This is a genomic window from Comamonas terrigena NBRC 13299, from assembly GCF_006740045.1.
Classification (GTDB): domain Bacteria; phylum Pseudomonadota; class Gammaproteobacteria; order Burkholderiales; family Burkholderiaceae_C; genus Comamonas; species Comamonas terrigena.
In genome coordinates, this window is sequence record NZ_AP019749.1 from 2,330,340 (window position 1) to 2,387,824 (window position 57,485).

Sequence of the window (57,485 nt, forward strand, 5' to 3'; positions counted from 1 at the left end):
GAACAAGCTGAAGATGGCCGAGACCATTGCCGGCAAAGCCTATGTGAACACCAGCGTGGACGCCATCAACCAGCGCATCCTGGGCCGTTACCAGAACGGTCTGGGCAAGACCTGGGACGACCCGAACCACATGAAGTTCTTTGCCGATGGCGCGGTGAACTACCCCTACCTGAGCGACGGCATGTGGTTCCTGACCCAGCACAAGCGCTGGGGCCTGCTCAAGAGCCACCCCGACTACCTGGCAGTGGCCAAGCAGATCAACCGCACCGACCTGTACAGCCAGGCCGCGGCACAGCTGAAGGTGAACGTGCCCAAGGACACCATGCGCAGTAGCAAGCTGATCGACGGCGTGGTGTGGGACGGCAAGGACCCCACCAAGTACGCCGACAGCTTCAAGGTCAAGGCCTGAGCCACTACCGCCCTTCATTGATTTTTCAGGAGAAGCACCATGGTCAGTGCCATCTTTCATTCCCCGCGCGGTGATGCAGCCCCGCCCCAGGGCGCCATCGCCGCCGCGGCCGCCAACGACGCCACCCACAGCGCCCCTGCCACGGCACACAGCAGCACCGCTGCCAGCGCCCATGCACCCACCACTGGCCCCATGCCGACGGCCCCTTCACGCCTGCGCCAGCTGCTGGCGGCACTGGCACAGACCGTGCTGCCCCCCATCATGGGACTGGCACTGCTGGTGGGCCTGTGGTCGCTGGTGTCAGGCAGCACCGGTCAGGCCATTCCAGGGCCGCTGGACACCTGGCAGCAGGCCGTCGAGGTGTTCAGTGACCCGTTCTACCGCAACGGCCCCAACGACCAGGGAGTGGGCTGGAACGTGCTGGCCTCGCTGCAGCGCGTGGGCCTGGGCTTCGGGCTGGCCGCGCTGGTGGGAATTCCGCTGGGATTTGTGATCGGTCGCTTCCGCTTTCTGTCCCGCATGTGCAACCCGCTGATCAGCCTGCTGCGCCCGGTCTCGCCGCTGGCCTGGCTGCCGATTGGCCTGCTGGTGTTCAAGGGCGCCAACCCCGCCGCCATCTGGACCATCTTCATCTGCTCCATCTGGCCCATGGTCATCAACACCGCGGTGGGCGTGCAGCGCGTGCCCCAGGACTATATGAACGTGGCCCGCGTGCTGAACCTGAGCGAATGGAAAATCGCCACCACCATCCTCTTCCCCTCGGTGCTCCCCTATCTGCTGACCGGTGTGCGCCTGGCCGTGGGCACGGCCTGGCTGGTCATCGTGGCCGCCGAGATGCTGACCGGCGGCGTGGGCATCGGCTTCTGGGTCTGGGACGAGTGGAACAACCTGAACGTCAAGAACATCATCATCGCCATCTTTGTGATCGGCATCGTGGGCCTGCTGCTGGAATGGGCACTGGTGAAACTGGCTTCGGCCTTTACGTTTGAAGAGGTGAAAGCATGAACCATCCGACCTTGCACAACCCGTCGCTCTCCACCAAGTTCATCCAGATCCAGGGTGTGGAGCAGACCTTCACCACGACCAAAGGGCTATTCCCTGCACTGCGCGACATCAACCTGAACATTGCCAGGGGCGAGTTCGTGAGCCTGATCGGCCACTCGGGCTGCGGCAAATCCACCCTGCTGAACCTGATTGCCGGGCTGACCACCCCCACCGCCGGCAATCTGCTATGCGCCAACAAGGAAATCAAAGGCCCGGGCCCCGAGCGCGCCGTGGTGTTCCAAAACCATTCCCTGCTGCCCTGGCTGACCTGCCATGCCAACGTCCATCTGGCCGTCGAGCGCGTGTTCGGCAAAAAGGAAACCAAGGCCCAGCTCCAGGCCCGCACTGCGGCTGCCCTGGAACTGGTGGGGCTGAGCCATGCAGCGCACAAGCGGCCGGGCGAAATCTCCGGCGGCATGAAGCAGCGCGTGGGCATTGCCCGGGCACTGTCCATGGAGCCCCAGGTGCTGCTGATGGACGAGCCTTTTGGTGCACTGGACGCCCTCACCCGTGCCAAGCTGCAGGACGAGTTGCTGGAGATCGTGGCACGCACCCGGAGCACCGTGGTCATGGTTACCCATGATGTGGACGAAGCCGTGCTGCTCTCCGACCAGATCGTGATGCTCACCAACGGTCCCGCCGCCACCATTGGCGAGGTGCTGCAGGTGCCGCTGGCGCGCCCGCGCAACCGCGTGGCACTGGCCGAAGACCGGGACTACCAGCGCTGCCGCAAGGCGGTGATCGATTTTCTCTACACCCGCCAGGGCCATGTAGAAAAAGCGGCTTGACCCCGTCCACAGACGCCGGGCACCGCAGGCGTGCACTGCGGTGGGCCACGGCACGCGCTGAACACACCACGAACGCACCACCACGGTGCGTTGCAATACCGGGTGAAGCACCCGCTCCCGGGCAAGTTCCTGGAGCCAACTGGCACAGAAACTGCTTGAAATGAACGAGGCCACCGCTGGCCCGCAGACCTGCTATGCAATGGCGCAAAGCAGGTCGCACAAGACAAAGGCGTCTTTTCCCCGCAGCACACCGCTGCCCGGAAAGGACGCCTTTTTTGTTTTCGAACCTGGAATGAAGCAACCACCCACGGGGGCACGATGAAAAAATCCCAACTGGTTCTGGTAGGCAACGGCATGGCCGGTGTGCGCGCCCTGGAAGAGCTGCTGAAGATTGCACCCGATCTGTACCAGATCACGGTCTTCGGCGCAGAGCCCCACCCCAACTACAACCGCATACTGCTCTCGCCCGTGCTGGCCGGCGAGCAGACGCTCGATGAAATCGTGCTCAACGACTGGTCCTGGTACCAGGACCATGACATCCACCTGCACACCGGCTGCACGGTGACCGAGGTGGACCGGGTGCGCCGCGTGGTGCATGGCGTGGATGCGGCGGGCAACACCATCAGCGCCCCTTATGACCGCCTGGTGCTGGCCACCGGCTCCAACCCCTTCATCCTGCCGCTGCCCGGCCACGATCTGCAGGGCGTACTGGCCTACCGCGACATTGCCGACACCCAGGCCATGATCGACGCGGCCACCCGCTACCGCCATGCCGTGGTCATCGGTGGCGGCCTGCTGGGGCTGGAAGCGGCCAACGGACTGATGAAGCGCGGCATGCAGGTGACGGTGGTGCATGCCAGCGAATGGCTGATGGAGCGCCAGCTCGACGATGTGGCCGGCCGGATGCTGCAGCAGTCGCTGGCCGAGCGCGGCATGCAGTTCCTGATGCAGGCCCAGACCCAGGAGCTGCTGGCCGGCGACACCGGCCGCGTGCGTGCCGTGCGCTTCAAGGACGGCAGCGAAGTCCCGGCCGATCTGGTGGTCATGGCCGTGGGCATCCGCCCCAACACCGCCCTGGCCCAGCGCATGCACCTGCATGTGGACCGTGGCATTGTGGTCAGTGACACGCTGCAGACCGTGACCGATCCGCGTATCTACGCGGTGGGCGAATGCGCCGCCCACCGCGGCGTGGCCTACGGCCTGGTGGCCCCGCTGTTCGAGCAGGGCAAGGTGCTGGCCAACCACCTGGCCGAATGGGGCATCGGGCGTTACCAGGGCTCGCTGACCTCCACCAAGCTCAAGGTCACCGGCATCGACCTGTTTTCGGCCGGCAACTTCCAGGGTGGTGCGGACACGGAAGAAATCGTGCTGCGCGACCCCTATGCCCCCGGCGGCGGCGTCTACAAGAAGCTGGTGATCCAGGGGGACAAGCTGGTGGGCGCCTGCCTGTATGGAGACACCGTGGACGGCAGCTGGTACTTCAAGCTGCTGCGCGAAGGCCGCTCGGTCGCCGACATCCGCGACCGGCTGATGTTTGGCGAGTCGAACATCGGTGACACCGGCCACGAAGGCCACAGCAAGGCCTCGGCCATGGCCGACAGCGACGAGGTCTGCGGCTGCAACGGCGTGACCAAGGGTGCCATCTGCAAGGCAATCAAGGACAAAGGCTTGTTCACGCTGGACGAGGTGCGCAAGCACACCAAGGCCAGTGCCAGCTGCGGCTCCTGCACCGGGCTGGTGGAGCAGATCATCATGTTCACCGCCGGTGGCGACTATTCCAGCACGCCCAAGACCAAGGCGGTGTGCGGCTGTACCGACCATGGCCACCAGGCCGTGCGCGAGGCCATCACCCAGCACCACCTGCTGACCACGGATGCGGTCTTCCGCTTCATGGAATGGCGCACGCCCAATGGCTGCGCCACCTGCCGCCCGGCCGTGAACTACTACCTGATCAGCACCTGGCCCAAGGAGGCGCAGGATGACCCGCAGAGCCGCGCCATCAACGAGCGCAGTCACGCCAACATCCAGAAAGACGGCACCTACAGCGTGATTCCGCGCATGTGGGGTGGCGAGACCACGGCAGACGAGCTCCGCCGCATTGCCGATGCGGTGGACAAATACCAGATCCCCACGGTCAAGGTCACCGGCGGCCAGCGCATCGACCTGCTGGGGGTGAAGAAAGAAGATCTGCAGGCGGTGTGGAACGACATCGGCATGCCCAGCGGGCACGCCTACGCCAAGGCACTGCGCACCGTCAAGACCTGCGTGGGCAGCGAATGGTGCCGCATGGGCACGCAGGACAGCACCCAGCTGGGCAAGGATCTGGAACGGGCCATGTGGCGCATGTATGCGCCGCACAAGGTGAAGTTCGCCGTCAGCGGCTGCCCGCGCAACTGTGCGGAATCGGGCATCAAGGATGTGGGCATCATCGGCGTGGACAGCGGCTGGGAGATGCACATCGCGGGCAACGGCGGCATCAAGACCGAGGTGGCGCATTTCTTCACCAAGCTCAGGACTGCCGAAGAAGTTCTGGAGTACACGGGCGCCTTCATGCAGCTTTACCGCCTGGAAGGCTGGTACCTGGAGCGCACGGTGCACTACGTGAATCGCGTGGGCCTGGACTACGTGAAGCGGCGCATTCTGGAAGACGCCACCGGCCGTAAGGCCCTGTGGGAACAGCTGCAGTTTGCCCTGGATGGCGAACCCGACCCCTGGTTCGAGCTTGACAAGGCCCATGTGGATGCCCGCCAGTTCCAGCGCGTCATCCCCATTCTCCCGGCCATGACACCGCTGGCGGCTCCCACCCAGACCGCCAGCGTGTGATGCACCGCCCCGGCAGGCCTCCATGAATCCCCCATCGATACCAGCAGATCCGAAAGGAATAGCAATGACCACCTGGCAAGCCATCTGCGCCGTCCACGACATCCCCGTGCTGGGCGCCCGCCGCGTCGCCCGCCCCCAGGGGCTGGACGTGGCCTTGTTCCGCAATGCCGAGGACGAAATCTTCGCCCTGCTCGACCGCTGCCCGCACAAAGGGGGGCCGCTGTCGCAGGGCATGGTGTTCGGCCGCAGCGTGGCCTGCCCGCTGCACAACTGGACCCTGGACCTGTGCGACGGCCAGGCCGCTGAGCCCGACGAGGGCTGTACCCCCGCCTTTGCCGTCCAGGTGCGCGACGGCCAGGTGTTCATGGATGCGGCCGAGCTGGCCACCAAGGCCACCGACCTGACCCGCCCCATCGCCGGGCCGGCCCGCCGCTGCGGCCAGGCCGCCAGCAACGCGGCCTGAACGCAGCACCACTCTCAAGCTCAAGCATGGTGGCATGCACAGACCCGTCTGCACACGCCGCTCCCCACCTCGGAAAGCCCACGCCATGGCCGAAACCCCTTCCACCTGCCCGTACTGCGGCGTCGGCTGCGGTGTGATCATCCAGTCCGAAGGGTCGCAGATCACCGGCGTGCGCGGCGACCCCCTGCACCCGGCCAACCACGGCCGCCTGTGCACCAAGGGCAGCACGCTGCACTTGACCGCCGCCCCCGCACTGGCCCAGCAAACCCGGCTGCTGCAACCACTGCTGCGCGCTGGGCGCGGGCAGGCGCCCCAACCCACAGACTGGGACACCGCACTGGACCTGGCCGCCACCCGCATGGCCAATACCGTGCAGCAGCACGGGCCGGATGCCGTGGCCATCTACGCCAGCGGCCAGTTGCTAACGGAAGACTATTACGTCTTCAACAAGCTGGCCAAGGGCCTGCTGGGCACCAACAACCTGGACACCAATTCCCGCCTGTGCATGAGCAGCGCCGTTGCCGGCTACAAAGCCACCCTGGGCGCCGATGCCCCGCCTGCCTGCTATGACGATCTGCAGCATGCCCGTTGTCTGTTCATCGTGGGCAGCAATGCGGCCTGGGCCCACCCCATCCTGTTCCGGCGCATCGAAGACGCCAAGGCCGCCAACCCGCAGCTCAGGATCATCGTGGCCGACCCGCGCCGCACCGAAACGGCCGAGATCGCCGACCTCTTCCTGCCGCTGCAACCCGGCACCGATGTGCAGCTGTTCCACGGCATGCTGCACGCCATGCTGTGGGAAGGCTGGCTGGACACGGACTATATCGCCCGCCACACCAGCGGTTTCGATTCCCTCAAGGCCCTGGTGCGCGAAGCCACCCCCGAGCGCGTGGCACGCGACTGCGGCCTGGACATGCAGGATGTGCTGCAGGCCGCGCGCTGGTTTGCACTGGGTGGCGAAGACGGCAGCACCGCCCAGCGCGCCCCCACGCTCAGCCTGTACTGCCAGGGCCTGAACCAGAGCAGCAGCGGAACGGCCAAGAACGCCGCGCTGATCAATCTGCACCTGGCCACCGGCCAGATCGGCAAGCCGGGTGCCGGCCCGCTGTCGCTGACCGGCCAGCCCAACGCCATGGGCGGCCGCGAAGTGGGAGGCATGGCCAATCTGCTCAGCGGCCACCGCGATCTGGCCAATGCGCAGCACCGTGCCGAAGTGGCTGCCTTCTGGGGCGTGCCCAGCGTGCCGGCCAGTCCCGGCAAGACCGCCATCGAACTGTTTGAAGCTGCCGCCGACGGCCAGATCAAAGCCCTGTGGATCGCCTGCACCAACCCGGCCCACAGCCTGCCGGACCAGGCCACCGTGCGCCGCGCACTGGAGCGTGCAGACTGGGTCGTGCTGCAGGATGCATTCGCCACCACGGCCACCGCCGCCTACGCCGACCTGCTGCTGCCCGCCACCACCTGGGGGGAAAAGCTGGGTACCGTCACCAACAGCGAACGCCGTATCTCCCGCGTGCGCGCCGCCGTGCCGGCGCCAGGCCAGGCCCGGCACGACTGGCAGATTGCCACGCAGATCGCGCAGCGCATCGAGGCCCGCCTGCGCCCCGGCCAGCCCAGCCTGTTCACCTATGACACCGGCAACGCCGCAGCAGGCGCCGAGCGGATCTGGAACGAACACCGCGACAGCACGCGCGGACGGGATCTGGACATCACCGGCCTGTCCTGGCCACTACTGGAATCCGCAGGCCCGCAGCAATGGCCGCTGCCCGCCGGTGCGCAGGCAGGGACGGCACGCCTGTATGCCGACGGCATCTTTCCCACCGCCGACGGCCGCGCCCGCTTTGCCGCCCAGCCCTACCGTCCAGTTGCCGAGCCGCGCAACGCGGGCTTTCCCCTTAGCCTGAACACCGGCCGCCTGCGCGACCAGTGGCATGGCATGAGCCGCACCGGCCAACTGGGCCGCCTGTTCGCCCACCAGAGCGAACCCGTGCTGAACATGCACCCGCAGGACATGGAGCGCAGCCGTCTGCAGCCCGGCCAGCTGGTGGCGGTGCGCAGCCGCCACGGCCAGATCGTGCTGCCGGTGCAGGCCGATGCCGGCCTGGGTCTGTCCCAGGTCTACCTGCCCATGCACTGGGGCAGCGAGTACCTGAGCGGACGCAATGCCCAGGGCCAGGCCGTGGGGGGCGTGAACGCACTGACCACCCCGGCGTTCTGCCCCCAGTCCAAGCAGCCGGAGCTCAAGCATGCCGCCGTCAGCGTGCAGGCCGTGGACCTGCCCTGGAGCTTGCTGGCGCGCGTCTGGCTGCCCCCGGAACGCGTCCTCGCTGCACGCCAGCAACTGGCGGTCTTGCTCCCTGCGTTCGACTTTGCCAGCTGCGTGCCTTTTGGGGAAAACGGTGCCCTGGAGCAAGCCGCCGGCGCCCGCCAGGGCCTGCTGCTGCGCGCAGCATGCGCCACGGCGCCCGATGCGGCCCTGTTGCAGCACGTCCGCCAGTTGCTGCAGCTGGAGGGGCCGGACCTGCTGCATTACGCCGATGCACAGCGCGGCCACAGCCGCACGCTGCGCCTGCGCGCCGGCAGCGCTGACACGGCGGGCCAGACCTGGCTGGACGGCCTGCTGCTGTGCGGCGACACCCGTGCCGGCGGCTGGCTGTCGGCTTTGCTGGAAAGCGATGCCCCGCTGCAACTGAGCAGCCGGACCTTGCTCAGCCCCGGTGCCGAGCCGCCGAGCGGCCTAGCCAGTGCCCGCAGCGCGACCGTGTGCAGCTGCTGGGGCGTGGACGAGCAGGCCATCACCCAGACCCTGCACGACTGCCGCGGCAGCGACGCCCAGCGTCTGGAACAGCTGCAAAGCCAGCTGAAATGCGGCACCCAGTGCGGCTCCTGCCTGCCGCGGCTGCGCCAGCTGGTGCGCGACAGCGCTGCGCACGCCCTGCCCGCCTGACCACGCCTCCCCGATATCCCCTATCCGCCCAGGAGACCCACAATGAACCGCTCCCGCACCACCACCATCGCACCCCGCCCCGCCCTGACTGGCTGCTGCACCCTGGTGGGCGCCGGCCCGGGCGATCCGGAGCTGCTGACCATCAAGGCGCTCAAAGCCATCCAGGCGGCCACCTTGCTGCTGGTGGACGATCTGGTCTCCCCCGCCATCGTGGCCCATGCTGCGCCCTCGGCCCGCGTGGTGCATGTGGGCAAACGCGGCGGCTGCCAGAGCACGCCCCAGGCCTTCATCGAAAAACTGATGCTGATGGCGGTGCAGGAAGGAGAGAACGTGGTGCGGCTCAAAGGCGGCGACCCCTTCATCTTCGGCCGGGGCGGTGAGGAAGTGGAGCATCTGCGCGCCGCAGGCGTGGAGGTGCAGGTCATCAATGGCATCACGGCGGGGCTGGCCGGTCTGACCAGCCTGGGCGCACCGCTGACCCACCGCGACCGGGCCCATGGCGTGGTGTTCATCACCGGCCACGCCAAGCCGGGGGACGCCGGCACCGACTGGCGCCAGCTGGCCGCGACCGTCCAGGCTGCCAAGCTGACCCTGGTGGTCTACATGGGGGTCGCGGCGGCCGGGCAGATTGCGGCCGACCTGTGCGCCGGCGGTCTTGCAGCCGATACCCTGGTGGCGGCCATCCAGCACGCCAGTCTGCCCCAGCAGCGCCACGCCCTGACCTGCCTGGCCGACCTCCCCGCCGCCCTGGCGCGCGAACAGCTGGGCAGCCCCTGTGTGCTGGTGATTGGCGACGTGGTGCGCGGCGTGCAGGAGCTGGCGTTGAACTCGGCCTCGGCCTTGCCGCTGCAGGCCCTGGGCTGACGGAAAGGCAGGGGTATCCCCCTGTTTCGTGGCGGCCCGTGCACACCCCAGCGGCCAGCGCGCCCAGTTCCGCTAATATGGCGTGCTGGCCCGGCCGGTTCCCCTCGTCCACACCGGCATCGGCTGCCTTCGCAGCCCCAGGGCTCTCATTTCATCGACCACCCACTCCCCCCGCAGAATGCCAAGCTACCAAGAGCTGCTCGACCAAAAAGAAGAACTGGACCGCCTGATTGCCCAGGCACAGAAGAAAGAATCCGCCGAAGCCCTGTCCACCGTGCGCCAGCTGATCAAGGAATTCGGCTTTACCGCACAGCAGGTCTTCCCCTGGGCCGAAGAGAAGAAGGCCAAGGTCGCCGTCAAATACTACGATCCCAACACCGGCTCCAAATGGACGGGCCGCGGCAAGCCCCCCAGCTGGATTGCCGGCAAGGATTACAGCCAGTTCCTGCTGCCCACCCAGCAGCCGGCAGAAACCAAGCCGGAAATCCTGCTCTGGTAATCCAGCCCTGCGCCCGATCAAACGGCTGCCTTCCCAGGCAGCCGTTTTTCATGGTGCGGGCCCAGCCTCCAGAGCCTGGGTCGCTTTTAGCCTTACTGCTTTTGCAGCATGTAGTCCACGGTCAGGCTAGCCAGTGCGCGCACGCCGTAGATCAGGCCGGACTCGTCCACATAGAAATGCGGTGAATGGTTGGGGGCCGCCTTGGCCGGCTCGGTCCCCTTCGGGGTCACGCCCAGGTTGAAGAACAGACCCGGTGCCTCCTGCTGGTAGAACGAGAAGTCTTCCGATGCCGACGCCTTGGGCATCACCCCGTAGTTGCCGCTGCCGGCCACACGTTGCAGGGTGGGCGCCATCTGCGCCGTCAGATCGGGTGGATTCACCACGGCGTTGTACAACTCCACCACCTTCACCTTGGCCGTGGTGCCGGCACTTTCGGCAATGTTGGTGGCCGTGGTGCTGATGCGCTGGTGGATGTCTTTCTTCATGCCTTCGTCGTAGGTGCGCACGGTACCGGTCATCGACACCGCATCCGGCACGATGTTCATGCGGTTGCCGCCGTGGAATGTGCCCACGGTGATCACCGCCGGCTCCAGCGCGATATTGGACTGGCGGCTGATGATGGTCTGCAGCCCCATCACGATCTGCGAACCGGTGACGATGGGATCGATCCCCTGCCAGGGGCGGGCACCATGGGTCTGCTTACCCTGCACATCGATCCAGAACTGGTCGGCTGCGGCCATGGCCGGGCCCGGGCGCCAGGCGATCCAGCCGGCCGGGTAGCTGCTCGAGACATGCAGACCGAAGACGGCATCCACCTTGGGGTTCTGCATCACCCCTTCCTTGATCATCTGCTTGGCGCCCCAGATCTTCTGCCCGTCGGGCTCGAAGGTGGCGGGCGTTTCTTCGGCTGGCTGGAAGATGAACTTCACGCTGCCGGGCAACTGCTCCTTCATGCCCGCCAGCACTTCGGCCGTGGCCATCAGGATCGCCACATGCGCGTCATGCCCGCAGGCGTGCATCACGTCCACGTCCTTTCCCAGGAACACGCCCTTGGCCTTGGAGGCGAACGGCACATCCACCTGTTCCTTCACCGGCAGGGCATCCATGTCGGCACGCAGCGCCACCACCGGGCCGGGCTTGCCGCCCTTGAGCAGCCCCACCACACCGGTCACGGCCACGCCGGTCTTCACCTCCATGCCCAGTTTGCGCAGGTGCGCGGCCACCAGCGCAGCGGTGCGGGTTTCCAGGTTGCCCATCTCGGGATGCTGGTGGATGTCGCGGCGCCAGGCGATCAGCTGTTGCTCGATGGTTTTGGCACGGGTGTCGATCTGGGCCTGCAGGGCCTGTGCCGCGGGATGGGAGGTAGCGGGCGCAATAGCCGTGGGGGCCACAGCGGCCGCGTTCTGGGCCTGGGCCAGCGGTGCGGCCGTCCACAGGCAGGCCGCCAGCAGGACGGATGTGGCCGAAGCCACAGCGGTGCGAGGCCATGCCGTAGAGAGGGAAGCAGTCATTGGTGTCTCCTGTTGTTATGCGGTATGTCTGCGTTGACTCGCCGGGCCACAGCAGGCTGCGGCGGCGCAACCACCTCACCATAGCGCGGGACCAGACGCTCCCGCAGCATGCGCTGTCCAACGCGCGACTGCACCGTGCGCTGCGGCCCCCTGGACAACGCAAACCGCCCACCTCCCTCGCGGGCTGACACGCAGACTGGAAAGACGGCAGGGCATGCAAGCTCTCCCGGGCCCGGTGCCTGCGCAAGCTGATGGGCGCCCTCTCCTTGCGCCCACAAAAAAAGGAACGCCGCAGCGTTCCTTTGGGGGTGTGGATGGTCCGGAGGGATTACACGTTCACCATCTGCTCGATGATCTCGTCGCCAAAGCGCGAGCAGCTGACCTGCTGAGCGCCGGCCATCAGGCGGGCAAAGTCATAGGTCACCTTCTTGCTCAGGATGGTGCGTTCCATGCCTTCGACAATCAGGTCGGCTGCCTCGGTCCAGCCCATGTGGCGCAGCATCATTTCGGCGCACAGGATCATGGAGCCGGGGTTCACATAGTCCTTGCCGGCGTAGCGCGGTGCCGTGCCGTGGGTGGCTTCGAACATGGCAATGGTGCCGGACATGTTGGCACCGGGGGCAATGCCGATACCGCCCACCTGCGCTGCCAGCGCGTCGGAGATGTAGTCCCCGTTGAGGTTCATGGTGGCGATCACCGAGTATTCCACCGGCCGCAGCAGCACCTGCTGCAGGAAGGCGTCGGTGATGGAATCCTTGATGACGATGTCGGCGCCGGTGTTCGGGTTCTTCACACGCATCCAGGGGCCGCCATCGATCGGCTCTGCACCGAATTCCTTTTGCGCCACGGCGTAGCCCCAGTCGCGGAAAGCGCCTTCGGTGAACTTCATGATGTTGCCCTTGTGCACCAGGGTCACCGAAGGCTTGTCGTGGTCGATGGCGTACTGGATGGCCTTGCGCACCAGGCGCTCCGTGCCTTCACGCGAAATGGGCTTGATGCCGATGCCCGATGTCTCGGGGAAACGGATCTTCTGCACGCCCAGTTCCTTGCTCAGGAAATCGATCAGGCGCTGTGCGCGGTCGGAACAGGCTTCAAATTCGATCCCGGCATAAATGTCTTCCGAGTTCTCGCGGAAGATGACCATATTGGTTTTCTCGGGCTCGCGCACCGGCGAAGGCACGCCACGGAAATGGCGCACCGGGCGCAGGCAGACATACAGGTCCAGTTCCTGGCGCAGCGTGACGTTCAGCGAACGGATACCGCCACCCACCGGCGTGGTCAGCGGCCCCTTGATGGACACCGGATGGGTGCGCACCGCGTCCATGGTCTCGGCCGGCAGCCACATATCGGGGCCGTACAGGCCCACGGCTTTCTCGCCCGCATAGATTTCCATCCAGTGGATCTGGCGCTTGCCGCCATAGATCTGGGCCACGGCAGCATCCACTACTTTGCGCATCACCGGGCTCACGTCCACCCCCACGCCGTCACCCTGGATGAAGGGGATGATGGGCTGGTCGGGCACATTCAGCGTCTGGTCGGCGTTGACGGTGATGTTCTGGCCAGCGGGTGGCACCTGGATGTGCTGGTAAGCGGTCATGTCGTGAAGGTCTCCGGATAATGTGATGCAGCGATTGCAAACGATTCTATCGACTGCACCCGCGCTTTCGCGCGAACTGCCGACTTTGGCGTGGCACGGGGATGACAGTACGCAAACTGCGCCGGCCGCACACTTGCCGCGCATCCCCTGCACCATGGCGCACAATGTGGCGCATGTTGGCCGCCGCCAGGCGGAGTCCAGACTGTTTTTGACGAGACCCTTGATGCGCCACGCTCCCGTTCCCCTGTTGATGTCCACACTGCGCCGCCTGGGCGCGCTGTGCCTGCTGGTCAACGCCCTGGCCGGCCCGGCCCAGGCCCGCACCGAAGCGCCTACTGCGCCCCAGGGCCAGCCCCAGATGAACTTGCCACGCACGGAAATGCACATTGGCATGTACCGCATCGATGCCCAGGTGGCCCATACCTACGACACGCGCCAGACCGGGCTGATGTTCCGCCAGAGCATGCCTTCCCAGGAAGGCATGCTGTTTGTCTTTTCCCAGCCCGGCGTGCAGTGCTTCTGGATGCGCAACACCGTGCTACCGCTGACGGCAGCCTTCGTGGCCGACGACGGCACCATTGTGAATCTGGAAGACATGAAACCCATGACCGAGACCTCGCACTGCTCGGCCCGGCCAGTGCGCTTTGTGCTGGAGATGAACCAGGGCTGGTTTGCCCAGCGCGGCATCAAGGCAGGCACCAAGATTCTGGGCGAGGCCTTCCGCCCCTGACGTTCCGGGGGATGCCCTCTATCCCCTGCCCCTACCTACGCCAGCCAACTTCCGACAACGGCCTGCGCCGACGACGCAGCGCAAACCCAGGCGGACAGGGGCTGCTCCGTGCAGCACGGCGCAAACAGCTGAACAGCCGAACAACCAAACGGTCACCAGGCGCTGTGTGTGCCGCTCAGCACAATGGGACCTTTGGGCATGCGCACGCCGGTGCCTGGGTGCGCGAACAAAATGGTGCTTCCACCCTCGGGCAGCACACGCTCGAACACGATGCTGCCATTGCGGTGCAGATTGACCCACACGCCGGGCTGGTGGTCCGACTCCTTGCGGCACGGGTCGCCGTCCAGGTTCTGCCAGCCATCCTCGGCGCACAGGCTGCGGGTCACCACATGGTGCAGCATGCGCCGCGAGGACTCGTGCTCCTGGTTCACCTGCAACCACGACGTCTGCAGGCATTCATAGGCTCCCTGCAGCGTGCTGCAGCGGGGCAAATGGGCAATGCGGGCAAACAATGCCTGCAACAAGAATTCGTACGAATGCCGCATGACTGACCTCCCTGGGAGGCGGCTGCATCATGGTGCTGCCGCTTTTTTGCAAGCATTCTCTTACGACCACCATGCAACACTCGATGCGCTTGCCCATACCCTTGGTCGCACAGGGATATGGTGCGCGCTCATGCCGATGGCAAAAAGCAAAAAGCCTCCCAAGGGAGGCTTTTCTCGCCATCTTTGCAGCCGGAAAGAAGACCGGGCGCAGCGGCGCCAGGGGCCCGCGGCGATGGGTCTGCCGACAGGCTAGCGCGCCATCAGGCGGCGAAGTTGGCTTCGGCAAACTTCCAGTTCACCAGCTTGTCAAAGAAGGTTTCGACAAACTTGGGACGGGCGTTGCGGTAGTCGATGTAGTACGCGTGTTCCCACACGTCCACCGTCAGCAGTGCCTTGTCGCCGGTGGTCAGGGGGGTGCCGGCAGCGCCCATGTTGACGATGTCCACGGAACCGTCGGCCTTCTTCACCAGCCAGGTCCAGCCAGAACCGAAGTTGCCCACGGCCGAGGCCACGAAAGCCTTCTTGAAGTCGGCGTAAGAGCCCCACTTCTGGTTGATGGCATCCGCCAGAGCGCCGGTGGGTGCAGCACCGCCATTGGGGGTCATGCAGTTCCAGAAGAACGTGTGGTTCCAGATCTGGGCTGCCTGGTTGTAGATGCCGCCCGAAGACTTCTTGATCACGTCTTCCAGCTCCATGTTTTCAAACTCGGTGCCCACTTGCAGTTCGTTGAGCTTGACCACATACGCGTTGTGGTGCTTGCCGTGGTGGTACTCCAGCGTTTCCTGGCTGTAAGCAGGAGCCAGGGCGTCGATCGCGTAAGGCAGTGGGGGCAGAGTGCGTTCCATGGTGGTGTTCCTCGTGGTTGGATGTTGTGGTGTTCTGCAAGCGCTGCCGCACCCAGGTGCATGCCAGCTGCTTGACCGCAGCCGCGGCAAGGCTGGCATGGCTTTGATGCAGCGCAAACCAGCTTCAGCTCACTGCGCATTGTAGAAAGAAGCGCGGGCCTGTTGCGGTATTCGCGCACACACGGTGCGCGTTTTGTGTTGCCGGGATACATGGCATCGCCGGTTTTGCTCTACAGTGCGCGCGCCACCTTGCCCACGCGGTGCCAAAGCACCGAATCACAGCAACTTGGGCTGGGTGACGGTCACATCGACACTGCCATCCGACAGGTGTGCCTTGAGCGCCGCACCCACCGGGGCGTCCACCACCCGGGTGACCGCGCGGCCAGAGCTGTCGGTCAGCAGGCTGTAGCCGCGCTGCAGCACGCGGCGCGGGTCCAGCAATTCCAGGCGGTGTGCCAGCTGCGTCAGGTGCTGGCGGCGTTGCTGCAGCTGGCGCTGCAGCATGGGCATCAGATTGGCCTGCTGTGCCCCAAGCACCTGTGTGTGCTGCTGCACCTGCAACAGCACCGCATGCCGCAGCTGCTGACCCAGGCGCTCGCAGCGCAGGCGCTGCTGGGCCAGATTGCCCGAGGGGCGGCCCAGGCGCTGCGCCGCCAGATCCAGGCGCTGGCCCTGCCGGTCCAGCCAGCGGTCCATGCCGCCCTGCACACGGGATTCCAGCTGGTCCAGCGCAGCCAGCCAGGCATCACGCGGCTGGGCCACCAGCTCGGCAGCCGCCGTGGGCGTAGGGGCCCGCAGGTCGGCACAGAAGTCGGCAATGGTGAAATCGGTCTCGTGCCCCACCCCGCTGACCAGCGGCACCGGACTGCGCACCACGGTGCGGGCCAGCAACTCATCATTGAAAGCCCACAGGTCTTCCATGGAGCCGCCACCGCGCACCAGCAAGATCACATCAATCGGCGGCTCACCGGCACGCGGGTGCAAAGCCCGTGCGTAGAGCTGTTCCAAGGCCGCCACCAGCGAAGCCGGCGCCGCGGCCCCCTGCACCATGGCCGGGGCCAGCACCACCGGGATGTGCGGCACACGCCGCTGCAAGGCCGTCGCCACGTCGTGCAGCGCCGCCGCGCCGGGCGAGGTGACCAGGCCGATGCCGCGCGGCATCACCGGCAGCGGGCGCTTGCGGTCGGCATCGAACAGGCCTTCGCCCTCCAACTGGGCCTTGAGGCGCAGGAACTGCTCGAACAAAGCCCCCTGCCCGGCACGCTGCAGGCTTTCGACGATCAGTTGCAGATCGCCACGCTGCTCGTACACGCCCAGACGCCCGCGCAATTCCACCAGTTCGCCGTCGCGCGGCGTAAAGGCCAGGGAGCTGGCGGCGCGGCGGAACATGGCACAGCGGATCTGGCCCGCCGTGTCCTTGATCGAGAAATAGCAATGCCCGCTGGCAGCACGGGAAAACCCGGTGATCTCTCCGCGCACCGTGACCGGATTGAAACGTGCTTCCAGTGCATCGGCCACCGCACGGCACAGTGCGCCCACGGACCAGACTGTAGGAGAAGCAGAGGACTGATAAGGGTCAAACATGGCGCGGCCTCAACTTGCCAGAGCGGCAGAAAGTCGTGCATATCCACAGCGGAACACATTTACCTTCTGGCTGATGTTTGCACAGAAATCTTCCATGAGCACTTGCAAATACATCTTTAATTTATTGAATTCAAAAGGTTTTTTAAATTTTTCCGCAACGCAGCAGATTCACACAAGGTTCACATTGCCTGCGGCTGGCATTCCGGAGCATTGCTTCCCCACAAAGTTATCCACAGGATTTTTTGTGCTATAGGCGCGCAGGCGAAACCTGCGCGGGCAAAATGCCCCGCTGCGGCGCGTAGGACGGTGCCGCACTGCGCCATAATGGCCCGCTGCTGCCCCATCACGCGGAAAGAAGAAACCTTGCTCTCGATCATACAAGCCGCAGGCTGGCCGATCTGGCCCCTGATTGCCTGCTCCATTCTGGCCCTCGCCCTGATCATTGAACGCTTCCTGGCCTTGCGCGATGCCAAGGTGGCGCCGCCCCAGTTGCTGCAGGAAGCCATCTCCGTCACCCACAACGGCCTGCCCGGTGAGCAGACCGTCACCCAGCTGGCGCAGAACAGTGCCCTGGGCGAAGTGCTGGCCAGCAGCCTGCTACTGCTCACGCGCAACCCCCATGCCAGCGATGAAGACGTGCGCGCCACGCTGGAAAACACCGGCCGTGCCGTGGCCCACCGCCTGGAAAAGTACCTGGGCGCACTGGCCACCATCGCCTCGGCAGCGCCCCTGCTGGGGCTGCTGGGCACCGTGATCGGCATGATCGAGATCTTCGGCTCGCAGTCGGGCGGCGGTGCGGTCGGAGGCGGCAACCCGGCCCAGCTCGCACACGGCATCTCGATCGCGCTGTACAACACGGCGTTCGGTCTGATTGTGGCCATCCCCACCCTGATCTTCTGGCGCTATTTCCGAGCCCGCGTGGACAGCTTCCTGCTGAGCCTGGAGCTGTCGTCCGAACAGTTCGCGCGCCATCTGGCACAGCTGCGCGCTTGAGCCACGCCCTTACCGAAGCAAAGACCGCCCCATGGCACTGAACTTCCGCCCCCGCCGCACCGAAGAGCCGGAGATCAATCTGATCCCCTTCATCGATGTGCTGCTGGTGGTGCTCATCTTTCTGATGCTGTCCACCACCTACAGCCGCTTCACCGAGCTGCAACTGACGCTGCCCGTGGCCGATGTGGAGCAGCAGCGTGACCGCCCGCGCGAGGTGTTGATCGCCGTCACCGCCGAAGGCAACTATGTGATCGGCAAGCAGGCCCTGGCCGATCGCAGCGTGGACGCTGTGGCCGCAGGCCTGCGCGCGGCCGCCAAGGCAGGCAGCGACAGCATCGTCATCATCAACGCCGACGCTGCGGCCCCCCACCAGGCCGTGGTGACAGTGATGGAGGCCGCACGCCGCGCCAGCCTGTCGCAGATCACGTTTGCCACGCAAACGTCTGCCGGAGCGAAGCGCTGAACCTGGCCCACGCCGCCCTGGACGCACCACTGCGCCGCCGCGTCGCCCTGCCATAGCCCTTCACCGATTCACACGCATGGCATCTCCGTCCCCCGCCTCTCCTTCCAATCCCGGCAACAACGCTGGCGGCAGTGCCCGGCGCGCCGCCTGGCTGCGCCGCATCTGGCAGCGCCGCGGTGCGCTGGCCTGGGCGCTGTGGCCGCTGTCGCTGCTGTACGGCACACTGGCCGCCCGCCAGCGCCGCAGCGATGCCGCCCACGCCGGGCATGCCGGCTTGCCCACCATCGTGGTCGGCAATGTGATTGCCGGGGGTGCGGGCAAGACGCCGGTCACCCAGGCCATCGTCGGCCACCTCCAGCGCAGTGGCTGGACGCCCGGCATCATCTCGCGCGGCTATGGCCGCAACACCCAGGATTGCCGTGCAGTGCTGCCCCAGTCCGCTCCCGAGGATGTGGGCGATGAGCCCCTGCTGCTGGCCCGCAGCACTGGCGTGCCGGTGTTCGTGGCCCCACAGCGCCTGGACGCCGCCCGCGCGCTGCGCACGGCCCATCCGGAGGTCGACATCCTGGTGTGCGACGACGGCCTGCAGCACACGGCACTGGCCCGGGATGTGGAAATCTGCGTCTTCCACGATGGCGGTATCGGCAATGGCTGGCAATTGCCGGCCGGGCCGCTGCGCGAGCCCTGGCCCCGCCCCGTGGATGCGGTGTTGCACACCGGCCCGGCGCCGGGGCACACCCCGCCCAGCCAGCCGGTGTTCGCCATGCAACGCCAGCTCGCGCCCTACGCCCTGCGCTCCGACGGCCACCATGTGCCGCTGGCACAGTTGGCAGACCGCCCGCTGCACGCCCTGGCTGCTGTGGCCCGGCCCGAACGTTTCTTTGCCATGCTGCAAGACCAGGGTTTGCAGCTGGCACAGGCCCAGGCCCTGCCCGATCACTACAATTTTGAGAGCTGGCAGCGGCCGGCGGATCCAGACGCGCTACTGATCTGCACCGAAAAAGATGCCGTCAAGCTGTGGCCGCTGCAGCCCGACGCACTGGCCGTGCCGCTGGAGCTGGACATTCCACAGGCTTTTTTTGACCTGCTGGACCAGCGCCTGACCACCGCCCGCCTATCATCGGCAGCTGTCAACAGCCCCCGGCCCGCCACGCCCTGAGCCCTTTGCGGCGCATGGCAACGCACAGCGCCTGCCTTTTTTACCGAATAACGAAAGCACACGCCATGGATCCCAAACTGCTTGAACTGCTGGTCTGCCCCGTCACCAAGGGCCCGCTGCGCTACGACGCCGAGCGCAAGGAACTGGTCTCGCGCAGCGCCCGCCTGGCCTACCCGGTGCGCGACGGCATTCCCGTTCTACTGGAAAACGAAGCCCGCACGCTGAGCGACGAAGAATTGGAAGCCTGAATTTCCCTGGAAAGCCCTGCCGCCATGTCTTCTGCTGCTCCGTTCACCGTCCTGATCCCGGCGCGCCTGGCCTCCAGCCGCCTGCCCAACAAGCCGCTGGCCGACATTGCCGGCCTGCCCATGGTGGTGCGCGTGGCGCGCCAGGCTGCGCAAAGCGGCGCCACCCGCGTCGTGGTGGCCGGTGACAGCCCCGCCATCCTGCAGGCCTGCGCCGAACACGGTGTGCAGGCGGTGCTCACGCGCGAAGACCACCCCAGCGGCAGCGACCGCCTGGCCGAGGCCTGCTCCGCGCTGGGCCTGGATGGCGACGACATCGTGGTCAACGTGCAAGGCGATGAGCCCCTGATCGATCCGGCATTGGTCGGCGCCGTGGCCTGCCTGTTGCAGGACCGCCCGCAGGCCAGCATGTCCACCGCAGCCCACCCCATCGAGACTCTGGTGGACTACCAGAACCCCAATGTGGTGAAAGTGGTGTGCAATGCCGTGGGTCTGGCGCACTACTTCAGCCGCGCTCCCATTCCCCACCACCGTGACCAGAATGGCACCGCCTGGTGGCAGGCCACGCAGACCAGTGCCAGCGCAGGTTATGGCCCACTGCGCCACATTGGAATTTACGCATACCGGGCAGGGTTTTTGCGCCAGTTTCCGCAGCTCACACCCGCGCCGACCGAGCAGGTGGAAGCGCTGGAACAGCTGCGCGCGCTGTGGCACGGCCACCAGATCGCCGTGCATGTGACACAGCATGCGCCCGGCGCTGGCGTGGACACGCCCGAAGACTTGGAGCGCGTGCGCGCGCTGCTGGCCGGTCGCTGAACTGTCACAAAGCGCAAAATGAGAGCGGTTTATGCTCACGTTTCCATGATTTGCATGCAAAAGCCTCTTTAAGTCCTGTAAACATAAGCATGCAAAGCTCTCATTTTTGCTTTTCCCGACAAAAGTCTTCTACAAGATCGCAAGTCACTCTTGCACAAGACCTGCACACAGCCCGGCACCAGCGTGCTGGCGGCACACCGTGCACCGCCTCGGTGCTTGCAGGCACATGGCGTGCCGTCAAGCGGTGCAGGCCCCAGCGCCGTGTAAGCGCCTGTCAGGTGCACGCGTGCTATCCTTGCCCGCGAAAAAACATATGCCGGTCCGCCATCCACCCAGCTTGACGCTGGGTTTCTTGTGTCGGACCGCTGCCACGCTTTCATACATCCCGAGGAATTCCATGAAACTGATCTTGTTGGGCGCACCTGGCGCCGGCAAAGGCACGCAAGCCACTTTCATCTGCCAGAAATACGGCATTCCACAGATCTCCACCGGCGACATGCTGCGCGCCGCTGTCAAGGCCGGCACCCCCCTGGGCCTGGAGGCCAAGGCCGTGATGGACGCAGGCCAGCTGGTCAGCGACGACCTGATCATCAATCTGGTCAAGGAACGCATCGCCCAGGCCGACTGCGCCAACGGTTTCCTGTTTGACGGCTTCCCCCGCACCATCCCCCAGGCCGATGCCATGAAGGCCGCCGGCGTGAAGCTGGACTACGTGCTGGAAATCGACGTGCCCTTCGACGCCATCATCGAGCGCATGAGCGGCCGCCGCAGCCACCCCGCTTCGGGCCGCACCTACCACGTCAAGTTCAACCCGCCCAAGGTTGAAGGCAAGGACGACGTGACTGGCGAACCCCTGGTGCAGCGCGAGGATGACAAGGAAGAAACCGTCAAGAAGCGCCTGGATGTGTACAGCAACCAGACCCGCCCTCTGGTGGACTACTACAGCAACTGGGCCAAGGCCGACGCTGCTGCAGCCCCCAAGTACCGCGCCATCAGCGGCACGGGCACCGTGGAAGAGATCACCGCCCGCGCCCTGGCCGCCCTGGCTTCCTGATCGAATCAGAGCCCTTGCGGCAGTGACGGGCGCTGGCCTGCACTGCCGCCCCATAAAAAAGGCTGGTGACAACACCAGCCTTTTTTATGGGGCGCGGGAACTGACTGCCTGAATTCCGGACGCGCCTGCCTTGCGCCAAAGGCCTCACAGCATGCTGTCGACCCGCCGGTCTTGCGCACGCCCCGCGTAAAAGCGCATCTTCTCGGCATACATGGCCTGGTCGGCCCGGTGCACCACCGCTTCCATGCTGGCCCCCTCCCGCCCGCAGGCATGGCCCATGGCCAGATGGATGGTCTGCCCGGGGTAGAACTGGTTGTTCAGCTCCAGCAGCGACAGAATGCGCTCCTGCATGGCCTGGGCACCGCGCTCGTCGGTGCCGGGCAACAGCACCATGAATTCGTCACCGCCGATGCGCGCCGCGCAGGCCGGCGCATCCACCGCCTTGGTCAGCACCTCGCCAATACGGCGCAGCATGGCATCGCCTGCGGCATGGCCGTGGTCGTCGTTCACGCCCTTGAGACCGTTCATGTCGATGGCAATCACCGACAGCGGCCATGGCCCCTTACGCGACAACCGGTTGAGCTCTTCCGTATAGAAGGCACGGTTGCGCAACTGGGTCAGCACATCGTGCTTACCCAGGTATTCCAGGTAGGACTCGGCCTTTTTGCGGGCCGTGATGTCCACCAGCGACAGCAGCACCAGATCCCAGTTCCGGACATGGCTGTTCATGATGGCGAACTCCATGTGGATGTGCAGCACATCGCCAGTCAGCGAATAGTTCACCACCTCACGCTGCTGCACCAGCTTGCCATCCCACAGATCCTGCAACTGCTCGGCAAAGGAATCGTACATCTCGCCCCGGAACACCTGGGACAGGTTGTGCAGCAGATTGGCCTTGCTGCTGGCGCCGAACATCTCCAGTGTCTGCTGATTGACGTCGATCACGCGGATTTCCTGCATGCAGCGGGTGACGAACTCAGGGTGCACCTTCAAGAACGTACGGAAGTCGCGGATGCCGCGCTCGCGCACCTCGTCCAGCAGTTGCTTGACCGCGCTGAAGTCTTCCACCCACAGCGAGACCGGGGAGTGGGCAAACAAATCCCGCGCGTACTGTTCGCTGGCCTGCAGACGCTGCGTGCTCATCACCTCGGCGGTGATGTCTTCCAGCGACACCAGCACACGGCTCCAGCTGTCTTCATATCCGGGCAGCACGCGAAAACGCACCTGAATGTCCATGCGCCGGCCATCCAGCGCGTAGTTCACCGAGCGGTTGGCGAAGCTCAGCTGCCCGTCCCACAGGGCCAGCAGCTCGGCGACGATGCTGTCGTGCATATCGCCGCGGAACACCTCATCCAGGCGATTTTGCAGCGTGGCCTGGTCAGGGGCCTTGAAAAGCTCCAGCGTGTACTGGTTGACGCGCAGCACCTGGAAGCACTGGCTGCATTGCTGCACGCGCCGGGAGTCCTCGCGGAAAAACTGCTGCAAATCGGTGACGCCTGCTGCGCGCCATTGCGCGAACAACTGCTTGAGCCCGCTGTAATCCTCCATCCACAGGGATATGGGGGCGAGGTCAAACATGTCCTCAAAATCCAGGCCGCTCGCGAGAGAATTGGTCACCACTAACACCTCCGTGCGCGATTATTGCTTACCGCGCTGGGTGCACATTCCTCTTCTCTACCGGTTGTAAGTTTTTGTGAGAATTTCGTGCGCGCCACGCGACAGCTCCGTACAGCTGGCGCTGTGCAGACCCCGGGTTGGCGAGATTTTCCAGCGGACCTCGACTGCAACACGCTATCGCCTGCCTACCTGCGGGTTGGGCTCGCAGGCCTGCACGTATTCACGCCGCGCAACAAGCCCGCCCCCCACCCTATGGCGGCGTGGCCTGCCGCACCGGCACGGATTTCGGGCTAGCGGTCCGTGCGCGGCCAGCCCATCAATTCCAGCATCAGACTGGTGCGCGCCTTCACGGCAGACAAGGCGCTGACACGGCTGTCATCGGCGTCTTCGGCCTGCACAATGCGCCCGCGCTCGCAACGCGTGCTGCGGCGTACCGCCAGGCCCCGGCTTTGCGCCACTTCGAGTGCGGCATCCAACGCCTGGTGGGTGGTGCCGTTGCCTGTGCCGGCCACCACCAGCCCGCGCACGCCAGCGCTGCACAGCGCCTGGACCACCGCCTGCATCACCGGCCCGCTGCAGCCTGCATGACTAACCAGGATTTCCACCTGAGGCCATTCGGCAGGCGGGCGCAGCGCGCCCACCGGCGGAATCTTCGGCGCCGACAGAGCGGCCCCGTCCACGGCGCCGGCCCAGCGTACCCGCCCCTCTTCCACCCAGCCCTGCGGGCCCCTGTCACCGCCGTCAAATGCGTCCACCCGGTAGGGATGCACCTTGCGCACCTGGCGGGCACTGAACACCAGCCCGGCCATCACGGCCAGCACGCCGCGCCCGGCCGCATGGACATCGGCTGTGCAAATCACAGCATCCCGCAGATTGCCAGGCCCATCGGCCGAAATGGCACTGGCCGGACGCATGGCACAGGTCAGCACCACGGGTTTGGCTGGCTGCAGCACACACTGCAAGAACCAGGCGGTTTCTTCCAGGGTATCGGTGCCGTGGGTGATGACAATGCCCCCCACATCGGCACGCTCCAGCAATTGGCTGCAGCGCACTGCCAGCGCATGCCAGGTGGTGTGGTCCATGTCCTTGCTGTCCAGCTGGGCCACTTGTTCGGCCTGCAGTGGTGCTTTTGCAACGCGTTCCAGGTCGGGCACCGCCTGCAGCAGTTGCGCCACACCCAGCTGTGCCGGACGGTAGCCCACATGGGCCCCCGCAGAGTCCGCGACCCCGGCAATCGTGCCGCCGGTCCCCAGAATGACGATGGTTTTGCCACTTTCCACTTGCAGTCCTTTGCAAACTGGTCAAAAATACAGGTACTGGATGAACGCACAGTATTCATCCCCATTGATCGAGGAATGCCCATGGACCACCCCAAGCTCACCCCCCGGCAGCAGCAGATTCTGGATCTGATCCAGTCTGCCATCAGCCGCACTGGCGCGCCCCCAACCCGGGCCGAGATCGCCAGCACGCTGGGTTTCAAGTCGGCCAATGCCTCGGAGGAACACCTCAAGGCCCTGGCCCGCAAGGGCGTGATCGAGCTGGTCAGCGGCACTTCGCGCGGCATCCGCCTGTGCGTGGACACCGTGCGCAGCATCAACGCAGCCCGCGGCAACGTCTTTGCCCTGCCTCTTACCGCCATGCAGCCGCTGCTGCTGCCGCTGGTGGGCCGTGTCGCTGCAGGCTCGCCCATTCTGGCCCAAGAACACATCGACCAGACCTATTCGGTGGAAGCCAGCATGTTCGCCCACAAGCCCGACTACCTGCTGAAGGTGCGCGGCATGTCCATGCGGGACGCCGGCATCCTGGACGGCGACCTGCTGGCCGTGCAGTCCACCCATGAGGCCCGCAACGGCCAGATCGTCGTGGCCCGCCTGGGTGATGACGTCACCGTCAAGCGCCTGCGCCGCACCGGCTCGCAGATCGAACTGCTGCCAGAAAACCCCGACTACCCCGTCATCCAGGTCAATCCCGAGGAGCCCTTCGCCATCGAAGGGCTGGCCGTGGGCCTGATCCGCAACTCGGCGCACATGTAGCGCACGGCCCTTCTACCGGGCTTCCAGTGGCGCGCTCAGCGTTGCCACCCAGGCCCTTGACCGCGGAAGCGCCGCCCAGCCGCTTCCGCCACCACCACGGTTCTGTACTGCGGCCTGCGCGGCCGTGCGGGGCCGTTTTGCCCAGAATTTGTCTCTCCGATCAGGTGTGTGCAGCCTGAGGGAGTAGGTTTGCCCGGAAAACTGCACAACAGAAAGCGAGCTCCCCCATGCGCCTGTTCACCACCTCCAGCACCCCGGTCGGCTTTACCCTCACTGCCCCCTTGTCCATGCCGATCCAGCGCCATCCGGGCCTGCGCGCCCATCGTGCGGCAGCGTCTGCTGGCACAAACGCAGCATCCGCCGCCAGTGCCAACGACAGCCGCTATTTCAGCGTGGCCATGGACGACAAGGTGCGCGTCCTGCGTCGCGACGTGGGCGACCGCGCCCGCATGGTGCTCAGCGGTCGCATGGCCGATGTCTGCGCCGCCCTGGAAAACATGAGCCGCGCCGAAACGGTGTCCTTGGCTGGCTGAGCCATGCCGCCCGGCGCCGCCATACGCGGCCCGTGTGCGGCACCAGATCCTGCGCAGGGAGAATTGCAGCGTCCGAACTTGCCAGGCCTGCGCGCGCAAGGGGCGCAATCCCGGAACATCTGGCAGTCCGGCGGACTGCCCCCGTACTGCAGCGCATGCACCACGGCAACCGGCTTCAGGCTCGCCTACACGCCATCTGCCCCTGGCCGCACCGCCCTGTTCTCGTCTGTCACAGCAGGCAGCACACGGCCTGCACAAATACCGCACTGCTGCACGCAGAGGGCACAATGGCGGCATGAGCCAGATTTCTGCCCACATCGCCGACCTGCGCAAGAGCTACGAGCGCGCAGAACTCAATGAAGACGCATCCAAAGCGGATCCCCTGGCACAGTTCGACCAGTGGCTGCAGGAAGCCGTGAGCGCGCAAGTGGCAGAGCCCAATGCCATGACCGTGGCCACGGTAGGCAACGATCTGCGCCCCAGCACACGCATCGTGCTCATCAAGGGCTATGACGCACGCGGCATCGTCTGGTACACCAATTACGACAGCCGCAAAGGCAACGAGCTGGCGGGCAACCCGTTTGCAGCACTGCAGTTCCACTGGGTAGAGCTGGAGCGCGTGGTCCGCATCGAAGGCCGGGTCGAACGCGTCAGCGACGAGGAAAGCGACACCTACTTCCACAGCCGCCCGCTGGACTCCCGCATCGGCGCCTGGGCCAGCCCGCAAAGCCAGGTCATATCCAGCCGCAGCGTGCTGGTGGCCAACGCCGCCAAATATGGCGCCCAGTTCCTGCTCAAGCCTCCGCGCCCCCCGCACTGGGGCGGCTTCCGTCTGGTGCCCGACCGCTGGGAATTCTGGCAGGGCCGCAAGAGCCGCTTGCACGACCGTCTGCGTTACCGCACCGAAAGCGGGCCAGACGACAGCCAGGTTTGGGTACGTGAACGACTTGCGCCCTGAATAGCGCTTTTTGAACGAAAACCGCTCAAGTCCCCGCAGCGTACGCCGATACAACACATATCGGTGTACGCGCCAAGTCTAGGCGGTGCGCCCAAGCCCCGGCGCTCGCGCAGCCGGGGCTTTTTCTATGTCCCAGACGCGGCCCCTGGGCTGTAGCGCATAGGCATCGCGGGACACTGGGCAGCGTCTCAGCCCCTCCCGCGCCCTTGCACCGCCAGCGGGTGCATTGCCTCGCGCCATGTCCCACGGCCTCGCATCAGTACTGCCTGCAGGCTGTCTGCTGCATACGCCCCATACAACGCAGCAAACCCTGGAAGCCCGCTGCGACCAAGGCCATGGGAGCGAACGCGCCCCCGATATGTGTGCCCCCGATGTGTCGCAGCCTCACCAATAGCACAGCAGCCCCGCTGTGCCGCACGGTGCAGGCTCACCGCGGTGACCTAGGCCCAGCGCTGCAACACCGTCAGCACCACCGGCAGCGTGACCAGGGCCAGCGCGGTGGAAACCGCAATGCTGGCCGTGACTTCGTCCTCCCCCACTTCATAGCGCTGAGTAAACAGAAACACATTGGCGCCCACGGGCAAGGCCGCAGCCAGCGCCATGGCGGCCATCGCCGGGCCGCGCAGACCCAGCAACCAGGCACAGCCCAGGAATACGGCGGGGTGCACCACAGTCTTCACCACGGCAATGCGCAGCGCAGCACTCAGGTTACCCCGTACCCGGCCATAGGCCAGCGTCACCCCCACCAGCAGCAGCGACATGGGGCCCAGCGCCTGCCCCATCAACTGCAGCGGCGTATCCACTACCTCGGGCACAGACAAACCGGTCTGGGCGTAGAGCACCCCGGCAATGATGGGCAGCGGAATCGGGTGCAGGATGCTGTTCTTCACCGCCTGGGCAATCGTGCGGCCCATGCCGCGCGCATCCGCTTGGCCTGCACGGCTGGCCTGGCGCGCGGCGGCCAGTTCAAAAATGATGGTGCCGCTGGTCAGCAGCACCAGGGCGTGCACCGAAATCAGGGTGAACAGCGTGACCAGACCCTGCTCGCCATAGGCCAGGCTCATCAGCGGGATACCGATCATCACCGTGTTGCTGAAGGTATTGGCCAGTGCGCGTGCTGCACCCAGCGTGGTGAAGCCCTGCACCAGCATGGTCACGGCGAACACCAGGGCCACGGCCAGAAAGTACACCCCGATGGGGGCAAAGTCCAGGTCCGTCAGCTTCACCTGCATCATGGTGCGAAACAGCAGCGCCGGCGTCAGCACATAGAACACCAGATTCGACAGATCCCGTACGGCAGCGTGGCGCACCCACTGCAGCTTGGCCAGGCAGATGCCCAGGCCAATCATCAAAATCACAGGCAACAGGGCAGAGAAAGCGGGAGAGTTCACCAAAGATTCCTGAAAAACAACGCAGCAGCGCCCTGCCGAAGACCGCCAGGACCTGCACAGCACCTTCACCGCATCCGCACAAAGCGTGCCGGCCCAGCGTTCCGCAAAGTCGCAGTCTTCCCACGGGGCACGGGGCACGGGGCACGGGGCACGGGGCACGGGGCACGGGCAACGCTACGGGGCTTGTGCTGCGGCCCGCATGATAGGCCACGGCAATCCCCTGCGAAGGCAGGATGCTTCGGGATCTGCAACGTTCTCGGCATCCGGGGGGGCCGCGACTTCCCCGGACAGCCACAGCGACTTTGGCGACCTTACCGCCCAAACTGCGCATCATTCCTATTTATAATCATTGTTGAGTTTTGTCACCAACCCTCTTTCTGCCGTGCCGCCGCCTGCCCTGCTGACCACAGCGGCCTGAACGCAGCCTCTCCCCCTTCTCTTTCATGTCCTCTCCCCAATCCCCCCGCACGGCCGGTGTGCGCTGTGCCGTGGCCGCTGCGGCCGCACTGGCCTGCCTGCCCGCCGCCGTCTACGCCCAATCCGCCGAACCTGTGGTGTCCACGCTGGACTCGGTCACCGTCACCGGCAACTGGCTGGACAACCCCAACCAGGAAAAGGTGCTGGAGCATGCCGGCGCCCGCACCATCGTCGACCAGCAACGCATCGAGGAAAGCGGTTCGGCCAGCGTGCGTGATGTGCTGCGCCTGGTGCCCGGCGTGCAGGTACAGGACAGCAACGGCACGGGTGGCAGCGACGTTTCGCTGAACATCGGCGTGCGCGGCTTGACCTCGCGCCTGTCGCCCCGCTCCTATGTGCTGATGGATGGCGTGCCCGTCTCCTACGCGCCCTATGGCCAGCCCCAGCTGTCGCTGGCACCGGTATCGCTGGGCAACCTCAGCTCCGTGGACGTGATTCGCGGGGCAGGCTCGGTGCGCTTCGGCCCGCAGAATGTGGGCGGCATCATCAACTTCGTCACCCGCGCCATTCCCAAGGAATTCGAGGCCGATGCCAGCGTGGGCGCCGAGTTCTACAGCCACGGCGGCAATGTCAAGACCACGCCCAGTCTGTTTGTGGGCGGCACCAACGCGGCCGGCCTGGGCGGCGCGCTGCTGTACTCGGGCACGCACGGCAGCGGCTGGCGCGCGGGCAATGACAAGACCGACATCGACGATGTGCTGCTCAAGGGCAGCTACCGCCTGACGGGCCAGGACAACCTGAGCGCCTCGCTGCACCACTTTGAAGGCAAGGGCCGCATGCCCGGCGGCCTGACCACGGCGCAGTACGCGGCCGACCCCTTCCAGAGCACGCGCAGCTACGACCAGTTCACCGGCCGCCGTACCGACGGCTCGCTCAAGTACACCCACAACGACGGCCGCAACAACGTCGAAGTGCTGGCCTATTACGTGGATTCCTTCCGCGGCAGCTACATCGAGCAGGAAAGCGGCAGCCAGCGCCGCCTGACCGCAGCCCCCCGCAACTACAACTACCTGGGCCTGGAGCCGCGCTATTCGCGCATCTTTGAAACCGGCTCGGTGGTGCAGGAAGTCAGCGTGGGCTACCGCTACCTGAAGGAAAAGAGCTCCGAAGTGGCGCTGCGCACGGCCTACTACACGCCGGGCACCGAAGGCAATGCCATGGACCTGCCCATGAATGCCTACCAAAACAGCCATGGCGGCACCACGGCGCATGCCTTCTATATCGACGACCGCATCGATATCGGCAACTGGACCATCACGCCCGGTGTGCGCTTCGAGCGCATCCGTTCCTTCAACCACGTGAAAAACCTGGGCGCGGGCGGTGTGGTGACCAGTGCCATCACCCCCGAATCCGAGGCCGACGAATGGCTGCCCACCCTGTCCGTGCTCTACCGCATGAACGACCACTGGTCCGTGTTTGCCAACGCTGGCAAGTCCTTCGGGCCACAGCAGTATGCGCAGCTGGCACAAAGCGACCGCGGCCTGCACCCCGAATCGGCCAAGACCTATGAGATCGGCACACACTTCCAGGGCGAGCAATGGGGCGGCGAGCTGACGCTGTTCAACATCGACTTCGACAAGGAACTGCTGCTGACCCGCGTCGGCGTCGACGGCATCTGGACCGACCTGGGCGCCACCCGCCACCGCGGCCTGGAATCGGCCCTGCGCTATGACTTCGGCAAGGCCTTCCCCGCCCTCAAGGGCCTGTCCGCTGGCATGACCTACACCTACACGCAAGCCTCTTCGCAGGCCGGCGACTTTGCGGGCAAGGATCTGCCGCTGTACTCGCGCCACACGGCGTCGCTGTCGGCACGCTACAGCGTGGACCGCTGGACCTTCAACGCCGACCTGAACGCGCAGTCCAAGCAGCGCTCTCCCGGATCGGGCACGCAGTACGTGACGCAGGAAGACGCCTCCGGCCGCCTGGGCGATGTGCCAGGCTACGCCACCGTCAACCTGCGCACCGGCTACCAGATGGGCAAGGAAGCCCACAACCTGCGCCTGGCCGTGGGGATCAAGAACCTGTTCGACCGCCGCTACTACCTGCGCTCCACCGACAACAACGGTGGCAAGTACGTCGGCATGCCCCGCACGCTGTACGTGCAGGCCACGCTGCCGTTCTAAACCAGGGCCGCTGCAAGCATGACTGCACTGCGTTCTCTGTGGCTGCGGCTGCACCGCTGGCTGGCCCTGGGCCTGGGCTGGGTGCTGGTGCTGGCCGGCCTGACCGGCGCACTGCTGGTGGTGGCCCAGCCGCTGGACCGCCGGCTGCATGCCGAGCTGTTCACCGCCCCGGCACCGTCCGGCGCGGCCACGCCCACCGCCCTGGCGCCGCTGTACGCCCGGTTGCGGCAGGAGTTTGGCGACCAGACCACCGTCAGCTTCCGTCTGCCCCAGCAGCCCGGCGACAGCCTGTGGGCCACGGTGCGCGGCAGCTGGAACGGCACGCTCTACCTCAACCCCTGGACCGGGCAGGAACAAGGCCGGCGCGGCGCCACCGAGGGCTTTACCAACACCCTGTTCAAGCTGCACAGCAGCCTGCTGCTGGAATCCACGGGCAAGGCCATCCTCGCCTGGGTGGCGCTGGCCTATCTGGTGCTGCTGGTCACCGGCCTGGTGCTGTGGTGGCCCCGGCACTGGGCGCAGGCCTGGCGTGTGGAACTGCGCAAGAACCTGGCCCGCTCCCTGTTCGATCTGCACCGCGTGGGCGGCGCCGCACTGGGGCTGCTGCTGGCCGTCTCCGTGGCCACCGGTGCCTACATGGCCTGGCGCCCGCTGGCCGGCGTGATCAATGCGTTCGCTGGAGCCAGCCCCGTGGAGCCCCCCAAACTGCCCAAGCTCCAGACGGCAGCTGGCCCCCTACCCTCCGTGGATGCCCTGCGGGCAACGGCACAGCGCGCCTTGCCCGAAGGCCAGCTGCGCATGCTGCAGCTGCCTGCGGCGCCCACCAAACCGGTGCGCGTGCGCTTTCTGGTGCCGGGTGAACCCCATCCCAATGGCGTGAGTTCCGTCTGGATGGACCCACGCACCGGTCAGGTACTGGCGGTGCGTCGCTGGAACGAGGTGGATCCGGGCGCCGCTGCCGTGGCCGTGATCTACCCGCTGCACACCGGCGAGCTGGGCGGCTGGCTGCTGGAGACCGCCGTCGCCCTGGGCGGACTGGTGCTGGCCGGCCTGGGCATCAGCGGCCTGTGGCTGTGGTGGAAGCGCCGCCAGGCCCGACAGCGGACCCAGAAGACCCTGGCAGCGGCGCAGCGCCTGCGGTCGCAGGGCTGAGCTCACCGAGCTCAGCTCAGCCATCGCCATGGGCAGCCCGCCGCTGCCATGGTCATGCGCCCACCACAGCGACTCCCTGCAGACACGGCCATCCACCTATCCGGATGGCCGTTGTCTTCAGGCCTGCCGGGCACCACCCTGCCCTTGCCCTGTCAGTTGGGCAATCAGCGCCCGCGCAGCGGCAGATTGCCGGCGGTGCGGCGCGTAAACCACCGAAAACGGCCGGCTGCGCCCGCGCAACTGGGGCAGCACTTCCGCCAGACGGCCGTCCGCGATGCGACTGTGCACAATGAAGTCATAGCTCTGGCAGATGCCCATGCCCTGCTCTGCCAGTGAAACCACCCCCAGCACATCGTCCGACACCGTGACGGCGGCCTCGGGCAGCCATTCCACATCCTCGCCCTGGGCACGGAACACCCAGGGCGCCAGCCTGCCGGTACGCGGCATCACAAAAGGCAGACAGCGGTGCTGCGGCAGATCGGCCAGCGTACGTGGCACCCCCATCTGCTGCAGATAGGCCGGCGCCGCCACCAGGCACAGCGGCGCATCCTCCAGCTTGCGCGCCACCAGACCGCTGTCCGGCAGCGGCCCCAGGCGGATCACCAGGTCAAAGCCTTCGGCTGCCAGATCCACATTGCGGTTGGTGATGTTCACCTCGATGCGCACCTGCGGGTACTGGGCCGTGAACGGCTGCAGCAGCGCCGGCAGCCGGTAATGGCCAAAACTGGTGGGCACGCTGATGCGCACGCAGCCGGTCAGTGCCTCGGCGTCGCCCTGGGCGTCGCGCTCTGCATCGTCCAGCAAGGTGAAGGCCGCACGGACCTGTTCCAGATAGAGGCGTCCGGTGTCCGTCAAGCTTAGACGGCGGGTGGTGCGATGCAGCAACTGCTGGCCCAGCCGCGCCTCCAGCCGCCCCACGGCACGGCTGAGCACCGAGGCCGTCGACGCCAGACTCACCGCACCCGCCGTGAACGAGCCCTGCTCGGCCACCGCCACAAAAGCCTCTACATCCGCCACATGATCAAAGCGTCGCGCCATTCATCTTGTCTTTCAAAGAACAAATCAAATTCTTGAAAGCCAGTTTACCTCCTTGAAAGCAATCAATACAGTCCATTCCATCGTTCACCAAGGATCTGTCATGCACACCATCCCCGTCCCCACCGCCACTTCCACAGCAGCCAGCCCGGCCTCGTTCGCCGGCCGCCCGGTGCTGTTCGTGTTGACCAGCCACGCTCGCAAAGGCGACTCGGGCGAGCCCACCGGCTTTTACCTGGCCGAAGTCACCCACCCGCTGCAGCAGCTGGAAACGGCAGGCATCCCGGTGGAATTTGCGTCCATCCAGGGTGGAGAGCCACCGGTGGATGGCCTGGATCTGCAGGACAGCACCAACGCCCACTACTGGGCCGATGCGCAGTTCCGCCAAGCCATCCGCACCACCGCACTCCTGGAGGATGTGGACCCCGCGCGCTATGCGGCCATCTTCTTTGCCGGCGGCCATGGAGCGATGTGGGACTTCGCAGACAGCAGCGCCGTCCAACATGTTGCGCGCGCCATCTACGAAGCCGGCGGCGCCGTGGCCGCCGTGTGCCATGGGCCGGCAGCACTGGTCAACGTCACCCTCAGTGATGGCAGCTATCTGGTGGCCGGCAAGCAACTGGCAGCTTTCACCGACAGCGAAGAGCGCGCCGTGCAGCTCGAACAGGTCGTGCCTTTTCTGCTGGCCAGCACGCTGGTGCAGCGTGGTGCCCGGCACCTGCCTGCCGCCGACTGGCAGCCCCAGGTGGTGACCGACGGCAGCCTGGTAACTGGGCAGAACCCGCAGTCGGCCACCGGCGTGGGCCAGGTCCTGCGCGATCTCATACAGGCGCGCTGACCCCATGTCTGCCACCCACTCTCATCCGGCTCCCCCACCGCCCCGAAAGCCTTTCATGCCCCGCCACTCTCGTCTGTCGAGCACTGCCGCCGTGGCCCTGCTGCTCCACGTGTTTTCCATTGCTTCTGTCGTCCACGCCGCGGCACCGGAGCAACCACCGACCGCCACGCTGGAACGCTGGCGCAGCTACAGCGGCGTGACCTGGGAGGCGCCTGCGACTTCCCGCGCAGATGCTGCGCCCGCACCATCGCCCCATTCCGTCGGCGCACCCATTGCCGGCATCCATTTCGACGGCCAGGGCCAGGCCTTTGTCAGCACACCGCGCCTGGTATCGGCCCAGGCACCGGCCACCCTCAGCCGCCTGGACACCCGTGTCACCAGCGGCCCGGCGCGTCTCACGGCCTTTCCGTCCATCTCCGCCAATGCCGTGCAGGCCGCGCCACAGCAGGCGCTGCGCAATGTGCTGGGCTTTTATGTGGACCAGCGCAACGGCTGGCTGTGGGCCCTGGACATGGGCTTTGTCGCCGGGGAAGCCCAGGCGCCCGAAGGGGCGCAGAAAGTGCTGGTCATCGACCTGGCCAGCGGCCAGACCGTGCGCCGCATTGCCCTGGATGGCGTGGCCGACCGCAGCGGCAGTTTCTTGAACGACATCGTGGTGGATGAAGCCCGGCGCGTGGCCTATATCTCCGACAGCGGGCTGCGCAGCGCGCCCCAAAACCAGGCCGCGCTGATCGTGGTGGACTTTGCCAGCGGCCAGGCCCGGCGCGTGCTGCACCGCCACCCTGCGCTGCTGCCCGAGCCCGGTGTACAGGTGTTTTCCCATGGCGAAGAAGTCTGGCCCGGCAATCCACTGCAGTTGGGCATCAACGGCATTGCGCTGTCGCCCGACCGAGCCACACTGTACTGGACCGTGACCACCGGCCGCCACGCCTACGCCATTCCCACCGCCGTGCTGCACGACACCGCCGCCACCGATGCGCAGCGCGCCGCACAGATCCAGAACCTGGGCGATGTGGGTGGCAATACCGACGGCATTGCCACCGACGCCCAGGGACTGCTCTACATCACCGATGTGACACGCAACGGCATTGTGCGCTACAACCCGCACCGCCGCAGCATGTCGCTGCTGGCGGCCGACGACGGCATCCGCTGGCCGGATACCGCCACCTTCACGCCGGGTGGCGACCTGCTCTTCACCGCCAGCAATCTGAACCAGCATTTCGCAGGCGCTGTGCAGCCCGGGCAGGAACGCTATGAGCTGTGGCGGCTGAAACTCTCGCCCCACCGTTGAACGCAAACCGCCACAGCGGCTTCTCGATCAGCCTGGCCATAAAAAAAAGCGGCGCCCAGCGCCGCTTTTTACACAAGGTGATCACTTCACCATTTATCGTCTTTCTCAGCTGCCGCAGGCGCAGCGCTTGGCTTTACAGGCGGTGCTTTCGCCGGGGCAGACTGTGACTTGGTTGCCGAGGAAGATGCTGCAGCAGGTGCTGCGCTGGCAGAAACAACAGCTTGCTTGAGTTCATTGCGCACCTGCAAACCACCTTCCGGAATGCCATCCAGATCGGTACGCATATTCTCCAAATGCCCATAGGAGAGGTTTGGAGTCACACGATCAATGACCAACTCGCAGCAAGGCGACTCCATGCGTCCCAGACTTTGGCCGGTTTGCGGGTCTTTCATTTCCTTGCCTATTGCGGCCATCGCGTAGCGAGATCCTTCGCGGATGGATTGCCCGCCTTGGCTCAATACGACGTTGGTGCCGTCGCGTGCCACCACCATGACGGGGAAAGTCCGCTGCAAAATGGAGCCGACTATGGCGTTTGCGGCTTCATCGGTCATGTCTGCAAGCATCTTGTCGCCATCCACGCCGGTTCCCAAGGTGGTTGCCGCACGGTCTGGCGCAGCACCCCGCAGCGAGTCGGAGACAGTGACCTGGCGTGTGGCCACATTCACCATCTTCTGCGACAAGGACCAACCGCCCGAATAGCTCACCAACTCACGGTCGCTGGTGCGCAACTGGCGAGCGTGGCGGTTGTAGGCAAAGGTGTTGACACGGGCACTCCATACCAGATCAGCACTGGCAGCCTGGGACAGCTTCGCCAGTTCGGCGCTGGGCGCTTGTCCGCTCGCAATCATGTCCAGCTCTTGCTCGATTTCGGGGCTGAACTCACGGTCCAGCACCGCAAAGCGGCCTGTCTGCATCAAAGCATCACTGACGCGCTGGCGCAATGCGGCCGCCACCTGGGCCGATGGCACGGAACGATCCCCCATCGCCAGATGCTGCTGGCCAAATGTCACGGGACCGATCACCACCTTCAGCTTCTGCATGTCTGCAGAAGGCTTGAATTTGGCGATGCTGGCCTCGATCGTCGCCTTGTAGAGTTTGGGAGGCAGCAACGATGGCTCTTCCAGACTGACCACCTTCAGGTTCTGGATCACGCCGCCTGATTTTTGCTGAACCAGTTCTGCGAATGCATTTGCGCGCAGCGAAGCACTGTCCTGGTTCAGACTGACATCCAGGCCATATTTGGCCGTGACACTCTCTGTTTGTACAACGGCACCGTTGACTTGCAGCAAAGCCATCTTCATGGCCTCAGCCATTGCTTCGCCCGCCGTTTTGCCAAGACCCGTGGCCGTGGTACTCACACTCTCGAGTTTGCCTACATCAGGAACAGCAGGGGCAACCGAGCTGCTGGCGGGGGTGTTGGCAGAGGCCGCTGTGGCATTTGTCTCTTCAGACTTGGGGCCACAGCCGGCCACCACCATCAGGGCCGACAAGGCCCCGATGAGGTAGTAACGCATAGCTGCTTTCTTCGGGTTCCGTCGTCAGTCAATCACAGCAGGCTGGTGGCTTCTGCCGGCACTTCAATGCCATTGCTCTTGGCAAAGTCCACCGCGTTCTTCAGCGCTTTCAAGACCTCGGTCGTCGAAGTGGGGAACTTGGTCACCACGTAGCTGGCAGCGCCCAGGGAAGGCAGCTGGGTCAGAGGAGCACTCTTGAGGCCATCGCCCATGGCAGAGACATCCTTGCCCAGACCGGTGTAGCGCACCACACCCTTGGCCAGGCTCAACAGGCCCTGGGTATAAGTGGCCTTGGCTGCTGCATCCAGTGCAGGCTTTTCCGCCAGCTTGGCAGCGATGGCACCGCCGGTATCTCCCACGGCTGTGGCTGCCTTGGAAGCAGCATCCTTGTCAAAGGTCGAGCCAGACGACAGCTGTTGCGCAACGGCTTCGGCATCGGCGGCGGTGGCCTTCAGGCCCAGAGCTTCGCCCATCTTGGAGTTGGCTTTGAGCACATCCACGTTGGCTGCCACGAAATTCTTCACCAGAGTGGTTTGCTGGCCACCCAGGTCAGCAGCCGGGGCGCTGGACTTGCTGCCGCCGAAGCTGGGAATATTGAATTGTGCCGAGGCGGTGTAAGGGGTGGCCATGCCTGCGCACACCACAGCAATAGCAGTCAAGATCTTCTTCATTGCAATCTATCTCCTGAATCAAGAATCAAACAAAAATCGGGGAAAACAGAAATCAGCGCACACCCAGATTGGTGAGCTGACTGGTCAGTTCGCGCGCTGCATTGTTGGCAGCAAGCTTGAGGGCGTTGTTGCGGGCTTCGTCCTCTGTAGGGCCCACACCGGCGTACTGCACGGGGCCCACAGAAGCCAGGGTGTCGGGAATGGTCTGGCTGATATCCAGCAACTTGGCGTTGACGGTGACCGCCACACGCATCAAACCGGTGTTGCCGTCGGTGTCGGCAAGTCCAACATCCAACGTACCCAGTGCCACATAGGGAATCTGTGCGGCACGCATGCCACTGACCAGCGATGCCAAAGTGGCAGGCTTCAGATCCATGCCGGACTTGTAGTCGTTTTCCACGGTGGCCACTTTGAACTTGCCGTCCGTATATGGCTCCACCATGGCAGCTTCAGACACCTTGAATCCCGCACGGGTGAAGTTGGAGGTGAAAACCTGCGTCAAATTGGCACTGGGCAACAAACGGAAGGTCGATTCGCTGGCGCGCCGCGTCGTGCTACCGCCCGTTTCGATCGACGCTGAACGCTGAAGAGAGCCGTTCACGGAAGTCGATGTGGACGCATTGGTCTGGATCTGGCCGCGACCAAAGGACTCCCCTTCCGAGCCCTTTTCGGAAACCTGGACGTTGCCCTTCACATCGGTCTTCTGGTCTACACGCTTGTACACACGGTCGTCAAAGCTGCGGGTACTGTCCACCTGACGGGACACAAACATGAACGCCAGTGGCGACCGCGCTGCAGTGCCACCTTTGACCACGGCCGAATTCGATTTCACTGCATTGCGCAGGTTCGCCACGTTGAGCGCCACGCGCACGGCAACCGTGTATTGTTTCTTGTCCTTGTTTTCTTCTTCTGCCAACACCGTCGTGTCGAGAATGTAGCGATCTGGCGCAGCCAGAATTTTGTCGCGAATCGCATCGAAGTTCTCGGCCTCGGACTGACCCGCTTCCGCGTAATAGAACTCCACCGCTTTCAGCTGTGCTGCCGAAGTGGCACGCGCTTTATCGTCTGCAGACGCCGACCACCCTTGGTAGCTCACGGTGGCTTTCCCCTTGGCCTGCTGAACCTGGGCCCAGGAACTTCCAGCAAACAAGGCAATAGATGACCAGACCAATAATTTTTTGATTACTTGCATAAATTCATCAACTTGATAGTTTTCTCGATTTGGCTGTCAATATCAGAGGCAGAAGCAGCCGTCTTTATCCATGGATTGCTTTTCCCGGCAATGGCTTCCGAAAGCTTGACAAACATTCCATTGGCAGAATCATAGTACGCGGGGAAATCGTCGACATAGGTTTGCGAAGCCGGTACCACTTTGGTTTCACCATTCTTCAACGAAGTCTGCAAGTACACGGCACCGGAAACTGGCTCATGGATCCGAATATCAGCGTACGTGCCATAGACGTAGGAAGTTCCGCCAGCACTTTGGCTGAATTTTATTTTCTTGACGTTTTTAAAATCAACTTCGATTTCGTAATCCGGCTTCGGTAGCGTGAGATTGAAAACTTCTCCGTCCATGACTTGCATGGACATTACATTCCCTACGGCATAGCCTTTGGTATATGGAACCATGGGCACGCCCACACGGGTGGAAATGGCCTCTGACACCAAATCAGCAGCCCAGGTTTCCTTGGCTCCGGGTGTCGACTTCAAGTAATCAGGCAGAACTGCGGCCATTTCGGCAGAGAGGCTGGCGCGGCTCACCTGCACATAGCGGCTCACTTGCTCTGGCAGTGTGGCGCCAGCCATTGCGCTGGCGTAACGGCCGTAGATACCGGGCTTGTTGTCACTGCCCTCATAAACCAAACGCACGCGTTCCAGAATTTCCTGAGGACTGGGGTCGTGCTGGAAGTTGTCTACATAACCAAAGCTGATTGGATATGCGCGCACCACATTCATCGACTTGAAGTCGAAGAACAAGGCCTGACCACGCAGCAGAATGAAAAGCTTGCGAATATTTCCAAAATGCTCCACCGAAACAGTTTCGGAGCTCATGACCAAAGAGGCGACCAGCGCTTGATCACTTCCCTTCAAATCACCAACAGGCTGGATGGATAAATTGAAATTCTTTGGCTTATTCACTGCAACGTACTCATACGTTCTTTTGAACAAGCTGCTTTTCGCCGCCTTCAATTGCTTGTCGTATTGCAACGAATAGGGAAACCGCTGCGCCAAACCTGCAGCCTCCCCAGCAAAAGCAACCCCTGCAAAAGCGACATCTTTTGTTTGGCCGATGGAGCTTTGCACCATGACCACCAATCCAAGTGCTACTCCCCAGCACTTGAACATCTTCAAAGCTTCCATTGATACCCCGCACTTATTTTTAGCAGCGAAGTATACATGCCCAGCTTCTCTCATACCCAATTTGGTGCAAGGAGCACGGCACCGAAAAAAGACTTCTCCCAAAAATCACATGTTTGTTAGTATTTACACTCGTTAAAATGTTTGGTGAAATTAGGCTAAAAATAAATTTAATTTATTCGCATGGATTGTCGCCTCCAAATCACCTCGCGGTACAACACAGCAAAACGTCCGCCGCGCTGATTCAGAAGCAGAGCGATGTCGGCGTCCATACCCACAGCATTGCCACCAGCACCCTGCGCAGGTGCTCCACATGATCGATATGACCTCAACGACATCGTTCGATACGGCCTGCACCGCTGCAGCGCATCTTTGCGGACTGCCTGCAATCTGAACCCGCATTTCGCAGGCATCGCGCAGCCCGGGCAGGAGCACTACGAACGGTGGCGCTTGCGCCTGCCAAAGGCACTGCCTGCAGGCCCCGGAACGGCCAGCCGCACCACGGCCCGGGCGCGCAGGCTGGTTCGCCACACTCACCACTCGTGACCACGGCCGCCGGCATGTGTGGCGGCCGTGGTCAGCAACAGGCTCAGAAGTCCATCTTCACGCCCAGGGTGATGTTGCGCCCCATCAGCGGCGCTGCGTCCTTGATGAAGCTGGTGTGCGCATAGGCCAGGCGGTTGGTCAGGTTGCGCCCCTGCACGAACAGCTCCAGCGGCTGGCCCTGGGGCGTGCGCAAGGTGTAGCTGATGCCCGCATGCAGCAGGCCGTAGCCCGGTGTGGGCGACTCCAGCGGCGCCACGCGCGACTGGCGGGCCGCCTGCACCCACTCCACATTGCCCTTCCAGTCTTGCCAGCTGGCCTGCAACTGGGCCCCCAGGCGGGCCGGCGGAATGCGCGGCAGGCGGGTGCCATCGGAGCGCTCGGCCCGCACGGCATCGCCCCACAGACGCAGCGCCCAGTTGGCATTGAAGCGGTGGCGCATCTCGGCCTCCAACCCCGTGAAGCGCGCATCGGCCTGGCTGTATTCCAGCAACTGGAAGCCGTCGTGCACGTCCAGCGTGCGGCCGTAGATATAGCCATCCACCTGGTGGCGGTACAGGCTCACGCCCCAGGTGGTGTCACCCGCCGTCTTGCGCAGGCCCAGATCCCAGGCGCGGGAATTTTCCCTGCCCAGCTGGCTGTTGCCGCGTTCATAGGCGTTGGTGGCCAGGTGCACGCCGTCCGAGAACAGCTCCTCGGCCGTTGGCATGCGGCTGGCATGGGTGTAGCTCAGGCTGGCCTGCCAGCCGGGCTGGAAACGCCATACCGTACCCAGCGAGGCAGAGCTTCCGCTGTGCTCGCGCTCCTCCCCGGTTTCCAGTGCGCGGATGCGCTGGCGGTCATGGCGCAGCGCGCCCTGCAGCGTCCAGTCGCCCACCTGGTAGCGCTCCAGCCAGAACATGCCCCAGCTGCGCGTGTCCGTGGGCTGGACCGTGGCCTCTTCCCCTTCGGTGCTGAAGCGGCGCTGGGCACTTTGCACCCCGAACACGCCGCTCAACCCGGCCAGGCCCGGGATGGGCTGGTGCTCCACCTCCAGTCGCAGATCGTGGGCCCGGTTGCGGAACTTGGTGGCGACTTCGCCTTCGTCCAGTTCTTCATGGCCATAGCGGGTCTTGCTGGCCGTCAGTCGCACCGCCGCAATCCCGGCCACCGGGTTGCGCCAGGCACCGCGCAGGTCCCAGCGGTTGCTGCGCATGTCCACCGTGGGAATGTCGGCCCCCTCACCGTGGTCATGGTCGTGATCGTGGTCGTCATGGCAATGCAGGTGGTCGCCGTGTGCATGGCAGTCCACATGCTCGTGGCCGGGCAAGCCATAACGTGCCTCCTGGCGTGTGTAGGCAAGGCCCAGATAACCCTCGCTACCTACCCAGCTCAGGCCCACGCTGCCGGTTTCGCCCTTGGAGTAGCTGCCTCCCACGCGCGAACCACCATCCCAACCGCGGCCCACACGGTATTCCTGGGCGTTGCGGCCCATGCCTTCCACATGCACCACCAGCGGGCCCTGTCCACCGGTCAGCGCGAACGCACCGGTTTTGCCACGGTCGGCCGAGCTATAGCGCGCCTGGGCGCTGCCCTGCACGCCGTTTTCCGGCACCGCCGTAGGAATCTTGCCGTCCAGCACATTCACCACCCCGCCCACGGCACCGCCGTAGAGCAAGGCGGACGGGCCGCGCAACACCTCGATCTGCTCGGCCAGCATGGAGTCGGCCATGACCGCATGGTCGGGACTGACATTGGAAGCGTCCTGCACCGCACTGCCGCCGCTAAGCACCTGCACACGCGGACCATCCATGCCGCGGATCACGGGTCGGCTGGCACCTGCGCCGAAATGCGTGGACTGCACGCCAGGCTCGCTGGCCAGGGTCTCACCCAATGTGGCGCTGCGGCGTGCCTCCAGGGCCTCGCCTTCCAGTACCTGTACTGGTGACGCCAGCGCTGATTGCTCCAGGGACCATGCACTCGATCGAATTTCGACTTCATGTAATGTAGATTCAATGCCAGATGCCGGCTTCGCTGCCACTGCATCGGCACCCTGTGCTGCCACGGTGGTGGGAGCAGGAGTCACTGCGCCAGCTTCTGCGGATGGCGTCTGCGCATGCGCGGCTGCGGTGCCTATCGCCAGGCACCAGCAGGCGAACGCCACGCCGCCCAGACGGCTGCGCCCTGCCCCCAGCGGTGCCGTCCAGGCAGGCTCGGCAACGGCTGCTGCCGCGGTGGATGAATTGGCCCGGGATTGGGCCGGATGGGTCGATGCACTCAAAACGTTCATGGAGGAACTTTCCCTCTGCACTCCCCTGCTGCAGCGGCGCACAGCACCGTATGGGCTGCATGCGCAGACCGGCTGACCGCCGCAGTGGGAGCTTGCGCCGCCCTCCTCAGGCAGCGCTTTTCATATGGTCAGCAGTCCCATGCGCACTGAGTGCGCACAAGCTGCTCTGCTCTTGAACGGTTCTGATCCAGACGATAGGCCGGCGCGGCATGCGCGCTGCGCCATCAGCAGGCGCAACGGCCCCGCAGCCGTACAGGGGAGACGGAACATGCGCCGCAGCACACACCATCCACAGCAGGGACAAGCATTGCGGATGCCTCCAGACGCACCAGTCGGATCAGAAACCAGGGGGCAGGTCCATCCCGGGCGGCCCCCGGGCCAGCGGAGCCCACCAGCGCTGTGAAGCCAGGGCATGCACTGGTGCGGCCAGAGAAACAGTCGTGGCCCAGCATGCGGGCAGCCACACAAAAGAGGCAAGCGGCGCCTGGCCGTGTGCCAACTGGTCCAGCGCCTGGCAGTCCAGGCTGCCATGGTGACCAAACAGCGCCTGCACGGTGTGGCCCACGCCATCCGGGGATACCGCAGGTAACGCCGGAACTGCCGTGGCAACGGCAGGCGCCAGGCCAGCACCAGGGATGTGCACCACCTGGTGCATGCGCGCTACCAGCGGTGCCAGGCAGAGCGCCAGCAGCAGCCAGACTGCCAGCCAGCGGCGCAGTGGCAGCGTGGCCGTGGTGCCGCCCGTGGAATGCATGGCCCGCTGGCGCATCACACTCCCTCCCGTGTGGACCGGCGCACGGACGGAACCCAGCGCTGGTGCGACCACGCGCGCTGACCCGCAGCCCCCTTGGACAGGGCGCATGGGCATCCGGCTCGGCAGGCAAGCATGCAGCGCATCACGCAGCGTTCATTCCACCCGCAGGCTCAATGGCTGTGGCGCATGCCGCAGTTCTTGCCCAGGGCCAGGCCTTTGCAGGCCAGCTGCAACTGCTTCTGGCACTGGTCTTCGCCTTTGCCTGCTTCCAGGCATTGGGCGGCCTGGGCATGGGCACGTGCCATGGACTGGTGGCGTTCGATGTCCTCGCGCGTGTGTGCATCCAGCACCGGCTGGCCCGTGGTCGGCTTGGGCGCGGCTTCGGCCGTTACCGGCACAGGCTGTGGCGTGCGGGCGGTCGGCTGGGCCTGAACACCCACCGCCACCGTGCCGATGAGGGAAAAAACTGCGGCACAGGCCAGAAGACGGAATTGCATGGAGCTTCTTTCGGAAGAGAGGGTGGATGCCAGCGCAGTGCCAGCCATGGAGCTGGACTCAGGCGGCGCTGCACGGTGTGCACAGGCCGTGCAACTGCACTGCCTGCAGCTGCCCCACTGCGGCCGGCTCCAGCGCGGCCGCCAGGGCCTGTACCGATGCCTGCATCGCAGGCGCGGCGCTGTCCACGGGAAGGTCCTGCGCGCAACGCAGGCAATGAAACTGCACCGGCATGCGCTGGGCCACAGGCGCCGGCGCAGCACTGGCCTGGGCCCGCCCTGCATCACTGCGCCATTGGAAACGGGTGATGCGGTCATCCTCCACCCGGCGCTGCAGCAGCCCGGCCTGGGTCAACCGGTCCAGTGCGCGAAACACGGTCACCCGGTTGACAGCCACACCCAGCCGGGCCAGCGCAGCCTCCACCTCGGCGGCCGACAGGCGGCTGGCAGCCTGGCTGCGCAGCAACGCCACCAGCGCGCGCGTGGCACGGGTGGCCCGCATGCCGGGCGGCAAGGACAATTCCAGGGAAGAAGCTGGGCGGGGCATGGACACACTCAAGACACACTGCAATTGCAGCGGGATTGCGATATTAACGCAATTCAATTGCAATATAGGGCAGGCACCCGGATTTTTGCTTTCACAGCCCCTCAGCATCCGCCGCGGACGCCAGCCACCGCCAATGGGCTGGCAAAGCCCTCTCAGTCCGGCTTCACGTAGCGGCCAAAGGTGGCCAGCAGCTTGTGCACCTTGGGAGCCACCACATAGGCGCAGTAGCCCTGCTGTGGATTGCGGGCGAAATAATCCTGGTGGTAGGCCTCGGCCGGCCACCAGCTGCGCAGCGGCTCGACTTCCGTCACCACCGGCGCCCCGAAAGTCTTGTCCTGCCCGAATTCGCGCAGCAGATCCTGCACCACCTGCTCCTGCGCCGGCGTGGTCACATACACGCCGCTGCGGTACTGCGTGCCAACATCATTGCCCTGGCGGTTGAGTGTGGTCGGATCGTGCGTGCCAAAAAAGATCTCCAGCACCTGGCGCAGACCGATCACCTGCGGGTCGAACACCAGCTTGACGGCCTCGGCATGGCCCGTGGTGCCCTCGCACACCTGCTCGTACCGTGGATGGTCCACATGGCCGTTGGCGTAGCCGCTTTCCACATCGATCACGCCCTGCACGCGGTCGAACACGGCCTCGGTGCACCAGAAACAGCCGCCTGCCAGATAAATGGTTTCAGTCATGCCGCTGTTGTACACCAGCCTCAGCCGGCCGCCAGGCCTTGCCCTGCATCAAGTACGGATTTGCCGGCCGCCACCACCGCCACGGCAGTGTTTGACAGCGGTGCGCTGCCTTGGCTACATTAATGACCAATCAGTCATTAACTGGATCCCTACCCACCCATGCCCGACAGCAGCACCGACGCCCCACGCCGCAGCCGCCGCAAAGAAGCGCGTCCGGGTGAACTGCTGGAAGCGGCGCTGTCCCTGTTTCTGGAAAAAGGCTATGCCGCCACCCGCGTGGAGGCCGTGGCCGCCCGCGCTGGCGTGTCCAAGGGCACGCTGTTTCTGTACTTTCCCAGCAAGGAAGAACTGTTCAAGGCCGTGGTGCGCCACAGCATCAGCGGCTGCTACGCCGACTGGCAGCTGGAGCTGGACCGCTACCAGGGCAGCAGCGCCGCCCTGCTGGCCCGGGCATTCGAAGTCTGGTGGCAGCAGATCGCCAGCACCCAGGCCGGCGGCATCTGCCGCCTGATGTGGGCCGAGGCGGCACATTTTCCGGAACTGGCCGCGTTCTACCGCCACGAAGTAGATGAACCCGGCCACGCGATGCTCGAACGTATCCTGCAGCGCGGCATGGACAGCGGCGAATTTCGCCCCATGCCACTGGGTGAAGCCTTGTACCTGGTGCTGACGCCGATGACCTTTGTAATGCTGTGGCAACCCACCGGCACCCTGTGCCTGCCGATGGACCATGGGCTCACGCCGCACAGCTATCTGCTATCGCAATTTCGCAACTGCCTGCGCGGCCTGCTGCGCGAGCCGGTGGATGCAGACACCCTGCCCCTGCCCCAGCTGCATCCCACGCTACCCCTCCACACCACAGACATATGAGCTTGCTCCGCAGATCCTGGTTGCTTGGGGGCCTGATCGCCCTGGTCGTTCTGGCCCTGGGCTTCAGCGCCTGGCGGGCTGTGGTGGCCAAACGCCAGCAACAGCAGGCCCTGCAGGCGCAGCAGCAAGCGCCCGCCGCCGTGCTGCAGGCCGGCGCAGCCGACTGGACCACGCTGCAGGTGCGCACACTGCCGCTGCAGGTCCCCGTCAGCGGCAGCCTGTCTGCGGTGGACAGCGCCCTGATCAAGAGCCGTGTGGCCGGTGCACTGCAGGACTTTACGCTGCGCGAGGGTGACAGCGTGCGCAAAGGCCAGGTGATTGCCCGCATCGATGCCACCGACAGCGAAGCCCGCTACCGCCAGGCCCGGCTCCAGGCCGATGCCGCCCAGGCGCAGGAAGCCATCCAGCTGCGCCAGCACCAGAACAACCAGGCGCTGGTGGACCGGCAGTTCATCTCGCCCACCGCCCTGGCCAACTCCGAAGCCAGCCTGCAGGCCGCCCGCGCCAACACGGCCGCAGCCCGCGCCGCAGCCGATGCGGCGCGCAAGACGCTGGACGACACCGTGCTGCGCAGCCCCATCGACGGTCAGATTGCCCGCCGCTTTGCCCAGGACGGCGAACGTGTGAACGTGGAAGCCCAGGTCGCCGAGGTGGTGAACCTGTCCGCGCTGGAACTACAGGCTCCGCTGCCCCCCCCAGGACTCGCTGCGGGTGCAGGTCGGCCAGACGGCCCTGCTGACGGTGGAAGGCGCCAGCACGCCAGTCTCCGCCCGGGTGGTGCGCATCAGCCCCAGCGCCCAGAGCGGCAGCCGTGCCGTGCCGGTCTTCCTGCGCGTGCAGCCCGTGGCGGGCTTGCAGCTGCGCTCCGGCCTGTTTGTGCAGGGGCTGATCGCCACCGGCACGGTACAGGCCCTGGCCCTGCCACTGGATGCCGTGCGCAACGACCAGCCCCAGCCCTACATCCAGACCGTGGTGAACGGCGCCGTGGCACACCAGACCGTGCAGCTGGGCGCCCAGGCCCTGCCGGAAGGGACCGACAGCACCGCGCTGTGGGTGGCCGTCCAGGGCGCCAGCGCAGGCAGTACCGTGTTGCGCGGCAGCATGGGGCCTTTGCCGGAGGGCACCCGCGTCCAGCTGCTGCAGCAGGGCGCGGCCGGTGCGCCCATCGCCCCCGGTACACCCGGTGCGCCTGCAGCAGCCTCGGCCCCGGCTGCAGCCCCCTCCACCGCAACGACTGCCCCCGCACGCTGAAAGCCCGCCATGTGGTTCACCCGCGTCAGCCTGCGCAACCCGGTCTTCGCCACCATGGTGATGCTGGCCTTTGTGGTGCTGGGACTGTTCTCCTACCAGCGGCTCGCGGTGGACCAGTTCCCGGACATTGACTTCCCGGTCGTAGTGGTCACGGTGGAATACCCCGGCGCTTCGCCCGAGATCGTCGAAACTGAAGTCACCCGCAAGATCGAGGAAGGCGTCAACACCATTGCCGGCATCAGTTCGCTCACCTCGCGCAGCTACCAGGGCCGCTCGGTGGTGATCGTCGAATTCCAGCTGTACGTGGACGGGCGCCGTGCCGCCGAAGATGTGCGCGAGAAAGTGGCCTCCGTGCGCCCCACATTGCGCGACGAGGTCAAGGAACCGCGCGTGCTGCGCTTCGACCCGGCCGACGCCGCCGTCTGGACACTGGCCGTCCTGCCCGATGGCCCCCAGCCTCCCTCTCCCGTGCAACTGACCACCTGGGCTGACCAGGTGCTGAAAAAACGCCTGGAAAACGTGCGCGGCGTGGGCGCCGTCAACCTGGTAGGCGCCACCAAGCGCGAAATCAATATCTACCTGGACCCGGCGGCACTGGACGCCTATGGCATCACCACGTCCCAGGTGGTGTCTGCCGTGCGCAGCGAAAACCAGGACCTGCCGGTGGGCGCCATCCGCTCGCTGCAGCAGGAACGGGTGGTGCAGATCGACGCCCGCATGCGCAATCCCCAGGACTTTGCCGACCTGATCATCACCCGCAAGAACGGCGCCGCCATCCGCCTGGGCCAGGTGGCGCGCGTGAACGATGGCGCGCAGGAGCTGGAATCGCTGGCGCTCTACAACGGCCAGCGCACCCTGCTGCTCTCGGTACAGAAAGCACAGGAAGAAAACACCATTGCCGTGGTCAAGGGCCTGGACGCGGCGGTGCTGGCCATCCAGGCCGAGCTGCCGCCCGGCTTTCGCCTGGAAAAAGTCAGCGATTCGGCCCGCCCCATCCAGGTGGCCGTGGACAACGTGCGCCAGACCCTGATCGAAGGCGCCTTGCTGACGGTGCTGATCGTCTTCCTGTTCCTCAATTCCTGGCGCTCCACCGTCATCACCGGGCTGACGCTGCCGATTGCGCTGATCGGCACCTTCTTCTTCATGCACGCCTTCGGTTTCACCATCAACATGATCACGCTGATGGCACTGTCACTGTGCGTGGGCCTGCTGATCGACGACGCCATCGTGGTGCGCGAAAACATCGTGCGCCATGTGCAGATGGGCAAGACCCCATTCCAGGCAGCGCTGGACGGCACCCAGGAGATCGGTCTGGCCGTGCTGGCCACCACCCTGTCCATCGTGGCCGTCTTCCTCCCCATCGGCTTCATGGAAGGCATCATCGGCAAGTTCTTCCACGAATTCGGCATCACCATCGTCGCAGCGGTGCTGATTTCGATGTTTGTCAGCTTCACGCTGGACCCCATGCTCTCCAGCATCTGGCACGACCCCAGCATCCACAGCGCCGGCCAGGGGCCGGACAAAAGCCTGTATGGCCGCACGCTGGGCCGTGTCACCCACGGCTTCGAGCGCGCCACCGAAGAGCTGGCCCTGCTCTACCAGCGCATCCTGGCCTGGTCGCTCGCCCACAAGCTGTGGACACTGCTGCTGGCCCTGGGCATTTTCATCGGCTCCATCCTGCTGCTGCCGCTGCTGGGCACGGAATTCGTGCCCAAGGCAGACTTTTCGGAAACCACGGTCAAGTTCAGCACCCCCCAGGGCACCTCCCTGGAAGCCACCGAGGCCCGCGCCCACCAGGTGGAGCAGGCCATCCGCGCCCTGCCCGAAGTGCGCTACACCGTCACCACCATCAACAGCGGCAATGCCCCCAGCAAGAGCGACGCCACCATCTACATCCGGCTGGTGGACCGCAAGCAGCGCAGCCGCAATGTGGAAGACATGGGCCGGACGCTGCGCCAGACGCTGCAGCAGAGTCCAGGCATCACCGTCACCCATGTGGGCCTGCTGGACCCGGTGGGCGGGCAAAAGCAGATTGAGTTTTCCATCATGGGTGCCGATCTGACCGAGCTGGACCGGCTGAACCAGCAGCTGCTGCCCCAGCTGCGGCAGATCCCCGGTCTGGTGGATCTGGACAGCAGCCTCAAACCCGACCGCCCCATGGTGGACATCCAGGTGCGGCGCGATGCGGCGTCCGACCTGGGCCTGTCCGTGGGCAGCCTGGCCACCGCACTGCGCGTGCTGGTGGCCGGCGAAACCGTGGGCAACTGGCGCGCCACCAACGACGAGACCTACGACGTCAACGTCCGCATGGCACCCGATGCCCGCACCCAGCCCAGCGACCTGGCGCGCCTGCCGTTTGCCCTGGCAGGCACCGACGGCGGCACCCAGATCGTGCGCCTGAACCAGGTGGCACAGCTGGTGGACTCCACCGGTCCGGGGCAGATCAACCGGCGCGGGCTGGCGCGCGAGGTGCAATTCACCGCCAACGTGGCGCTGCGCTCGGCCGGGGAAGTCTCGGGCGACATCCGCCGCCTGATGGACAGCGCCGCCCTCCCGCCCGGCTACCGCTGGGAATTTGCCGGCTCCACCAAGAACATGAACGAATCCTTTGCCTATGCCCTGTCGGCGCTGGCACTGGCCATCATCTTCATCTACATGATCCTGGCCAGCCAGTTCAAGAGCTTTGTGCAGCCGCTGGCGTTGATGACCTCGCTGCCGCTGACGCTGATCGGCGTGGCCCTGGCACTGCTGATGTTCCGCTCCGCCATGTCCATGTTCTCCATCATCGGCGTGGTGATGCTGATGGGCCTGGTCACCAAGAACGCCATTTTGCTGGTGGACTTTGCCATCCGCGCACGCGACCCCCATACGGGAGAGGACGGCCAGCCCCACCCCGGCATGCCGCGCGAACAGGCCCTGCTCACTGCCGCCCGCGTGCGCCTGCGCCCCATTCTGATGACCACGCTGGCCATGGTGTTCGGCATGGTCCCGCTGGCTTTTGCCCTGTCCGAAGGCTCGGAACAGCGCGCCCCCATGGGCCAGGCGGTGATCGGCGGGGTCATCACCTCCTCGCTGCTGACCCTGGTCGTGGTACCGGTGATGTACTGCTACATGGACGATCTGGCGAACTGGGTGCGCCGCAAGCTGGGCAATGCCCCGGCAAACCCGGCCCAGGAACCTTAGAATCGAAGATTTTGCGATATAGCCATCCCTTGTGGAGGAGACCCCAGATGACATTGCCCTATAACCGCCCGGTTGATACCTCTGACGCCAACGCTACGGCCCGCTTCCACATGGTCCAGCAACAGATCCGCCCCTGGGTGGTGCAGGATGTGCGTGTGATCGAAGCCCTGGAAACCGTGCGCCGCGAAGACTTCGTGCCGCCGGCCTCGTACGAACTGGCCTTCATGGACGTGGAAATCCCCCTGGGCGTGGCCGGTCAGACCATGCTGTCGCCCAAGGTCGACGCCCGCATGGCCAACGATCTGGCCATCCAGGCCCATGAACGCGTGCTGGAAATCGGCACCGGTTCCGGCTACAGCGCCGCCCTGCTGGGCAAGCTGGCCAAGGAAGTGGTGACCCTGGAAATCAACCCCGAGCTGGCCGAAATGGCCCGCGAGAACCTGGAATCCGCCGGAGCCACCAACGTCACCGTGCGCGTGGCCGACGGCTCCAAGGACCTGCTGGCCGAAGGCCCGTTCGACGTGATCGTGCTCAGTGGCTCGGTGGAAGTGCTGCCCGAAGCCCTGCTGGACCACCTGAAAGACGGCGGCCGCCTGGGCGCCATCGTGGGCCAATCGCCCATGATGCGCTTCACCATCGTCAAGCGCCACGGCAACGAGCGCATCACCACCGAACCCTGGGACATGGTCGCTCCCCGTCTGTCCGGCTTTGCCACGGCAGAACGCTTCGTGTTCTGAGAAGAGTCAGACCCATGTTCACCCGCGTCTCTCCCACGCAACTGAACGACTGGCTGGCCCAGCACCCCGGGGATCCACTTCCCCTGGTGCTGGATGTGCGCGAACCCTGGGAATTCCAGACCGCGCACGTCACCGCTGAAGGTTTTGAGCTGCTGAACCTGCCCATGGGGCAGATTCCGTCGCAACTGGCCGCGCTGGATCCCGAGCGTCCCACCGCCTGCCTGTGCCACCACGGCATGCGCAGCATGCAGGTAGCGATGTTCTTGGCGCAGCACGATTTCGGGCAGGTGGCCAACATCGAAGGCGGCATCGACGCCTGGTCCCTGCAGCGAGACCCCCGCGTGCCGCGCTACTGACAGACTGCCTGCCACCCGACCTGTTCGCCTTTTCCTGTCCCCCTGCCCCATCCTGAGGAGCTCCATGGTTCGCAATTTCCGGCACTCTCTGACGCACTGCGCGACCTTGGCAACCCTGCTGACGATGGGGCTGGCCGCGGCCCCTGCCGGTGCCCAAAGCCTGGTGGAAATGGTGGAACTGGCCCAGGGCTTTGATGCGCCCTGGCTGTCCAGCCGCGCCGCACTGGATGCGGCCGAACACAAGGGCGCCCAGGCCAAGTCCGGCCTGCTGCCCAGCGTGGGCGCCCAGGCCGGCGCCAACTACACCCGCACCGAGCTGCACCCCAACATTCCCGGCGTGCTGGGCAGTGCACACCAGCAAAGTGCGGCCATCCAGGCCAGCCAGCCGCTGTACCGCCCGGCCAACACCATCGCCTACCGCCAGGGTCAGCGCAATGTGGAACTGGCCCGTGCCCAGCTGGATGCCGCCACGCAGGACCTGCTGGTGCGCGTCAGTCAGGGCTACTTCGACGTCCTGGCCGCCCAGGACACGCTGACCACGGTGCAGGCCCAGAAACGCGCCGTGCGCGAGCAACTGGAATTCGCCCAGCGCAATTTCGACATCGGCGCCGCCACCATCACCGACCAGCGCGAAGCCCAGGCCCGCCACGATCTGGTGGAAGCCCAGGAAATCGCCGCCACCAACGACCTGCAGGTCAAGCGCCTGGCGCTGGAGCAGCTGGTGGGCAAAAGCCCGCTGCAGCCCCACCCCCTGGCCCAGCCGGTGCAGCTGCCCGCCGTGCAGCCAGCCACAGTGGCGCCCTGGGTTGAGCAGGCCGAAAACGACCAGCCCCTGGTACGCCAGGCCCGCCTGGCCCTGGATATGGCCGAGTTGGAAACCCGCAAGGCCGAAACCGGCCACCTGCCCACCGTCGATCTGCAAGCCAGCTACGGCGTGCAGCGCAACCCGGATGGCACAACCACCATCCCCATCAAGAACCGCATCCACCAGGGCCAGGTGGGCGTGACGCTGAACATGCCGCTGTTCGCCGGCTTTGCCGTGCAAAACCGCGTCAAGGAAACCCTGTCGCTGGAAGAAAAAGCCCGCGCAGACCTGGACAATGCCCGCCGCCAGAGTGCCCAGGCCGCGCGCCAGGCGTTCTATGGCGTGCAATCGGGCACCGGCCAGGTCAAGGCGCTGGAAGCGGCCGTCGCCTCCAGCCAAAGCGCGCTGGAAGCCAACCAGCTCGGCTACCAGGTGGGGGTGCGCATCAATGTGGACGTGCTCAACGCCCAAAGCCAGCTCTACCAGGCCCAACGCGACCTGGCCCAGGCGCGCTACAACGTGCTGGTCGGCCAGCTCAAGCTGCGCCAGGCCGCCGGCCAGCTGCAGATGCAGGACATCCACGGCCTGAACCAGCTGATCGCCCGGCCCTGAAGACCGCAGCGGCCATAGCCGGGGCGGCCCCTGCCTCGCGGTGGTACTGGCGGCCTCCCATGCTGATGTAAAACCAGCATCCGTGCTGACTGTGGGTAAGCCGCGTGCTTCACCACGCCAACGCAGCCAAGAAGCAGCGCCGTCTCGATGCGACAGTCACCCCATTAGGGAAGGCTGTGCACCGGGCTGCAGCGACCCCGTGTACACCTTCAGCCCGGCACGCCCTGGGGCCAGGCCAGCGCCAGCACGGCCTGTGCCGTGGCCTGGGCAGCGCCGCGGTGGGTGGAGGCAAAGGCAAGGGCCTGCTGCTGCATGGCCGCCAGCTGCGTGCCGTTCTGCACCAGCGCCGTGGCCTGCTGCACGGCCGCCGCCATATCTTCGACCCGTAGTGCCGCGCCGGCATTGCAGGCCTGCTCCGCCGCTTCGGCAAAGTTGAAGGTGTGCGGCCCCAGCAGCATGGGGCAGCCGCAGGCCGCCGCTTCGATCAGATTCTGACCGCCCAGGCGCTCAAAGCTCCCCCCCAGCAGACCGGCATGGGCCAGGGCGTAGTACAACGGCATCTCTCCCATGCTGTCGCCCAGCCAGACATCGGCAGCGGCGGGGGACTGCGTGGCCGCCTCACCGGTCCAGCGGCTGCGGCGCGACACCGTCAGTCCTGCCTGCTCAATCAATTGCTGCACTTCGTCAAAGCGCTGGGGGTGGCGCGGCACGATCAGCCACTGCACCGGAATCCGTGCACCCTGCCCTTCGGCACGCAGGCGCTGCGCGGCAGCCAGCCACAGCGCCTCTTCACCTTCGCGGCTGCTGGCCAGCAACAGCACCGGCCGTTCGCTGGCCGCGCGCCAGACATGGCCCTGCGCCAGTTGCTGGGCATCCGGCACGGTATCGAACTTCACGTTGCCAAACACCCCGCTGACCTGCACGCCCAGCTGGCGCAGGCGTGCGGCATCGTCCTCGGTCTGGGCCCAGATGGCGGCCAGTGACCGGTAGGCCGGCTGCGACAGCGCGGCCCAGCGCTGGGCGCCGGCCAGGGATTTGGCATTGAGCCGCGCATTGGCCAGGGCCACCGGCACGCCGGCTTCGCGGCAGGCAGCCAGCAGGTTCGGCCATATCTCGGTTTCCATCAGCACCCCGGCCACCGGCTGGAACTGCCGTACAAAACGGCGCGTGGCGCCCAGGCTGTCCCAGGGCTGCCAGACCTGGATGTCGCCAGGTCGCAGCAGTTTTTTCCCTTCCGCCCGGCCGGTGGCCGTGCCATGCGTGAGCAGCAGCTTCAAGCCCGGGTGCTGGTCCCGCAGCGCCTGCAACAGAATGGCGGCAGCGCGGGTCTCCCCCAGAGAGACGGCATGCACCCACAGCCACTGGCCCAGGCCTTCGGCCCCCAGATCGGCCGGTTGGTAGTGGCCGAAGCGTTCGGGAATGGCCTCGGCATAGCCGGGTTCCTGCTGGGCGCGGCGGCGCAGCTTGCGGCGCAGCAAAGGCTGGGCCGCCCAGGTCAGGGCAGCGTACAGGGAGCGAACCAGGGTCACGGGCGGCTTTGGACGTTCAGAGACAGGACTGCGGGCACACAGCCGCCCTCAGTGGGCCGACGCGCCCAGCTGGGCATCGGGCTTGACGCGGCGCAGCAGCGCCAGCATCTCGCCTTCGATGCGGTGCAGCGCCTCCTGCGTCTGGCCTTCAAAGCGCAACACCAGCACGGGGGTGGTGTTGCTGGCACGGATCAGGCCGAAACCATCCGGCCAGTCCACCCGCAGGCCGTCGATGGTGCTGATCACCGCCGGGGCGCTGAAGGCGCTGGAAGCCAGCTGCTGCAGCTCGGCGGACAGACGGTGCGGTTCGCCCTCCTCACAGGCCACATTCAGTTCGGGGGTCGAGAAGCTGGTGGGCAGCGCATTCAGCACCGCGCTGGGGTCGGCGCTCTTGCTCAGGATCTCCAGCAGGCGTGCACCGGCGTAGGTGCCATCGTCAAAGCCGTACCAGCGCTCCTTGAAGAAGATATGGCCGCTCATCTCGCCGCCCAGGGGCGAGTCCACTTCCTTCATGCGGGCCTTGACCAGGGAATGGCCGGTCTTCCACATCAGGGGTTCGCCGCCGGCCGCGCGGATGGCGGGCGCCAGGCGCTGCGAGCATTTCACGTCGAACAGAATCGTCCCGCCGGGCACGCGCGAGAGCACATCCTGCGCAAACAGCATCATCTGGCGGTCGGGGAAAATGGTCTGCCCGTCCTTGGTGACAATGCCCAGGCGGTCGCCGTCGCCGTCAAAGGCCAGGCCCAGTTCCGCATCGGTGTCGCGCAGCGCCTGCACCACATCGCGCAGGTTCTCGGGTTTGCTGGGGTCGGGATGGTGGTTGGGGAAATCGCCGTCCACTTCCGAGAACAGCTCCACCACCTCGCAGCCCAGCGCGCGGAAGATACCCGGGGCCGAAGCGCCGGCAATGCCGTTGCCGCTGTCCACCACCACCTTGATGGGGCGTGCCAGCTTGGCATCACCTACGATGCGGGCGCTGTAATCGGCCAGCACATCCACATGGCGAATGCTGCCGCCAGGCTGCAGCTGCCAGGATTCGGCTTCCATGGTCCGGTGCAGGGCCTGGATCTCTTCACCGTAGATGGCACGGCCGGCCAGCACCATCTTGAAGCCGTTGTAATCCTTGGGATTGTGGCTGCCGGTGACCTGGATGCCGCTTTCGCACAGCGTGGCCGCCGCAAAGTACAGCATGGGGGTGGTGCACATGCCGATATCGATCACGTTCAGGCCCACATCCACCAGCCCTGCCATCAGCGCACCGCTGAGCGCAGGGCCGGACAGGCGGCCATCACGGCCCACCGCCACGGTCTTCTGCCCCTCAGCCAGCGCGGCCATGCCGAAGGCACGGCCCAGCGCGCGGGCCACTTCCTCGTTCAGGGTACTGGGGACGATGCCCCGGATGTCATAGGCTTTGAAAATCGAAGGTGCTGCGTGCACGGTGGCGTCCTTGTATTTCGGTGCAATGTGTCCCGCCCTGTCGGCGGGCTGCCGGGGCAGTAAAGCCCGGATTGTAGGCTGCGCACCACAGCCCAGGCACCAAGCAGCTGCCTGCAGCGCACTACATTTGGTTACCTGGGGCAAGCCCCGAGGGAAACCCCACCCAGATCAATGCATGATCGCGCGTCCACACCTACAGTCGCCCGCGTGACGCCCCAGGCGGCACACCACACAGAACGACAAGGCGAATGATGCAGCAGAGGGAAGAAGGCGCGATGTACACCTGCGCGCGAACCACGCGGAAGACCCATCCATGAGCGCTTCCGACCGCAATCCACAACCCGTCCCCGCTGCCGCCGCGCGCGGAGCCTCTGCGCTGTGGACTGCCCGCGCGCTCTGGTCGCTGGCCATGGTGGCCGCCCTGCTTATCCCCTGGCTCTGGCATCTGCTGGGCCTGCCTTCCAGCCTGGGCCAAGTACTTCGTCTGCCCGCGCTGGACTGGTTGCACCTGTCCTGGCTGACGTCGCTGACACTGATGGTGTTGGCCGCCCGGCGCCTGCTGCCGGCCGCCGCTGCCCACGCCCAGCATGGCGATGCGCATGCCACCCGCATGGATGCCCTGTCGGCGGCCTACCGCATGCTGCCCGACCCGGCAGGCATCACCCGGGTGATGGACGGCCGTTTTCTGGACGTGAACCCCGCCTTCTGCCAGATGATGGGCATGCCCTGGGAACAGGTGATTGGCCGCACCAACTACGAACTGGAAATCTACGCCACCGCCCAGGAACGCCCGCGCCTGCTGGAGCACCTGAACCGCCACGGCAGCGTGGACCACATGCCCATCTGCGTGCAAAGCGTGGCGCTGGGACGCACCGTGACCGGCCTGATCTCGGCCCGCATCCTGCCCATCGCCGGCGAAGACTGCATGATGTTTGTCTTCCGCGACACCAGCGAGGAAAAACGCACCCACGAAGAGCTGCATGCCGTCAACGGTCTGCTGCAGCAGGCGGGCCACCTGGCGCAGCTGGGCGTCTGGGAAGACACCAAGGGCTCGGGCCTGGTCTACTGGTCCGAGGTCTGCTACGACATCCATGGACTGCCCCGCAACGCGCCGCTGCCGCGGGAGTACATCAACACCTTTGTGGCGCCCGCCTGGCGCGGGCTGATGCGCGACAAGATCAAGCACTGCCTGCGCACCAAGAGCGACTGGAGCGCCGAGATCGAAATCATCCGTGCCGACGGCCGCATGGCCTGGATGCGTTCGCGCGGCGAGGTGATCCTGGACGCCCAGGGCCAAGTCACCGGCCTGCGTGGCGTGATGCAGGACATCGACGGCGCCAAGCGCATCCAGGAAAGCCTGCGCCAGTCCGAAGTGCGCTTCGAGCGCATCTTCGAGCTGGTCTCCACCCCCATGGCCCTGGCCCAGTGCCATGACGGCAGCTTCAAGACCATCAACACCGCCTGGGAAGACCTGTTCGGCTACACGCGCTACGAATGCATGGGCAAGAACGCCGAATCGCTGGGCCTGCTGCCCCCCGGGCGCTGGAAAGAGATGCCCCATGGCGACGCCGCCCACCAGGAAGCGCGCCTCACGGCCCGTGACGGCCGCCCGTTGACGGTGCTGTATTCGCTGCGCCGCACCCATTTCTTCGACGGCGACTGCTGGCTGGTGTCGGTGCTGGACATCACCGACCGCAAGGCCGAGGAAGAGCGCCTGCGCGAGAGCGAGGCCCTGATTGCGCTGACGCTGTCCGCCGCCGCACTGGGCCGCTGGGACTGGAACCTGGCCACCGGCATGATCTCGGGCGACACCCAGTGGCGGCGTCTGAACGGCATCGAACCCGACCACACGCCCACCGCCCTGGGCGAACGCATGGACCGGCACTGGACCGAACTGCTGGCCACCAGCGACATTCCCAGCATCAATGCCGAGCTGCTGCGCCACATTGAAGAACCGGGGGATGCGCCGTTTGACGCCACTTGGCGCACCTCCGAGACCGAATCCGGCCGCTGGCTGCGCAGCGTGGGCAAGATCGTCG

At 65.4% G+C, this 57,485-nt stretch carries 50 protein-coding genes and 1 pseudogene (2 of these 51 cut by a window edge); 30 read left to right on the forward strand and 21 right to left on the reverse strand.

Annotation, left to right across the window (positions count from 1 at the left end):
• From CT3_RS10555 to CT3_RS10590, 8 genes are all read left to right on the forward strand, one after another.
• A protein-coding gene (locus tag CT3_RS10555) for a CmpA/NrtA family ABC transporter substrate-binding protein (protein ID WP_066531886.1) crosses the window boundary here: on the forward strand, positions 1-409 show its 3' end. 830 nt of this gene lie to the left of the window's left edge; 409 of the gene's 1,239 nt are visible here — the last part of the coding sequence; its start codon lies off the left edge, out of view; the stop codon is at positions 407-409.
• A 39-nt stretch (positions 410-448) separates the two neighbouring features.
• The gene (ntrB, locus tag CT3_RS10560; RefSeq protein WP_066531888.1) at positions 449-1,414 is read left to right on the forward strand and encodes a nitrate ABC transporter permease; all 966 of its coding nucleotides are present in this window, start codon (positions 449-451) and stop codon (positions 1,412-1,414) included.
• Positions 1,411-2,241 (forward strand): ABC transporter ATP-binding protein, encoded by an 831-nt coding sequence (locus CT3_RS10565; protein WP_066531891.1) that lies wholly within the window; start codon positions 1,411-1,413, stop codon positions 2,239-2,241. The genes ntrB and CT3_RS10565 overlap by 4 nt, the downstream gene beginning before the upstream one ends.
• Before the next feature lie 318 nt (positions 2,242-2,559).
• A complete protein-coding gene (gene nirB, locus CT3_RS10570) occupies positions 2,560-5,064 on the forward strand; it encodes a nitrite reductase large subunit NirB (protein WP_066531900.1) in 2,505 nt (834 codons plus the stop codon).
• Between the two features lie 64 nt (positions 5,065-5,128).
• Positions 5,129-5,527 carry a nitrite reductase small subunit NirD gene (gene nirD / locus CT3_RS10575; RefSeq protein ID WP_066531903.1) on the forward strand — a complete coding sequence of 133 codons (399 nt, stop codon included), beginning with the start codon at positions 5,129-5,131 and terminating at the stop codon, positions 5,525-5,527.
• 85 nt (positions 5,528-5,612) lie between these two features.
• Positions 5,613-8,474, forward strand: a complete 2,862-nt coding sequence (locus CT3_RS10580) for a nitrate reductase (RefSeq protein WP_066531906.1) — start codon at positions 5,613-5,615, stop codon at positions 8,472-8,474.
• 42 nt (positions 8,475-8,516) lie between these two features.
• On the forward strand, positions 8,517-9,338 hold the full coding sequence (gene cobA / locus CT3_RS10585; protein ID WP_066531907.1) for a uroporphyrinogen-III C-methyltransferase: 822 nt from the start codon (positions 8,517-8,519) through the stop codon (positions 9,336-9,338).
• Between the two features lie 178 nt (positions 9,339-9,516).
• Positions 9,517-9,837 (forward strand): H-NS histone family protein, encoded by a 321-nt coding sequence (locus CT3_RS10590; protein ID WP_066531909.1) that lies wholly within the window; start codon positions 9,517-9,519, stop codon positions 9,835-9,837.
• Positions 9,838-9,929: 92 nt separating this feature from the next.
• Here the strand turns inward: CT3_RS10590 and CT3_RS10595 are convergent, their stop codons facing one another.
• A complete protein-coding gene (locus CT3_RS10595) occupies positions 9,930-11,348 on the reverse strand; it encodes an amidohydrolase (RefSeq protein WP_066531918.1) in 1,419 nt (472 codons plus the stop codon).
• A 328-nt stretch (positions 11,349-11,676) separates the two neighbouring features.
• Entirely contained in the window at positions 11,677-12,945 is a 1,269-nt protein-coding gene (gene icd / locus CT3_RS10600) for an NADP-dependent isocitrate dehydrogenase (protein WP_066531928.1), read from the reverse strand.
• Between the two features lie 223 nt (positions 12,946-13,168).
• On the opposite strand from icd, the gene CT3_RS10605 reads away from it, so the two are divergent.
• The gene (locus CT3_RS10605; RefSeq protein WP_066531933.1) at positions 13,169-13,675 is read left to right on the forward strand and encodes a DUF192 domain-containing protein; all 507 of its coding nucleotides are present in this window, start codon (positions 13,169-13,171) and stop codon (positions 13,673-13,675) included.
• 152 nt (positions 13,676-13,827) lie between these two features.
• Here the strand turns inward: CT3_RS10605 and CT3_RS10610 are convergent, their stop codons facing one another.
• The 4 genes from CT3_RS10610 to CT3_RS10625 form a co-directional block, all read right to left on the reverse strand.
• Positions 13,828-14,220, reverse strand: a complete 393-nt coding sequence (locus tag CT3_RS10610; protein WP_066531938.1) for a hypothetical protein — start codon at positions 14,218-14,220, stop codon at positions 13,828-13,830.
• Positions 14,221-14,480: 260 nt separating this feature from the next.
• Positions 14,481-15,065 carry a superoxide dismutase gene (locus CT3_RS10615; protein ID WP_066531943.1) on the reverse strand — a complete coding sequence of 195 codons (585 nt, stop codon included), beginning with the start codon at positions 15,063-15,065 and terminating at the stop codon, positions 14,481-14,483.
• 276 nt (positions 15,066-15,341) lie between these two features.
• A complete protein-coding gene (xseA, locus tag CT3_RS10620; protein WP_066531947.1) occupies positions 15,342-16,649 on the reverse strand; it encodes an exodeoxyribonuclease VII large subunit in 1,308 nt (435 codons plus the stop codon).
• 179 nt (positions 16,650-16,828) lie between these two features.
• Positions 16,829-17,026: a hypothetical protein gene (locus CT3_RS10625; protein ID WP_127446212.1), complete on the reverse strand. Its 198-nt coding sequence runs from the start codon at positions 17,024-17,026 to the stop codon at positions 16,829-16,831.
• Here CT3_RS10625 and CT3_RS10630 point away from each other — a divergent pair.
• The 6 genes from CT3_RS10630 (at position 17,013) to adk (ending at position 21,379) form a co-directional block, all read left to right on the forward strand.
• The gene (locus tag CT3_RS10630) at positions 17,013-17,642 is read left to right on the forward strand and encodes a MotA/TolQ/ExbB proton channel family protein (RefSeq protein ID WP_066533290.1); all 630 of its coding nucleotides are present in this window, start codon (positions 17,013-17,015) and stop codon (positions 17,640-17,642) included. The genes CT3_RS10625 and CT3_RS10630 overlap by 14 nt on opposite strands.
• A 37-nt stretch (positions 17,643-17,679) precedes the next feature.
• A complete protein-coding gene (locus tag CT3_RS10635) occupies positions 17,680-18,105 on the forward strand; it encodes an ExbD/TolR family protein (RefSeq protein WP_066533291.1) in 426 nt (141 codons plus the stop codon).
• A 76-nt stretch (positions 18,106-18,181) separates the two neighbouring features.
• Positions 18,182-19,264: a tetraacyldisaccharide 4'-kinase gene (gene lpxK, locus CT3_RS10640; RefSeq protein WP_083520173.1), complete on the forward strand. Its 1,083-nt coding sequence runs from the start codon at positions 18,182-18,184 to the stop codon at positions 19,262-19,264.
• 65 nt (positions 19,265-19,329) lie between these two features.
• Positions 19,330-19,512 carry a Trm112 family protein gene (locus CT3_RS10645; RefSeq protein WP_066531949.1) on the forward strand — a complete coding sequence of 61 codons (183 nt, stop codon included), beginning with the start codon at positions 19,330-19,332 and terminating at the stop codon, positions 19,510-19,512.
• Between the two features lie 24 nt (positions 19,513-19,536).
• The gene (gene kdsB / locus CT3_RS10650) at positions 19,537-20,325 is read left to right on the forward strand and encodes a 3-deoxy-manno-octulosonate cytidylyltransferase (RefSeq protein ID WP_066531952.1); all 789 of its coding nucleotides are present in this window, start codon (positions 19,537-19,539) and stop codon (positions 20,323-20,325) included.
• 397 nt (positions 20,326-20,722) lie between these two features.
• Positions 20,723-21,379 (forward strand): adenylate kinase, encoded by a 657-nt coding sequence (adk, locus tag CT3_RS10655; RefSeq protein ID WP_066531958.1) that lies wholly within the window; start codon positions 20,723-20,725, stop codon positions 21,377-21,379.
• Positions 21,380-21,523: 144 nt separating this feature from the next.
• Here the strand turns inward: adk and CT3_RS10660 are convergent, their stop codons facing one another.
• Positions 21,524-22,957: a sensor domain-containing diguanylate cyclase gene (locus CT3_RS10660; RefSeq protein WP_225608670.1), complete on the reverse strand. Its 1,434-nt coding sequence runs from the start codon at positions 22,955-22,957 to the stop codon at positions 21,524-21,526.
• Positions 22,958-23,286: 329 nt separating this feature from the next.
• Positions 23,287-24,276 (reverse strand): asparaginase, encoded by a 990-nt coding sequence (locus tag CT3_RS10665; RefSeq protein ID WP_083520174.1) that lies wholly within the window; start codon positions 24,274-24,276, stop codon positions 23,287-23,289.
• A gap of 81 nt (positions 24,277-24,357) precedes the next feature.
• Here CT3_RS10665 and lexA point away from each other — a divergent pair, with 81 nt between their 5' ends.
• From lexA to pdxH, 3 genes are all read left to right on the forward strand, one after another.
• The gene (gene lexA, locus CT3_RS10670; RefSeq protein ID WP_066533294.1) at positions 24,358-25,029 is read left to right on the forward strand and encodes a transcriptional repressor LexA; all 672 of its coding nucleotides are present in this window, start codon (positions 24,358-24,360) and stop codon (positions 25,027-25,029) included.
• 227 nt (positions 25,030-25,256) lie between these two features.
• Positions 25,257-25,562 (forward strand): hypothetical protein, encoded by a 306-nt coding sequence (locus CT3_RS10675; protein WP_066531964.1) that lies wholly within the window; start codon positions 25,257-25,259, stop codon positions 25,560-25,562.
• 295 nt (positions 25,563-25,857) lie between these two features.
• A complete protein-coding gene (gene pdxH / locus CT3_RS10680) occupies positions 25,858-26,520 on the forward strand; it encodes a pyridoxamine 5'-phosphate oxidase (protein ID WP_066531966.1) in 663 nt (220 codons plus the stop codon).
• A gap of 440 nt (positions 26,521-26,960) precedes the next feature.
• Here the strand turns inward: pdxH and CT3_RS10685 are convergent, their stop codons facing one another.
• Positions 26,961-27,911: an AEC family transporter gene (locus tag CT3_RS10685; protein ID WP_066533295.1), complete on the reverse strand. Its 951-nt coding sequence runs from the start codon at positions 27,909-27,911 to the stop codon at positions 26,961-26,963.
• 443 nt (positions 27,912-28,354) lie between these two features.
• Between CT3_RS10685 and CT3_RS10690 the strand changes: the two genes are divergently transcribed.
• Positions 28,355-30,511: a TonB-dependent receptor family protein gene (locus CT3_RS10690; protein WP_066531976.1), complete on the forward strand. Its 2,157-nt coding sequence runs from the start codon at positions 28,355-28,357 to the stop codon at positions 30,509-30,511.
• Between the two features lie 18 nt (positions 30,512-30,529).
• Entirely contained in the window at positions 30,530-31,663 is a 1,134-nt protein-coding gene (locus CT3_RS10695; RefSeq protein WP_066531979.1) for a PepSY-associated TM helix domain-containing protein, read from the forward strand.
• Positions 31,664-31,780: 117 nt separating this feature from the next.
• Here the strand turns inward: CT3_RS10695 and CT3_RS10700 are convergent, their stop codons facing one another.
• Positions 31,781-32,701 (reverse strand): LysR family transcriptional regulator, encoded by a 921-nt coding sequence (locus CT3_RS10700; protein WP_066531982.1) that lies wholly within the window; start codon positions 32,699-32,701, stop codon positions 31,781-31,783.
• Positions 32,702-32,801: 100 nt separating this feature from the next.
• On the opposite strand from CT3_RS10700, the gene CT3_RS10705 reads away from it, so the two are divergent.
• Positions 32,802-33,536, forward strand: a complete 735-nt coding sequence (locus CT3_RS10705; protein WP_066531985.1) for a type 1 glutamine amidotransferase domain-containing protein — start codon at positions 32,802-32,804, stop codon at positions 33,534-33,536.
• Between the two features lie 55 nt (positions 33,537-33,591).
• A complete protein-coding gene (locus CT3_RS10710; RefSeq protein ID WP_066531987.1) occupies positions 33,592-34,827 on the forward strand; it encodes an L-dopachrome tautomerase-related protein in 1,236 nt (411 codons plus the stop codon).
• Between the two features lie 86 nt (positions 34,828-34,913).
• Here CT3_RS10710 and CT3_RS10715 read toward each other — a convergent pair whose 3' ends face one another.
• From CT3_RS10715 to msrA, 9 genes are all read right to left on the reverse strand, one after another.
• Positions 34,914-36,341: a CsgG/HfaB family protein gene (locus tag CT3_RS10715; protein ID WP_115594665.1), complete on the reverse strand. Its 1,428-nt coding sequence runs from the start codon at positions 36,339-36,341 to the stop codon at positions 34,914-34,916.
• Positions 36,342-36,373: 32 nt separating this feature from the next.
• Entirely contained in the window at positions 36,374-37,000 is a 627-nt protein-coding gene (locus tag CT3_RS10720) for a hypothetical protein (RefSeq protein WP_141891748.1), read from the reverse strand.
• A 64-nt stretch (positions 37,001-37,064) separates the two neighbouring features.
• Positions 37,065-38,204: a hypothetical protein gene (locus CT3_RS10725; RefSeq protein ID WP_066531997.1), complete on the reverse strand. Its 1,140-nt coding sequence runs from the start codon at positions 38,202-38,204 to the stop codon at positions 37,065-37,067.
• Entirely contained in the window at positions 38,195-39,373 is a 1,179-nt protein-coding gene (locus CT3_RS10730) for a hypothetical protein (protein WP_225608669.1), read from the reverse strand. Before CT3_RS10730 ends, CT3_RS10725 begins: the two co-directional genes overlap by 10 nt.
• A gap of 586 nt (positions 39,374-39,959) precedes the next feature.
• Complete coding sequence (locus CT3_RS10735) at positions 39,960-42,182, reverse strand: TonB-dependent receptor (protein WP_083520175.1); 2,223 nt, start codon at positions 42,180-42,182, stop codon at positions 39,960-39,962.
• 337 nt (positions 42,183-42,519) lie between these two features.
• On the reverse strand, positions 42,520-42,951 hold the full coding sequence (locus CT3_RS10740) for a hypothetical protein (protein WP_066532003.1): 432 nt from the start codon (positions 42,949-42,951) through the stop codon (positions 42,520-42,522).
• A 155-nt stretch (positions 42,952-43,106) separates the two neighbouring features.
• Complete coding sequence (locus CT3_RS21570; protein WP_370510805.1) at positions 43,107-43,286, reverse strand: hypothetical protein; 180 nt, start codon at positions 43,284-43,286, stop codon at positions 43,107-43,109.
• 205 nt (positions 43,287-43,491) lie between these two features.
• Entirely contained in the window at positions 43,492-43,977 is a 486-nt protein-coding gene (locus tag CT3_RS21305) for a transcriptional repressor (protein ID WP_172591804.1), read from the reverse strand.
• 152 nt (positions 43,978-44,129) lie between these two features.
• A complete protein-coding gene (gene msrA / locus CT3_RS10760) occupies positions 44,130-44,666 on the reverse strand; it encodes a peptide-methionine (S)-S-oxide reductase MsrA (protein ID WP_066533297.1) in 537 nt (178 codons plus the stop codon).
• 159 nt (positions 44,667-44,825) lie between these two features.
• Between msrA and CT3_RS10765 the strand changes: the two genes are divergently transcribed.
• From CT3_RS10765 to CT3_RS10790, 7 genes and pseudogenes are all read left to right on the forward strand, one after another.
• Entirely contained in the window at positions 44,826-45,536 is a 711-nt protein-coding gene (locus CT3_RS10765; protein ID WP_066532019.1) for a TetR/AcrR family transcriptional regulator, read from the forward strand.
• Positions 45,533-46,168, forward strand: a pseudogene (locus CT3_RS21310) (efflux RND transporter periplasmic adaptor subunit); the annotation flags it as partial. The gene CT3_RS10765 and the pseudogene CT3_RS21310, both read left to right, overlap by 4 nt.
• Positions 46,169-46,247: 79 nt before the next feature.
• Positions 46,248-46,787 carry an efflux RND transporter periplasmic adaptor subunit gene (locus tag CT3_RS21315; protein ID WP_227657950.1) on the forward strand — a complete coding sequence of 180 codons (540 nt, stop codon included), beginning with the start codon at positions 46,248-46,250 and terminating at the stop codon, positions 46,785-46,787.
• A gap of 9 nt (positions 46,788-46,796) precedes the next feature.
• Positions 46,797-49,970: an efflux RND transporter permease subunit gene (locus tag CT3_RS10775; protein WP_066532021.1), complete on the forward strand. Its 3,174-nt coding sequence runs from the start codon at positions 46,797-46,799 to the stop codon at positions 49,968-49,970.
• 47 nt (positions 49,971-50,017) lie between these two features.
• A complete protein-coding gene (locus CT3_RS10780) occupies positions 50,018-50,707 on the forward strand; it encodes a protein-L-isoaspartate O-methyltransferase family protein (RefSeq protein WP_066532033.1) in 690 nt (229 codons plus the stop codon).
• A gap of 14 nt (positions 50,708-50,721) precedes the next feature.
• Entirely contained in the window at positions 50,722-51,063 is a 342-nt protein-coding gene (locus tag CT3_RS10785) for a rhodanese-like domain-containing protein (protein ID WP_066532047.1), read from the forward strand.
• 64 nt (positions 51,064-51,127) lie between these two features.
• Positions 51,128-52,480: a TolC family outer membrane protein gene (locus tag CT3_RS10790; protein ID WP_066532050.1), complete on the forward strand. Its 1,353-nt coding sequence runs from the start codon at positions 51,128-51,130 to the stop codon at positions 52,478-52,480.
• A 209-nt stretch (positions 52,481-52,689) separates the two neighbouring features.
• Here CT3_RS10790 and CT3_RS10795 read toward each other — a convergent pair whose 3' ends face one another.
• Positions 52,690-54,009, reverse strand: a complete 1,320-nt coding sequence (locus CT3_RS10795) for a 3-deoxy-D-manno-octulosonic acid transferase (protein ID WP_066532057.1) — start codon at positions 54,007-54,009, stop codon at positions 52,690-52,692.
• Between the two features lie 48 nt (positions 54,010-54,057).
• The gene (locus tag CT3_RS10800) at positions 54,058-55,446 is read right to left on the reverse strand and encodes a phosphomannomutase/phosphoglucomutase (RefSeq protein WP_066532059.1); all 1,389 of its coding nucleotides are present in this window, start codon (positions 55,444-55,446) and stop codon (positions 54,058-54,060) included.
• Positions 55,447-55,759: 313 nt separating this feature from the next.
• On the opposite strand from CT3_RS10800, the gene CT3_RS10805 reads away from it, so the two are divergent.
• Positions 55,760-57,485: the 5' portion of a bifunctional diguanylate cyclase/phosphodiesterase gene (locus tag CT3_RS10805; RefSeq protein ID WP_083520177.1), read on the forward strand. It continues 1,409 nt past the right edge of the window; the window shows 1,726 of its 3,135 coding nt (coding positions 1-1,726); the start codon lies at positions 55,760-55,762; the stop codon falls past the right edge of the window.

What these genes read in the sequence shown, in the direction of transcription:
- nirB (WP_066531900.1), top strand. Translation starts at nt 2,560, where the DNA reads ATGAAAAAATCCCAACTGGTTCTGGTAGGCAACGGCATGGCCGGTGTG.
- CT3_RS10705 (WP_066531985.1), top strand. Translation starts at nt 32,802, where the DNA reads ATGCACACCATCCCCGTCCCCACCGCCACTTCCACAGCAGCCAGCCCG.
- CT3_RS10740 (WP_066532003.1), bottom strand. Translation starts at nt 42,951, where the DNA reads ATGCGCCAGCGGGCCATGCATTCCACGGGCGGCACCACGGCCACGCTG.
- icd (WP_066531928.1), bottom strand. Translation starts at nt 12,945, where the DNA reads ATGACCGCTTACCAGCACATCCAGGTGCCACCCGCTGGCCAGAACATC.
- CT3_RS10775 (WP_066532021.1), top strand. Translation starts at nt 46,797, where the DNA reads ATGTGGTTCACCCGCGTCAGCCTGCGCAACCCGGTCTTCGCCACCATG.
- CT3_RS10735 (WP_083520175.1), bottom strand. Translation starts at nt 42,182, where the DNA reads ATGAACGTTTTGAGTGCATCGACCCATCCGGCCCAATCCCGGGCCAAT.
- CT3_RS10695 (WP_066531979.1), top strand. Translation starts at nt 30,530, where the DNA reads ATGACTGCACTGCGTTCTCTGTGGCTGCGGCTGCACCGCTGGCTGGCC.
- lexA (WP_066533294.1), top strand. Translation starts at nt 24,358, where the DNA reads ATGGACCACCCCAAGCTCACCCCCCGGCAGCAGCAGATTCTGGATCTG.
- CT3_RS10700 (WP_066531982.1), bottom strand. Translation starts at nt 32,701, where the DNA reads ATGGCGCGACGCTTTGATCATGTGGCGGATGTAGAGGCTTTTGTGGCG.
- lpxK (WP_083520173.1), top strand. Translation starts at nt 18,182, where the DNA reads ATGGCATCTCCGTCCCCCGCCTCTCCTTCCAATCCCGGCAACAACGCT.
- CT3_RS10785 (WP_066532047.1), top strand. Translation starts at nt 50,722, where the DNA reads ATGTTCACCCGCGTCTCTCCCACGCAACTGAACGACTGGCTGGCCCAG.
- pdxH (WP_066531966.1), top strand. Translation starts at nt 25,858, where the DNA reads ATGAGCCAGATTTCTGCCCACATCGCCGACCTGCGCAAGAGCTACGAG.
- cobA (WP_066531907.1), top strand. Translation starts at nt 8,517, where the DNA reads ATGAACCGCTCCCGCACCACCACCATCGCACCCCGCCCCGCCCTGACT.
- CT3_RS10580 (WP_066531906.1), top strand. Translation starts at nt 5,613, where the DNA reads ATGGCCGAAACCCCTTCCACCTGCCCGTACTGCGGCGTCGGCTGCGGT.
- msrA (WP_066533297.1), bottom strand. Translation starts at nt 44,666, where the DNA reads ATGACTGAAACCATTTATCTGGCAGGCGGCTGTTTCTGGTGCACCGAG.
- CT3_RS10590 (WP_066531909.1), top strand. Translation starts at nt 9,517, where the DNA reads ATGCCAAGCTACCAAGAGCTGCTCGACCAAAAAGAAGAACTGGACCGC.
- CT3_RS10675 (WP_066531964.1), top strand. Translation starts at nt 25,257, where the DNA reads ATGCGCCTGTTCACCACCTCCAGCACCCCGGTCGGCTTTACCCTCACT.
- CT3_RS10725 (WP_066531997.1), bottom strand. Translation starts at nt 38,204, where the DNA reads ATGCAAGTAATCAAAAAATTATTGGTCTGGTCATCTATTGCCTTGTTT.
- CT3_RS10780 (WP_066532033.1), top strand. Translation starts at nt 50,018, where the DNA reads ATGACATTGCCCTATAACCGCCCGGTTGATACCTCTGACGCCAACGCT.
- adk (WP_066531958.1), top strand. Translation starts at nt 20,723, where the DNA reads ATGAAACTGATCTTGTTGGGCGCACCTGGCGCCGGCAAAGGCACGCAA.
- xseA (WP_066531947.1), bottom strand. Translation starts at nt 16,649, where the DNA reads ATGTTTGACCCTTATCAGTCCTCTGCTTCTCCTACAGTCTGGTCCGTG.
- CT3_RS10610 (WP_066531938.1), bottom strand. Translation starts at nt 14,220, where the DNA reads ATGCGGCATTCGTACGAATTCTTGTTGCAGGCATTGTTTGCCCGCATT.
- CT3_RS10765 (WP_066532019.1), top strand. Translation starts at nt 44,826, where the DNA reads ATGCCCGACAGCAGCACCGACGCCCCACGCCGCAGCCGCCGCAAAGAA.
- nirD (WP_066531903.1), top strand. Translation starts at nt 5,129, where the DNA reads ATGACCACCTGGCAAGCCATCTGCGCCGTCCACGACATCCCCGTGCTG.
- CT3_RS10790 (WP_066532050.1), top strand. Translation starts at nt 51,128, where the DNA reads ATGGTTCGCAATTTCCGGCACTCTCTGACGCACTGCGCGACCTTGGCA.
- CT3_RS10595 (WP_066531918.1), bottom strand. Translation starts at nt 11,348, where the DNA reads ATGACTGCTTCCCTCTCTACGGCATGGCCTCGCACCGCTGTGGCTTCG.
- CT3_RS10715 (WP_115594665.1), bottom strand. Translation starts at nt 36,341, where the DNA reads ATGCGTTACTACCTCATCGGGGCCTTGTCGGCCCTGATGGTGGTGGCC.
- CT3_RS10730 (WP_225608669.1), bottom strand. Translation starts at nt 39,373, where the DNA reads ATGGAAGCTTTGAAGATGTTCAAGTGCTGGGGAGTAGCACTTGGATTG.
- CT3_RS21305 (WP_172591804.1), bottom strand. Translation starts at nt 43,977, where the DNA reads ATGCCCCGCCCAGCTTCTTCCCTGGAATTGTCCTTGCCGCCCGGCATG.
- CT3_RS10625 (WP_127446212.1), bottom strand. Translation starts at nt 17,026, where the DNA reads ATGATCGAGAGCAAGGTTTCTTCTTTCCGCGTGATGGGGCAGCAGCGG.
- ntrB (WP_066531888.1), top strand. Translation starts at nt 449, where the DNA reads ATGGTCAGTGCCATCTTTCATTCCCCGCGCGGTGATGCAGCCCCGCCC.
- CT3_RS10615 (WP_066531943.1), bottom strand. Translation starts at nt 15,065, where the DNA reads ATGGAACGCACTCTGCCCCCACTGCCTTACGCGATCGACGCCCTGGCT.
- kdsB (WP_066531952.1), top strand. Translation starts at nt 19,537, where the DNA reads ATGTCTTCTGCTGCTCCGTTCACCGTCCTGATCCCGGCGCGCCTGGCC.
- CT3_RS10690 (WP_066531976.1), top strand. Translation starts at nt 28,355, where the DNA reads ATGTCCTCTCCCCAATCCCCCCGCACGGCCGGTGTGCGCTGTGCCGTG.
- CT3_RS10645 (WP_066531949.1), top strand. Translation starts at nt 19,330, where the DNA reads ATGGATCCCAAACTGCTTGAACTGCTGGTCTGCCCCGTCACCAAGGGC.
- CT3_RS10565 (WP_066531891.1), top strand. Translation starts at nt 1,411, where the DNA reads ATGAACCATCCGACCTTGCACAACCCGTCGCTCTCCACCAAGTTCATC.
- CT3_RS10660 (WP_225608670.1), bottom strand. Translation starts at nt 22,957, where the DNA reads ATGTTTGACCTCGCCCCCATATCCCTGTGGATGGAGGATTACAGCGGG.
- CT3_RS10605 (WP_066531933.1), top strand. Translation starts at nt 13,169, where the DNA reads ATGCGCCACGCTCCCGTTCCCCTGTTGATGTCCACACTGCGCCGCCTG.
- CT3_RS10710 (WP_066531987.1), top strand. Translation starts at nt 33,592, where the DNA reads ATGCCCCGCCACTCTCGTCTGTCGAGCACTGCCGCCGTGGCCCTGCTG.